This is a genomic window from Streptomyces sp. P1-3, from assembly GCF_050613155.1.
Lineage (GTDB): Bacteria > Actinomycetota > Actinomycetes > Streptomycetales > Streptomycetaceae > Streptomyces.
Genome location: NZ_CP192512.1, coordinates 4276451 through 4332672, shown reverse-complemented (window position 1 = coordinate 4332672; position 56222 = coordinate 4276451). Strand labels below are relative to the sequence as shown.

Genomic DNA, 56222 nt, shown 5'->3' with positions numbered 1-56222 from the left:
AGATCGACGAGCGGATCAAGGCCCTCGCCGATCTCGCGCACACCCCGCTGTTCTTCGGGCGCCTGGACTACCTGCACGCCCCGGGCGCAGACCAGGCGGAGGGCGCTGAGGGGGAAGAGCCCGCCGCCGGAGGCGGCTCAACAGACACTTTTTATATCGGGCGGCGGCATGTCCACGACGCCGGCGGCGACCCGATGGTGATCGACTGGCGCGCGCCGGTCTCCCAGCCCTTCTACCAGGCGTCCAAGAAGCAGCCGATGGACATCGCGCTGCGCCGCCGGTTCGGGTACACGGGCGGGGAACTGACGGCGTACGAGGACGAGCACCTGACCGACCCGGGCGAGGGCGAGCAGACCAGCAGGCTGCTCCAGTCGGAGATCGAGCGCCCGCGCGTCGGCCCGATGCGGGACATCGTGGCGACGATCCAGCCAGAGCAGGACGAGATCGTCCGGGCCGGGATCGGCGGCACGGTCTGCGTCCAGGGGGCACCCGGCACCGGGAAGACCGCGGTGGGCCTGCACCGGATCGCGTATCTGCTGTACGCGCACCGGGAACGGCTGGCCCGCACCGGCACGCTGGTCATCGGGCCGAACCGGTCCTTCCTCCAGTACATCGAACAAGTGCTGCCCGCGCTGGGCGAGTTGCAGGTCAAGCAGGCCACGGTCGACGACCTGGTGGCGCGCGAGGGCGTCACGGTGCGCGGCACGGACGACGCGCAGGCGGCCCGGATCAAGGGCGACGCGCGGATGGCGGAGGTGCTGCGGCGGGCGCTGCGGTCCCATGTGTCGATGCCGGTGGAGCCGGTGGTCGTGGTGCGCGGCTCGCGCCGCTGGCGGGTTCCGGCGTACGAGCTGGAGGAGATGGTCGGGGAACTGCTCGCCCGCGACATCCGGTACGGAGCGGCCCGCGAGGCACTGCCGCAGCGGATCGCGCACGCCGTGCTGTCACGCATGGAGCAGGCGGGCGAGGCACCTGACGACCGAGTACAGGACGCGGTGGCGCGCAACGCGGCGGTGAAGGCCGCGGTCAAGGCGATCTGGCCGCAGGTGGATCCGGCCAGGCTGGTGCTGCGGCTGCTGTCGGACGCGGACTTCCTGGCGGAGCACGCGGAGGGGGTGCTCTCCGGCGACGAGCAGAAGGCTCTCGTGTGGGCCAGGCCCGCCCGGAGCGTGAAGTCGGCGAAGTGGTCGGCCGCCGACGCGGTCCTGGTCGACGAGGCCACCGACCTGGTCCAGCGCACGCCGTCGCTGGGGCACGTGGTGCTGGACGAGGCGCAGGACCTGTCGCCGATGCAGTACCGGGCGGTGGGCCGCCGCTGCACGACGGGTTCGGCGACGATCCTCGGCGACCTGGCGCAGGGCACCACGCCGTGGGCCACGGACAGTTGGGAGCAGGCGCTGTCCCATCTGGGCAAGCCGGAGGGACTGGTCGAGGAGCTGACGCAGGGCTTCCGGGTGCCGCGCGAGGTGATCGCGTACGCGTCGCGGCTGCTGCCCGCCATCGCGCCGGGCCTGCGGGAGGCGACGTCGATCCGCGAGGCGGCGGGCGACTTCTCGGTCCGCGCGGTGGCCGTGGAGGAGCTGGACGCGGAGGTGGTGACGGCGTGCCGCCGGGCGCTGGAGCACGAGGGCTCGATCGGCCTGATCGCGGCGGACGCGCGGGTTCCGGCACTGGCGGAGGCGCTGGCGGGGGCGGGCCTGCCGCATCTGGCGCCGGGCGAGGAGACGACGGCCGACTCGCGTCTGACGCTGGTCCCGGCGACGCTGGCGAAGGGCCTTGAGTACGACTACGTGGTGCTGGACGAGCCCGCGGCCGTGGTCGACGGCGAACCGGACGAACGGACCGGGCTGCGGCGGCTGTACGTGGCGCTGACGCGGGCGGTGTCGGGGCTGACGGTGGTGCACGCGGCACCACTGCCGGAGCGGCTCCTCTAGGCGGCGCCGCCGAGGGGCTTCAGCAGGGCGTCGAGGAGGCCGGGGAACCGGGCGTCGAGGTCGGCGCGGCGCAGCCGTACGTAGCGGTTGCGGCCGACGACCCGCGTCGAGGTGATCCCGGCCTCGCGCATGACGCGCATGTGGTGCGAGACGGTCGACTTGTGGAGCCGTTCGAGGCCGAGTTCGCAGGTGTCGCAGCTGTGCTCCGCGCCGTCGGCGTAGACGGCGAGGAGTTGGAGCCGCACGGGGTCGCCGAGGGCGTGCAGCACCTTGACCAGTTCGATGTCCGCGACGCCGGGCTGCGGCAACTGCCCTTCGGTCATGTCCGCCACCTTCTCCCTTCCGCACTCCACCCGCAAATGTTTGACAAGTATCCAACGATCCAGGATTGTTTGACCAACATCAAACCTTTGCTCTTTCGCGACGCCGTCCGGGAGGAAACCCGTGCGTCTCCGCCTGCTCCTGCTCGCCCTCGGCACGTTCGCCGTCGGCACCGACACCATGGTCACGGCCGGAATCCTCGACCTGGTCGCCCGCGACCTGGACGTCTCCGTCCCGGCCGCCGGCCAGATGGTGACGGTCTTCGCGCTGTCGTACGCGCTTCTGGCGCCCGCACTCGCGGCCATGACCGCCCACTGGCCGCGCCGCCGCCTGCTGCTCACCGCGCTCACGGTCTTCACGGCGGGCAACGCGTTGAGCGCACTCGCGCCCACCTATGAACTCCTGCTGGCGACACGGGTCCTGGCGGCCGCGGGTGCGGCCCTCTACACCCCGACCGCCAACGCCGTCGCCACGTCGATCGTCCCGCCCGAACGCCGCGGCCGGGCACTCGCGACCGTCCTCGGCGGCATGACGGTGGCCACCGCGCTCGGCGTCCCGCTGGGCACCTGGCTCGGACGCGGCGACTGGCGGCTGACCATGTGGCTGGTGGTCGTGCTGGGCGCGGCGGCCTTCGCGGGCCTGGCCCTGCTCCTGCGTGACCTGCCCGCGCCCGCCGCCGCCCCCGGCCTGCGCGAGAGGCTGGCCCCGCTGGGCGACCGCCGTGTCCTGGGCGCCGCCGCCACGACGTTCGTGTACTTCCTGGCCTTCAACTCCGTCTACATCTACCTGGCCACGGCCATGCACCCGGCGACCGGCGGCGATTCCGGCCGGCTGAGCCTGATCCTGCTGGCGACGGGCGTCGCGTCGGTGGCGGGCACGTGGATCGGCGGCCGTGCGGTGGACCGCCTCGGCGTACGGACCGTCCTGCTGGCAGGAAGCGCCGTAGCGGCGGCGGCCTTCGCCTCCCTGCCGTGGACCGGGCAGTCGATGCCGGGCGCGCTGGTGTACGCGGTGCTCGCCCCCATCGCGGGCTGGTCGGTCTCCATCGCCCTCCCCCACCGCCTGGCCTCCCTGGCCCCGGCCAACGCCCCGCTCCTCATCTCCCTCAACAGCAGCGCCCTGTACCTGGGCATGGCGGCGGGCGGCGCCGCGGGCAGCGCGTCCATCGCCCTGCTCGGCGACCGCTGGTTCCCACTGGCCGCGGGGGTGCTGGCGCTGGCGGCGGCGGGGATGGCGGCCGTGACGACGCGGACGCGCCGCGCGGGGTCACCACGCGCCGGGTCGTCGGCCCCAGTCGAGGAGGCCCCCGTCGAGGAGACCCCTGTCGAGGAGGCGGCCGTCGAGGAGGCGGCGGGAGCCCACCACCGCCCCCAGCGCTCCGCGCAGGGCACGTAACGCCGCGCGCCTGCACGGCTGGTCGTACGTACCGGAGCGAGAGCCGTCAGCGGCGGTTGCGCGGATGGTTCCGCGCCGCGCGCTCGTTGCCGTGCTTGTACGCTCCGGTCCAGCGAGCCATCACCAGCTGGGCATCGCCTGCCCCCACCTCCGCGAGGAACCGCTCCGCGCGAGCGCCGCGCAGTGTCCCGGCGGCGCGACCGTGGTGGGTGATGACGACGGTGCCGTCGGCGCGGTGCGTGTAGCTGAATCCATGAGGTCGGGGCATGCCGGGATGCTAAGCCGGGCGAACCGGCCACCGGTACCGGATTTCCGCCCGATGGCGAGGCCATGGCAGTCGTCATGAGAGGCCATGGCACGGTCCTGGTGAAGGTCAACGCGTCCGTGCCGCGGACGGGTTCGTCAGCAGGCCGCGTGCCAGCGCCGCCTGTATCGCCGCGAGGCCGCGCACGACCGGGACCGCCGTCGCCAGCAGCACCACGCCTATGCCGGTGTTGAACGCGATGTCGGCCAGCCGGGAGTCGATGCCGAACATCAGGTCCAGCAGCCCCGATTCCTCGTCACGCGGTACCGACCACGACCACGCGCCGTAGAGCAGCTCACCAAGGCCGCCGACGGTCCACGTCACCGCTATGCAGAAGGTGGTGACCCGCAGCGGGAAGGCCACCAGCATGTGGGTCAGGTCGCGCCAGGACTGCGGATCGCGCAGTGCGCGCAGCCACCCCGCGAGCCCCGCGCCACCGCCGTCACGTGGTCGGTAGTAGTGCGCCGGGAGCGCGCGGCCCGTGGCCGCCTCGACGTGCCGGCGCTCCACCCCGGCGAAGGCCCGCGCGGCGGCCAGGGCCGCGACCAGGACCGGCAGCCCGAGCAGAACGACGAGGCTCGCCGCTCCGACCGAGAAGCCGGTCACCGCGATCACGAACGCGGCCACGCCCACCGGCAACCCCGCCAGCAGATAGCCCAGTTCGCGGCCGAAACGGCCGAGGCGGCTGACGTGGCCGACCCGGCCGACGCGGCCGAAGTCACCGGCCCCGTGTGCGGTCGGCTCGTAGGCGCGCGGCGGCGGGAGCGGCGATGTCATCTGGGTCATGGCCCCAACGATCCTCCACCCGGCGGGCCGCGCCCATCCGGTCAGCCCGCCGATCCGGGGTGAGGCTAACCCCACCCCTTCGGCACGACCGGCACGACCGGCACGACCGGCACGACCGGCACGACCGACACGACCGGCGCGTCCAGCGCCTCGCGCCACTCCCGTACCGCTGTCGCGTCGACCGGGCCCGACCAGCCCGCCGGGCGGCTCGCTCCGCCGATGTGGAAGGCGTCGACCCCGGCCGCGCGCAAGGCGGGCAGGTGGTCCAGGCGGAGGCCCCCGCCCGCCATGATGCGGGGCTCGTAGCCGGGCTCCGGCTCCGGCGCCTCCGCGCCGCGCGCCGCCTCCGCCAGGAGGGTCGGCATCCCGTCGTCCACACCGGCCGCCGAGCCCGCCGTGAGGTACGTGTCCAGCCCCGGCAGGTCCGCGAGCTGCTTGCGCAGCGCGTCGCGGGCCGCCGCCCGGTCGATGGCGCGGTGGAACGTCCACCGGCTGCCGCCCGCATGCCCTCCCGCTCCGATGGCCTCGGTCAGCGCCGTGAGCGCCGCCAGATCCGGCCGCCCGTCGGAGGTCAGGAACCCGAGGACGAACTCGTCCGCCCCCTCCGCGCGCAGCTCCCGTGCCGCCCCGCACAGCGCGTCGAGGGCCGCGGCGTCACCCGCCGCGAAGCCGCCGGTGGCGCGCAGCATGACCCGCAGGGGGAGGTCGACGGCGGCACGGATCGCCGCGAAGGTCTCGCGGCGCGGGGTGAGGCCGTCGGCGGCCATGTCGGTGACCAGTTCGAGGCGGTCCGCCCCACCGGCCTGCGCCGCGACGGCGTCCTCCGCGTCGAGCGCGATCACCTCGAGAATTGGTCTAGACATGTATCACAGCCTGCCATACTCCCGCGCGCACCGGAACACAGCCTCACCTCGGCGCACACCCGAACGGCCGACGCGTACAGCCGCGCGGCCGACGTCGTACAGCCGCGCCGACCAAGCCCGCAAAGCCGCACCGGTCGGCGCCCGACAGCGGAACAATGGCTTCATGGCCACGCCCCACCCCCGCCACCCCGCCCACGAGGCGCTCCTCGCCCGCTGGACCGACCTGCTGAACAGCGCCCGCGACGGCGGCCCGGGCCCGGACCCCCGCCCGTACGGCGAGAACCTGCTCACCCGCTGGGCCGAACCCCAGCGGCACTACCACACCACCACCCACCTCCTCGCCGTCCTCGACCACGTCGACACCCTCTCCGCGCACGCCGCCGACCCCGACACCGTCCGCCTCGCCGCCTGGTTCCACGACGCCGTCTACCTCCCCGAACGCTCCACCAACGAAGAGCGCAGCGCCCGCCTCGCCGAGCGCGCCCTCGCCGAGGCCGGGGTCCCCGAGCCGCGCGTCCACGAGGTGAGCCGGCTGGTCCTCCTCACCCTCGGCCACGACCCGGCCCCGGGCGACACCAACGGCGAGGCGCTGTGCGACGCGGATCTGGCGGTACTGGCCGGCTCGCCGCAGCAGTACGCGACGTACGCGGCCGCCGTCCGCCAGGAGTACGGCTTCGTACCGCACGACGCCTTCCGCGAGGGCCGCTCGGCGGTCCTGCGCCGGCTCCTCGCCCAGCCCCGGCTCTTCCGTACGCCGTACGGGCAGCAGCACTGGGAGCGCACCGCCCGGTACAACATGAGCACCGAGCTGGAGCTGCTGACGATCTGACAGTTCCCGTTCGGCCTGGCAATTCCCGTTCTCCATCGCCGGTCGAGAGCTGACTCACACGATCATGCGGAATGCCGGCATCACGCCCCGCGTTGGCACCTGACATGCCCATCGCCGTGTACGTCCTCGGTCTCTCCGTCTTCGCTCTCGGGACCTCGGAGTTCATGCTCTCCGGGCTGCTCCAGCCGCTCGCCCGCGACATGGGTGTCTCCATCCCGCAGGCCGGGCTGCTGGTCTCCGCGTTCGCCATCGGCATGGTCGTGGGCGCCCCGCTGCTCGCCGCCGCCACGCTCCGGCTGCCCCGCCGCACGACGCTCATCGCGCTGCTCGGCGTCTTCGGGCTCGGGCAGGCGGCCGGGGCACTGGCCCCGACGTACGCGGTGCTGTTCGCGTCGCGGGTCGTCAGCGCGCTCGCGTGCGCCGGGTTCTGGGCCGTCGGCGCGGCGGTCGCCGTGTCGCTGGTGCCGCCGACCGCGCGGGCGCGGGCCATGGCGGTGATGGTCGGCGGGCTGAGCATCGCGAACATCGCCGGGGTGCCCGCGGGCGCGCTGCTCGGGCAGCACGCGGGATGGCGGGCCGCGTTCTGGGCGGTGGCCGGGCTGTCCGTGCTCGGACTGGTCGGCGTGGCGACGCTCGTACCCCGTACGGAGGTGCCCACCGGCGAGGACCGGCCGCGGCTCCGGGCCGAGCTGCGGATCTACCGCGACCCGCAGGTGTGGCTCGCGCTGGCCACCACCGCGCTCAACGCCGCGGCGGTCTTCTCGCTCTTCTCCTACCTCGCGCCGCTGCTCACCGACGTCGCCGGACTGGCCGAGAGCTGGGTGCCGACCGTGCTCGCGCTCTTCGGCGTCGGCGCGCTGATCGGTACGGCGCTGGGCGGGCGGATCGCCGACGCCCGCCCGTTCGGCACGATGTACGGGGGCATCGCGGCCACCTCCGCCGTGCTGGCCCTCCTCGCCCTGGCCGCGCACCACGCCGTGCCGGCGGTGGGCCTGTCGCTGCTGCTCGGGGTCGCCGCGTTCACCACGGCGCCCGCGCTCAACGCCCGGATGTTCAACGTGGCCGGCGCCGCGCCCACCCTCGCCGGTGCGACCACCACCTCCGCCTTCAACATCGGCAACACGCTCGGGCCGTGGCTCGGCGGCCTGGCCATCGGGGCGGGCTGGGGGTACCCGGCGGTGGCCTGGTTGTCCGCCGTGCTCGCCGCCGCCGCGATCGGCACGACCGTCCTCGCCTCCCGGCTGCACCAGCGCACGCATGCGGCGGCCGCACCCTTGCCGACGACCACATCGCCCGCACCGGCGGCCGCATCACCCGCACCGGCCGCCGCCACCCAGCCGCCGGCAGCCGCCCCCGCACGGTGACGGACGGGGACCACGCCTCACCCGCGCTGCCTCACCCGTGCCCCGGCTCCCCCGGAGACTCCCCGTTCGGCCGCTGGTAGCGCGGCCGCCGCAGGCCCGCCGAGACCAGCCTCCGGACCAGCTCCCTGCTTTCGACCTCCACCGCCCCGGCGCGCACCGCTTCCCCGTACAGGTCGCTCGGTACGTCGTAGTGGTCCCGCTCGAAGGCCCGGCGCGGGGCCCCGATGCGGTCGGCGAAGGCGTGCAGCTCCTCGTACGAGACGTCACTGACCAGGTGCGACCACATCCGGCCGTGGCCGGGCCAGACGGGAGGGTCGATGTAGCAGACCATCAGCTGTTCACCATCCCGGGTGCGGCACCCAGCGAACCGACCCGGGCCACCGCGACCGCCGTCTTCCCGCACACCCAGTGCGGGTCGGCACCCAGCTCCGGTTCGACATCCAAAGCGTGCGGGTCGCCGCCTTCGACGCACACCGGGCACAGCGGCCAGCGCCCGTACCGCTCCAGCAGCGCGTCCTGTACGTCCTGGGCCACCAGGCCCGCCACATACGCGGCCCCCTCGGGCCACTGCTCGACCCACCACCTGCGGTGCGCCACCGCGTCCTCGACCAGCGAGACGATGTCCGCCTGGGCGACCTGGCCGGCCGCGAGATCGGCCAGCACCAGGGCCCGCGCCGCGTGCAGTGCCTGTTCGAGCTCCATACAGATCATTGTCACGCGGCTTGGCGGGTTGACGCCCCCCGAAGTCTGAAAATACTTTTCATAGATGGCCAGTCCACTGAAGGAAACTTTCCATCAGGCGGGTGCCGCCCCGCCCACTCCCACCGCGCTCGCCGCCAAAGTCCGCACCCTCGCCCCCTCCATGACCCGCTCCATGCAGCTCGTCGCCGAGGCCGTGGCCGGTGATCCGGCCGGGTGCGCCGCACTCACCGTCACCGGGCTGGCCGCACGCACCGGCACCAGCGAGGCCACCGTGGTCCGCACCGCGCGGCTGCTGGGCTACCCCGGCTACCGCGATCTGCGCCTGGCGCTGGCCGCCCTCGCCGCCCAGCAGGCCGCCGGACGGGCCCCCGCCGTCACCGCCGACATCGCGGTCGACGACCCGATCGCCGACGTGGTCGCCAAGCTCGCGCAGGAAGAGCGGCAGTGCCTCGCCGACACCGCCGCCGGACTCGACACCGGCCAGCTCGAAGCCGCCGTCACCGCGCTCGCCGCCGCCCACCGGATCGACGTGTACGGCATCGGCGCGTCCCACCTCGTCGGCCAGGACCTCGTACAGAAGCTGCTGCGCATCGGACTGATCGCGCACGCGCCCGGCGACCCGCACCTGGCGGTCACCAATGCCGTCCAGCTGCGCACCGGGGACGTGGCCATCGCCATCACCCACTCCGGCCGCACCACCGACGTCATCGAACCGCTGCGCGTCGCCTTCGAGCACGGGGCCACCACCGTGGCGATCACCGGGCGTCCGGACGGCGAGGTGTCGGCCTACGCGGACCACGTCCTGACCACCTCCACCGCCCGCGAGAGCGAGCTGCGCCCGGCCGCCATGTCCAGCCGGACCAGCCAGCTGCTGGTGGTGGACTGCCTGTTCATCGGGGTCGCGCAACGGACGTACGAGTCCGCCGCCCCCGCCCTGTCCGCCTCCTACGAGGCACTGGCGCACCGGCACGTCCCCCGCAACCGCCGCTGACCCACGACAGACAGCACCGGAACGACAGACAGCACCGGACCCGCACCCGCCGCCGACCCCCCTCGACAGCACCGGAAAAGAGCCGCCGCCGTCATGCCTGCCACCCCCACCCCCACCCCCGACCACCACGATCTGCGCGCCCAGCTCGACGCCCTGACCACCGAGGCGTTCCGGCCCGAACTGGCCGGCATCGACCGCCTGGAGACGGTCGAGATCGCCCGCATCATGAACGCCGAGGACGCGGGCGTACCCGCCGCCGTCGCCACCCAGTTGCCCCGTATCGCCGCCGCCATCGACGGCACCGCCGCCCGGATGGCGGACGGCGGGCGGCTGGTCTACGCGGGCGCGGGCACCGCGGGCCGGCTCGGCGTCCTCGACGCGAGCGAGTGCCCACCCACCTTCAACACCGCCCCCGGCCAGGTACGGGGGCTCATCGCGGGCGGCCCCGAGGCCATGGTCACCTCCGTCGAGGGCGCGGAGGACAGCAGGAAGCTGGCCGCGGCCGACCTCGACGCCCTGGCCGTCACCGCGCGCGACACCGTCGTCGGGATCTCCGCCTCCGGCCGCACCCCGTACGCCATCGGCGCGGTCGAACACGCCCGGCGCCTGGGCGCGCTGACCATCGGGCTGTCCTGCAACGCGGACTCGGAGCTGGCCGCGGCCGCCGACCACGGCATCGAGATCGTCGTCGGCCCCGAGCTGCTCACCGGCTCCACCCGGCTCAAGGCGGGCACCGCCCAGAAGCTCGTCCTCAACATGCTCTCGACCATCACGATGATCCGGCTGGGCAAGACCTACGGAAACCTGATGGTCGACGTACGGGCCTCCAACGACAAGCTGCGCGCCCGCTCCCGCCGGATCGTCCACCTCGCCACCGGAGCGGACGACAGGAGCATCGAGAACGCCCTCACCGCCACCGACGGCGAGGTCAAACCGGCCATCCTCGCCATCCTCGCCGGCGTGGACGCCCCGACGGCGAACCGCCTGCTGACCGACTCCCGGGGCCATCTGCGGGCCGCGCTCGAAGCCGCCGGGGCCTCCGGCGCGCGCTGACCCGCCGGTTCCGGCACGCGCGCGGAAACGCCGCCGGGGCGGCATCCTCGCAGAGGATGCCGCCCCGGGGCGTGTTCAGGACGTGGACCGACAGCTGTCGATCAGAAGTCCATGTCACCGCCCGGCATGCCGCCCGGAGCGGCCGCGGCGGCCTTCTCCGGCTTGTCGGCGATGACGGCCTCGGTGGTGAGGAACAGCGCGGCGATCGACGCGGCGTTCTGCAGGGCGGAACGCGTGACCTTCGCCGGGTCGATGATGCCCTCGGCGATCATGTCCACGTACTCACCGGTCGCGGCGTTCAGACCGTGACCGACGGTGAGGTTGCGGACCTTCTCCACCACGACGCCGCCCTCGAGACCACCGTTGACGGCGATCTGCTTGAGCGGGGCCTCCAGGGCCAGCTTCACGGCGTTGGCACCGGTGGCCTCGTCGCCGTCCAGCTCGAGCTTCTCGAAGACCTGGGACGCCTGGAGCAGGGCCACGCCACCACCGGCGACGATGCCCTCCTCGACGGCGGCCTTGGCGTTGCGCACCGCGTCCTCGATGCGGTGCTTGCGCTCCTTGAGCTCCACCTCGGTGGCGGCGCCGGCCTTGATGACGGCCACGCCGCCGGCCAGCTTCGCGAGGCGCTCCTGGAGCTTCTCGCGGTCGTAGTCCGAGTCGGAGTTCTCGATCTCGGCGCGGATCTGGTTCACGCGGCCCTGCACCTGGTCGGCGTCACCGGCGCCGTCCACGATGGTGGTCTCGTCCTTGGTGACGGTGACCTTGCGGGCGCGGCCGAGCAGGTCGATGCCGGCGCTCTCCAGCTTGAGGCCGACCTCCTCGGAGATCACGGTGCCACCGGTGAGGATGGCGATGTCGCCGAGCATGGCCTTGCGGCGGTCGCCGAAGCCCGGAGCCTTGACGGCGACGGACTTGAAGGTGCCGCGGATCTTGTTGACGACCAGGGTCGCCAGGGCCTCGCCCTCGATGTCCTCGGCGATGATCAGCAGCGGCTTGCCGGACTGCATGACCTTCTCCAGCAGCGGCAGGAGGTCCTTCACGCTGGAGATCTTGGAGTTGACGATCAGGATGTACGGGTCGTCCAGGGACGCCTCCATACGCTCCATGTCCGTCGCGAAGTACGGGGAGATGTAGCCCTTGTCGAAGCGCATGCCCTCGGTGAGCTCAAGCTCGAGACCGAAGGTCTGCGACTCCTCGACGGTGATGACGCCTTCCTTGCCGACCTTGTCCATGGCCTCGGCGATGAGCTCGCCGATCTGGGTGTCGGCGGCGGAGATGGAGGCGGTGGAGGCGATCTGCTCCTTGGTCTCCACGTCCTTGGCCTGCTCCAGCAGGGCGGCGGAGACGGCCTCGACGGCCTTCTCGATACCCCGCTTGAGGGCCATCGGGTTGGCGCCCGCGGCTACGTTGCGCAGGCCCTCCTTGACCAGCGCCTGGGCGAGGACGGTCGCGGTCGTCGTGCCGTCACCGGCGACGTCGTCCGTCTTCTTCGCGACCTCCTTGACCAGCTCGGCGCCGATCTTCTCGTACGGGTCCTCGAGCTCGATCTCCTTGGCGATGGAGACACCATCGTTGGTGATCGTGGGGGCACCCCACTTCTTCTCGAGGACGACGTTGCGGCCCTTGGGGCCGAGGGTCACCTTGACGGCGTCCGCGAGCTGGTTCATGCCGCGCTCGAGGCCTCGCCGCGCCTCCTCGTCGAACGCGATGATCTTGGCCATAGAAGTGGTCCTCCCAGGACTGGGGTGGATTGCTCCGGACCGCGCTGGCGCCCGCGACGGACGGCCTGCCTGCCCCTGCGGTTCCTTGCCCCGCCGGGCCTGCGGGCCTCACCGACCCGGTCCTTAATTGTCACTCTCACTGCCAGAGTGCTAACGCAATGATTAGCACTCGACCCCATCGAGTGCAAGCCGCCCGAAGGGCGTCGTTGAGGGGTGGTGGTCGGTGGGGGCACCCCCGGACGAAGTCTGGGGGAGGGTGGGCGCAAGCCAATCAGGGCGAGCGCCCCACCCCGGAGGGACCGGCGCCGGACACGCGGAAGGGCCCGCGCTCCCCTGGAAGCGCGGGCCCTTTCGTACGCTGACGTCAGCGGTCTGCGTCTCGGCGTTCAGGCCGACAGCCGGACCATGTCCGCCTGCGGCCCCTTCTGGCCCTGCGAGATCTCGAACTCAACTCGCTGGCCCTCCTCAAGGGTGCGGTAGCCGTCCATCTGGATCGCGCTGTAGTGGACGAACACATCCGCACCACCGTCGACCGCGATGAAGCCGTACCCCTTCTCCGCGTTGAACCACTTGACGGTGCCCTGAGCCATTCCTAACTCCCCTATTACTGGCCCTTGCACAGGACCGCACTCCGCGGACCCGGGTCAGACCTCACCCCTCACGGTCAGTGAGAGGTGTGCGCCGGAACGCGTCGACCGCCGCTGAATGTATCTGCCCCAATGCCCAGCGCAACAGGTCAATCGGACGAGAATTCAGGACGCGGGCGAACGTCGATATGTGGAGAATTCCGGGAGATCCAGGGCAAGTCGGGCCGGACATGACGCATCAACTCCGGCAATTCGCGCACACCATTTGCGCACAACTTGACGAGTTCTCATATGCGATCGGCACTGTGCCTGGTGGGGATTCGCGCACAGCGTATCGCGGTTCATGACGCGGAATCGCCCCGTCCGTTTTTATCAGGACGGGGCGATTCCGTATGTGCGGTGTTAAGAGACGGGGCGAACGGTCGTCAGCCTCCGGCGACGGCCGGGATGATGGAGACCCCGGCGCCGTCCGGCGTGGCCGCCTCCAGGCCGCCCTCGAAGCGCACGTCGTCGTCGTTCACGTAGACGTTGACGAAGCGGCGCAGCTTGCCCTGGTCGTCCAGGACGCGGGCGGCGATGCCCGGGTGGTTCTTCTCCAGCGACGCGATGACCTCGGCCAGGGTCGCGCCCTCGGCGGTCACCTCGGCCTGCCCTCCGGTGTACGTACGGAGGATGGTGGGGATGCGGACGTTGACGCTCATGGGGTCACCTTCGGTGTGTACTGGTTGGCGGCGGACTTCAGGCCAGGCGGACGTCAGGCCAGGCCGGCGTCGCGGAACGCGTCCAGGCTCGGGCGGATCGTCGCCGTCGGGCCGGTGGTCGGAGCCACGGCGTCCAGGGTCTTGAGGCCGTCGCCGGTGTTCAGTACGACGGTGGTCAGCGCCGGGTCGAGCCGACCGGTCTCGATGAGCTTCTTCGTCACGCCGACGGTCACCCCGCCCGCGGTCTCCGCGAAGATGCCCTCCGTGCGGGCCAGCAGCTTGATGGCGTCGACGATCTGCTCGTCGGTCACGTCCTCCACCGCCCCGCCGGTACGGCGCGCGATGTCCAGCACGTACGGGCCGTCCGCCGGGTTGCCGATGGCCAGCGACTTGGCGATCGTGGCGGGCTTGACCGGCCGTACGACGTCGTGGCCGTCCTTGAAGGCGCGCGAGACCGGGGAGCAGCCCTCGGCCTGGGCACCGAAGATCTTGTACGGCTTGTCGGCGACCAGCCCGAGCTGGATCAGCTCCTTGAGCCCCTTGTCGATCTTGGTGAGCTGGGAGCCGGAGGCGATCGGGATGACGATCTGGTCGGGCAGCTCCCAGCCGAGCTGCTCGCAGATCTCGTAGGCCAGCGTCTTGGAGCCCTCGCCGTAGTACGGGCGCAGGTTGACGTTGACGAAGCCCCAGCCCTCGCCGAGCAGGTCGCCGATCAGCTCCGAGCAGAAGCGGTTCACGTCGTCGTAGGTGCCCTCGATGCCGACCAGCTCACCGCCGTAGACGGCGGCCATGACGACCTTGCCCGCCTCCAGGTCGTGCGGGATGAACACGCAGGAGCGGAATCCGGCACGGGCGGCCGCGGCGCCGACGGCGCCGGCCAGGTTGCCGGTGGAGGAGCAGGACAGGGTGGTGAAGCCGAAGGCGCGGGCGGCCTCGACGGCGATGGCCACGACCCGGTCCTTGAAGGAGTGGGTCGGGTTGCCGGAGTCGTCCTTGACGTGCAGGGCGCCGGTGATGCCGAGCTCGCGGGCGAGGTTGTCGGCCTTGACCAGCTTGGTGAAGCCGGGGTTCAGGTTGGGCTTGTCCGCGACGTCGGCGGGGACGGGCAGCAGCGGGGCGTACCGCCAGATGTTGTTCGGCCCGGCCTCGATGCGCTCGCGCAGGGCTGCCGCTTGACTGGGCCCGCCGCTCGGCAGGTCGTAGGCGACTTCGAGCGGCCCGAAACACACCTCGCAGGCGAAGATCGGACCGAGCGCGAAGCGCTCTCCGCACTCGCGGCAGGACAGGGCGACGGCGGGGCCGAGCGCTGCGGTCTTCGAGTCGGCTCCGCCGACGGAAGGGGCGGCCGGGGTGGTGGGGGCGGTCGAGGCTTCGACGGATTGCACAGCCATGGAGGCGAGGCCCTTTCTCCTCATCTTCCTCGGGGCGAGTTTCGCCGCGAGACGGATTTGGCACCTTCCCTAGCCGGGAGCCTCGCCGCGGATGCGCGAGACCGGCTGGAGGGTTGCCGGGGCTTCAACGGGCCGTATCCCTCTGCCCCTCTGGATGAGCGGTATGGCGCTGGGCTGACCCAGGCGTTTGTCGGCGGACCGACCCCGGCGTGCGAGGGCCATCCGCGTTGTTCAAGACTGTAACCGAAGGCTCGGACGGTTGAGATAGTCGTCCGAAACACGAGATGGATCAACCAGGCAGCAGGGCCCGGGACAGGACAGGGAGTCGTTCACGTGCTGGAAGAGGTGGAGCGCTGGCTCGCCCGGCGGTCCTGGTCCGCAGCCGACCGTCCGCTCGATCGGCTCCTGGCCGCCAAGCGCGCCGGCGGCGGCACGGTCAGCGTCGTGCTGCCCGCCCTCAACGAGGAGGCGACGGTCGGCGCGATCGTCCGCGTCATCCGGAGCGAGCTGATGTCCGAGGCGGTGCCGCTCGTCGACGAGCTGATCGTGGTCGACTCCGGCTCCACCGACCGTACGTCGCAGGTCGCCGCGGCCGCCGGGGCGCGGGTGATCCACCGGGACGCGATACTCCCCCGGATACCGGCGCTGCCCGGCAAGGGCGAGGTGCTGTGGCGGGCGCTGTTCGCCACCGAGGGCGACATCGTCTGCTTCGTCGACGCGGACCTGAAGGACTTCTCGGCGGACTTCGTCTCGGGGATCGTCGGTCCGCTGCTCACGGAGCCGGACGTGGACTTCGTCAAGGCGATGTACGAGCGCCCGCTGGCGCTGTCCGGCGGGCCCGACTCCGGCAGTACGGCGCCCGGCCAGGGCGGCAGGGTCACCGAACTGGTGGCCCGGCCACTGCTCAACCTGCACTGGCCGCAGCTGGCGGGCTTCGTCCAGCCGCTCGGCGGAGAGTACGCGGCCCGCCGCTCCCTGCTGGAGCGGCTCCCCTTCCCGGTCGGGTACGGGGTCGAGCTGGGCCTCCTGGTCGACGCGCTGCACACGGTGGGACTGGACGCGCTGGCCCAGGTGGACGTGGGCGTCCGCAAGCACCGGCACCAGGACAGCCAGGCCCTGGGCCGGATGGCGGCGGCGATCTACCGCACGGCTCAACTGCGCCTGAACCGCGGCCCTTTGGCGCGCGGGCACCTGATGCGGTCGCGGCTGACGCAGTTCGACCGGGGGGAGGACGGATTCGTGCCGCGTACGTCGCCGGTGGACACGGAGGAGCGGCCGCCGATGCGCGACATCCCGGAGTACGCGACGCGCCGCGCGGCGTAACCGGCGGGGTGGCCGCCTGCGCGCTCCGGGCGCCTCAGCGGTAGGCCAGTAGGCCCACCGTACGAGTGGGGGCACCTCCCAGCGGCCGCGCTGGGGGAGCCCCAGAGCGGCACCGACCCGGGCACCGGGCAGGCGGCGCCCAGCGCCCGGGCGCCGCAGAAGCCAGCCGCCCAGGGGACCCGCGCGGCGCGGCAGGCACCCACGGCCCCTCGCCGGGAGGCGACACGGCACGAGACCCGGCTCACGTTTGCGCGCGGCGGCGTGGGGCTAGGCTCGCGACATGGCCCCCGACCGCTCAGGCGCCCAGGTCCTCGTCGCGTCCAACCGCGGCCCGGTCTCCTACGCTCCTCGCGAGGACGGTTCGCTCGCCGCCAGGCGCGGTGGCGGCGGGCTGGTCTCCGGGCTCAGTGCCATCGGCCCCGACGCCGATGCCGTATGGGTGTGCGCGGCCCTCGGCGACGGCGACCGGCAGGCCGTGCGGCAGGCGCGGGGCGGGCATCTGGACCCGGCCGGCACCGGCGGCCAGCGGGTGCGGATGCTGGACATCGCGCCCGACGTCTTCACGGCCGCGTACAACGACATCGCGAACTCGGTGCTGTGGTTCGTCCACCACCTCCTCTACCAGACCCCGTTCGCCCCCGTCTTCGACGAGCGGTTCCGGGCCCAGTGGGCGGCATACGAGACGTACAACACCGCCTTCGCGGACGCGCTCGCCCAGGAGGCGGCCGACGGCGCGGCCGTGCTCGTTCAGGACTACCACCTGGCGCTCGTCCCGGCCCTGCTGCGCGAGCGGCGGCCGGACCTGCGGATCGGGCACTTCTCGCACACCCCGTGGGCGCCGCCGGACTACTTCCGGCTGCTGCCCGACGACATCGCGGCGCGGCTGCTGCGCGGCATCCTCGGCGGTGACCGGGCCGCGTTCCTCACCGAGCGCTGGGCCGCGGCGTTCGCCGACTGCGCCGCGGCCGTCCTCGGCGCGGAGGTGGTGCGCGGCGGCGCGGAGCCGGTGGTGCGCGACGAGGGGCACACCACCCGGCTCGGCGTGCACGGACTGGGCGCCGACGCGGAGTTCCTGCGGCGGCGGTCCCGGGCCGCCGACGTGGACGAGCGGCTGGCCGGGCTGCGGGAGCAGATCGGTCCGGGGCGGAAGAGCATCGTGCGGGTGGACCGCACCGAGCTGTCCAAGAACATCGTCCGCGGGCTGCTGGCCTACCGGCGCCTGCTGGACACCCGTCCCGAGTGGCGCGGCCGTGTCGTCCATGTGGCCTTCGCCTACCCCTCGCGGCAGGACCTGGCGATCTACCGCGACTACACCGCGGAGGTGCGGCGGGTCGCCGAGGAGATCAACGCCGCGTACGGGACCGCCGACTGGCGGCCGGTCGTCCTGCATGTGAAGGACGACTTCGCGCGCTCGCTGGCCGCCTATCGGCTGGCGGACGTGGCGCTGGTCAACCCGATCCGGGACGGGATGAACCTGGTCGCCAAGGAGGTGCCGGTCGTCTCGGAGGCGGGCTGCGCGCTGGTGCTGTCCCGGGAGGCGGGCGCGTCCGCGGAGCTGGGCGGGGACGCGCTGGTGGTGAATCCGTACGACGTGGAGGCGACGGCGCAGGCGCTGCACGAGGCGCTGGCGATGCCGGAGGGGGAGCGCGCCGAGCGGACGAAGCGGCTCGCGGCGGCGGCCACGGCTCTGCCACCGCAGCAGTGGTTCCTGGCGCAGCTGCGGGCGCTGGACGAGCTGTGAGTACGTCGTACGGGGCACGGGGTACGGCACCGGGTACCGCCGGGGACGTGCCGGTGCTGAGGGTGCTCACCTGGAACGTGTGGTGGCTGTTCGGCGCGTGGGAGCGGCGGCGCGAGGCGATCGCGGCGGTGCTGCGCGACGTGCGCCCCGATGTCATCGGTCTCCAGGAGGTGTGGGCACGCGGCGACGAGAACCTGGCGGAGTGGCTCGTCCGGCGCGTGTCCCGGGACCTGGGCGGCGACTGGGCCTGGACATGGGCCGCGTCGAAGGCGCCCGACCGGTGGCGGAACCGGATCGCGGACGCGACTGCCGAGACGACTGTGACGGCTGTGACAGCTGTGATGACTGGGACCGCTGGGACAACGAGGACTGCTGATACCGCTGATTCCGCTGAGGTCGGCAACGCGGTGCTCAGCCGGTGGCCGATCGTGGACCGCGCGGTGCTGACCCTGCCGACGGCGGGCACCGAGGACGAGGGCCGCCTCGCGCTGTACGCCGGCATTGACGCACCCGGCGCGCGAGTGCCGTTCTTCACGGCGCATCTGAACCCCGCCTTGCACGAGTCGGCGGCGCGATGCGCGCAGGTCGCCGCGCTGGCGCGGTTCGTCGCCGACCACCGGGGCGGCACGGACTTCCCGCCGGTGGTGACCGGTGACTTCAACGCGCGGCCGGACTCGGACGAGATCCGGCTGTTCGGCGGCCACCGCACCGCGCCCGCCGTGCCCGGCCAGGTGCTGGTGGACGCCTGGGAGTACGCGGACCCCGCGGCACCGGCGGCCACCTGGGACCGGGCGAACCCGCATGTGGCCGAGACCTTCGAGCCCAGTGCCCGGATCGACTACGTCCACGTCGGCCTGCCCGGCCCGGACGGCCTCGGCCGGGTCCACGCCGTGCGCCGCGTCGGGGACGCCCCGGTGGCCGGGGTCTGGCCGTCGGACCACGCGGCGGTGGTCGCCGAGCTGGCGATGGCCTAGGGCACGCGCGCCTCACCGGGTCAGGCGCGCGCCTCGGGTCAGGGGAGCAGGTCCGCCGCGGGCCGGGACGCCGGCGCGGCGACGCGCGGCGCGCCTACGATGCCCACGCCGCGCCCCTACGGTGCCCGGCAAGCACGCGCCCGGCGAGCGGCCCAGGCAGGACGGGCGTCACGCCCGGCGAGCGCGCCCGGGCAGGACGGGCCTCATGGTGAGCGCGCCCGGGCAGGACGGGCCTCAGGTGAGGGCGTCCGCGAGGGATGTCACCAGGCCCACCACGCCCGCCGGGCCGTCGACGACCAGGTCCGCGCGGTCCGCCAGGGCGGTCACCTCGCTGCTGCCGCTGCACACCAGCACCCCGGGCAGCCCCTCCGCCCGGAACTTCTCCACCGCAGCGAAGGCCGCCAGGTCGCCGAGGTCGTCCCCGGCGTACAGCACGGCCTCGGCACCGGACCTCCGGACGTAGTCGCTCAGGGCGGCGCCCTTGTCCGTGCCGGGCGGGCGCAGCTCCAGCACCATGCGGCCCGGTTCGACGATCAGGCCGTGGCGTTCCGCGAGCCGGTGCAGCGGCTCGCGCAGGGCCTCGAACGCGGCCTGCGGGTCGGCGGCGCGGCGGGTGTGGACGGCGACGGCGCGGCCGCCCTTGTCCTCGATGTGCGCCGCCTCGGCCGAGGTGCCGTGCCCCGCCCCGACACCGTTCAGGAGCTCCGGCAGCTCCGCCCGCGCGGCCGCCACCCCGGGGTGCGGGGCGGGCGCGGTGACGGAGCCGCTGACCGCGTCCCAGCGTTCGACGCCGTAGTGGCCGAGGACGACGAGGTGCTCCAGCCCCGGCACACCGGCGAAGCCCCCGTACCGCACCGCGACGTCGGCCGGGCGGCCCGTGAGCACGGCGAGGGAGAGGAGACGCGGGGCGAGCCGGGCGAGGGCGGGCACGGCGCCGGGGTGGGCGCGGGCCTGCTCGGGGTCGGGGACGATGTCGGCCAGCGTGCCGTCGAAGTCCACGGCGACGACGGCCCTCTCCGGCCGCGCCAGCAGCGCGGCGAGGCCGTCACGGCCGGCGGGTGTGGCAGGTACGGGAAGAGGGTGACTGCTGCCCATGCGGCGACCCTACCCGCGCGAGGAGGGGGCGGATGCGGGTTTGCTCCATACGGAGCGGGGCGGGCTGGTTCGCATGGGCCCGGCCGCACGAGCGCGGTGCGTATGGATCGCCCCTCGTACGGACGGCATCGCCGTCCTCAGCGGCGCGCGCGGCGTTCCTCCCGGACCCTGCGCAGGCGGTTGACCGTGACCGCGTCGTGGGCCAGTGCGCGCGGGTCGTCGAGGAGGGCGTTCAGGAGCTGGTAGTAGCGGGTCGGGGACATCCCCAGCCGCTCACGTATCGCGCGCTCCTTCGCCCCCGGGCCGGGCCAGCCGCGGCGCTCCATGGCGAGGACGGCCCGGTCCCGGTCGGACAGGCCGTCGTCGCCGCCCGGCTGGGGCGGTTGGTTCGGGGGTGCGGTCACGTTCTCCACCTTGCCACCGGGGCGGTTCCTTCCCCCACCCCGCCCAGGACCGGCTACCGCGCCGCGCTCTCCGCGGCGTCCGCCTGCCGCTGGAGCTCGCCGAGCACGCTCATCGGGTCGCCGCCCTCCGCCACCGTCGCGCCGATGTTCTCCTTCAGCGCCTTGCTGACGCTCGCCCACGAGGTCTTGTCGGCGGGGTAGAACTCCGCCCTCTCCATCTGGTCGAGGAACTGCCACAGCCGCTTGAACTCGCGGTCGTCGCGCATCGCCTGGGACGCCGCGGTCGTCACCGGCAGCAGGTCGTAGCGGCTGGCGAAGTCCAGGACGTTCTCCTGGTTGTAGACGTAGTTCAGGAAGCGGCCGATCTCGTCCTGGTGGCCGTTCTGCTTGAACGCCATCATCCAGTCCTCGACGCCCATGGTCGACTTGGGCTTCCCGTCGATGGTGGGCAACGGTGCCGTGCCGTAGTCGAGGCCGCGGCCTTCCGCCTGCTTCATCAGCGTGGGGTGGCCGTTGAGCATGCCGACCTCACCGCGGGTGAAGGCGTCGAAGAGCTCCTGGCGGTTGACCCGGCCGGGGGTACGGGAGCCGGTGAGGCCCTTGGCGACCAGTTCGTCCCGCAGCCACTCGAAGGTCTTGATGTTCTCGGGCGAGTCGAGGACGTAGCTGCCGTTGCTGTCGGTGTAGCCGCCCCCGCCGCTGAGTATCCACAGCATGGTCTCGGCCGGGGCCTCCTCGGGGCCGAGCGGCAGCGCGTACGGGATCTCCACCCCGCTGCTCTTGAGCTTCTCCGCGGCAGCCTGCAGCTCGTCCCAGGTGGTGGGGGGCTCGCTGATGCCCGCCTTGGCGAAGAGCCTCTTGTTGTAGAAGAGCAGCCGGGAGCTGGCGACGAACGGCAGGCCGTACTGGACGCGCCGCACCTTGCCCGCCTGCGCGATGGAGGGCACGAAGCTCGCCTGGGTGGGGATGGAGAGCAGCTGGTCGGCGCGGTAGAGCTTGCCGGCGGCGGCGTAGTCGGCGTACGCGCCTATCTGCGCGAGGTCGGGGGCCTCGCCCGCCTTGACCATCTCGGCGACCTTCCGGTCGACCTCGGTCCAGCTGTAGATCTTGACGTCGATCCTGACGTCGCGGTTCTCGGCCTCGAAGGCGACCGTCACCCGGTCCCAGTACCGCTGGGAGGTGTTGGTGGTGTTGTCGCCGTAGTCGGCCGCGACCAGCTTGAGCGTCGTCTTGCCCGAGCCGGAATCGTTTCCGCAGGCGGCCAGCGCGGGCGTCATCGCCGCCGTGGCGCAACCCGCCGCCGTCAGATTCAGGAAACTCCGCCGCTGCACAGCCGCTACCCGCCCTACGTGTTCGTACGCATCGTGCCTGTAACCGGAGTCTCGTGTTCCGGAGCCCCGATATGAGGTGCGAGTCTCCCTCGCAAACCCTCACAAGGTCTACACCATGACGGGTATCACTTCCGCATCGGGCTTCCCCTGCGGAGGAGGCGCCTGCTATCCACGTCCCGGGCGGGGTCCCACCCCGGCGCCGGGCCCACACCAGCTCCCTTGCCAACTCCCTTGCCCCGCAACGCCGTACCGGCGCATCGGCACACCTCGCCAGGAGGCAGTCGTATGACCTCGCTCACCGCACAGGAACTGGCCACCCAGCCCGACTGCTGGCGGCGGGCGGCGCGCGCCGCCGCCACGGCGCGCGGGCTGCCACTGCCCGGCGAACGGGTGGCGATCACCGGTTGCGGCACGTCGTGGTTCATGGCCCAGGCCTACGCGGCGCTGCGCGAGGCGGCGGGCCAGGGCGAGACGGACGCGTATCCCGCGTCGGAGTTCCCGGCGGGGCGTTCGTACGACCGCGTGGTGGCGATCTCCCGTTCGGGCACCACGACGGAGGTGCTGGACCTGCTGGCCGCGCTGCGCGCCGGACCGGCCCGCCCCGCCACGACCGCGCTCACCGGCGACCCCGAGACGCCGGTGATGGACGCGGCGGACGACGTCGCCGTACTGGACTGGGCGGACGAGACGTCGGTGGTCCAGACGCGCTTCGCGACGACGGCGCTGGCGCTGCTGCGCGCGGGGCTGGAGGCGCACGGATCGCTGCCGGAGGGCGTGAAGAGCGTGGCGGAGGCGGCGGTGGACGCGGCGGCGGCCGCCGCCGAACCGCTGCCGGAGGCGGCGCCGGGCGCGGAGCAGTGGACGTTCCTGGGGCGCGGCTGGACGTACGGGCTGGCGCAGGAGGCGGGCCTGAAAATGCGCGAGGCGGCGGGCGCGTGGACGGAGTCGTACCCGGCGATGGAGTACCGGCACGGGCCGATCTCGATCACGGGGCCCGGGCGGGTGGTGTGGGCGTTCGGGCCGCCGCCGGAGGGGCTGGCGGGTGAGGTGGCGCGGACCGGCGGCGTGCTGCTGGCGGACTCCGGGACGCCGGACGGGCTGGACCCCATGGCGGACCTCGTGCGGGCGCAGCGGCTGGCGGTGGCGGTGGCGGAGGCCAGCGGCCTCGACCCGGACCACCCGCGCAACCTCACGCGGAGCGTGATCCTCACGGGGTAGGCGGCGGCTCCCCTGCCCGGGGGTGTCCGGGGCGCGCCCGGGGCGGGGCCACCCGGGACCGCCGGGGCGCGGGGCACCCCCGCGGTGCGGCCGGGTGCCCGGCCCGCGCTGCGCCTGCGCTTGGTGGCGGGGTCGGGGCCGCTCTGGGGTACCTCCTCGGTCGGCGAACCTACTGCCCATCCGCAAGGTCACCGGCAAGATGTTCGCCGCGCTGCGGGGGCACCCCGACGCGCCCCCTCCCGCCGGACCGGCGGCTCACCGCCGGTGGCGCCGCGCCTCGCCAACCCTCCGGGACCGTCGCAGCACCGACGGCGGCGGCACGCAACTGGAGACGCGCGGAGCCACCAGCGGGCACCCGCCGCGCTCCCCTGCGCCGTCCGGCGACTGACCGCCAGTGGCACCTCGGCCACGGCAGCGGGCGACTGGCCGACGCGGCACGGGTAGCGGACCAGGGCCCCACCGGGCCGCAGTCGCAAGTCCGTCGGAAGGGGACGTGGCGGGTGCCCCCGCAGCGCGGCGAACATCTCGCCCCGTACCCCGCGCGCCGACCGAGTGGGGGCACCTCCCAGCGGCCGCGCTGGGGGAACCCGGCGACGGCCCCAACCCAGCCACGAGGCGCCCGCGCAGAGGGCAACCCCGGTTCCGGGTGCCCGTGCCGGGGCAACCACGCGGCCGGGAAGAGGCGCGGCGGAACCCCGGCCGCCGGGGCGGTCCGGCCGCTGTGTGGCGGTACACCCGCGAGTGGACTAGACCTCTTGCGGGCGGTCAGGCGACACTGTCCACGTGAGACACGTCATCGCCCTCGATGTGGGCGGCACCGGCATGAAGGCCGCTCTGGTCGGGGCGGACGGCACGCTTCTGTACGAGGCGCGGCGGCCCACCGGCCGTGAGCGCGGGCCGGACGCCGTCGTCGCCGGGATTCTGGACTTCGCCGACGAGCTGCGCGCGACCGGTGAGCGGCGGTTCGGCCAGTCGGCCGTCGCCGCCGGGGTCGGCGTCCCCGGCGTCATCGACGAGGCGCACGGCGTGGCCGTCTTCGCGGCGAACCTCGGCTGGCGCGACGTACCGCTGCGCGCCCTGCTCGCCGAGCGGCTGGCCGGGGTCCCGGTGGCCCTCGGGCACGACGTACGCGTCGGCGGCCTGGCCGAAGGCCGGCTCGGCGCGGGCGACGGCGCCGACCGCTTCCTCTACGTGGCGCTCGGTACCGGCATCGCGGGCGCCATCGGCATCGACGGGCGCATCGAACCCGGCGCGCACGGCTCCTCCGGCGAGATCGGCCATCTGATCGTCCGGCCCGGCGGTCCCGCCTGCGGCTGCGGGCAGGCCGGGTGCCTGGAGCGGCTGGCCTCCGCCGCCGCCGTGGGCCGTGCCTGGGCCGTGGCCGGCGGCGGTCCCGGCGCGGACGCCGCCGACTGCGCCAAGGCCGTCGACGCGGGCGACCCCCGCGCCCGCGCCGTCTGGCGGGAGGCCGTGGCCGCGCTCGCCGACGGGCTGGTCATGGGCGTCACCCTGCTGGACCCGCGGACGCTGATCATCGGCGGCGGGCTCGCCGAAGCGGGCGAGACGCTGTTCGCGCCGCTGCGCGCGGCGGTCGCGGAGCGGATCACCTTCCAGAAACTCCCCGACATCGTCCCGGCGGCCCTCGGGGACACCGCCGGATGCCTGGGCGCAGGGCTGCTCGCCTGGGATCTTCTCTCCACGGACTCCACGGAGGTATCCGCCTGATGGTGCGACGAACGGTTCTCTCGGGCGCCCGGGTGGTGCTGCCGACCGGTGCGGTCGAGGACGGGCAGATCACGGTCGAGGGGCAGCGCATCACCGCCGCCGGGCCGATGCCCGGGCGCGATGCCGCGCGTGCCCACGGGAGCGGTACGGCCGCGGGAGAGAGCGGTGCGGCCGCGGGCGAGAGCGGTACGGCCGGCCTCGACCTCTCCGGCCACTGGATCGTCCCCGGCTTCGTCGACATGCACGTCCACGGCGGCGGCGGCGCGTCCTTCTCCGCCGGGACCGCCGAGGAGGCGCTCACCGTCGCCCGCACCCACCGGGCCCACGGCACCACCACCATGGTCGCCTCCACCGTCACCGGCGACCTCGACGACCTCGCCCGCCAGGCCGGGGCGCTGTCCGAGCTGGTCGAGCAGGGCGAGCTGGCCGGAATCCACTTCGAAGGGCCGTTCATCTCGCCGCACCGCTGCGGCGCGCACCAGCCATCGCTGTTGCGGGACCCGGACCCCGCCGACGTACGGAAGCTGATCGACGCGGCACGCGGCACGGCACGCATGATGACGCTCGCGCCCGAGCTCCCCGGCGGTCTGGACTCCGTACGCCTGCTCACCGACCACGGCGTCGTCGCCGCCGTCGGCCACACCGACTCCACGTACGACGCCACACTGGAGGCGATCGCGGCGGGCGCCACCGTGGCCACCCACCTGTTCAACGCGATGCCCTCGCTGCTGCACCGCGCGCCCGGCCCCATCGCGGCCCTGCTGGAGGACGAGCGGGTCACCGTCGAGCTGATCAACGACGGCACGCATCTGCACCCCGCCGTCCTGGGCCTGGCGTTCCGGCGCGCGGGCGCGGACCGGGTCGCGTTCATCACCGACGCGATGGGCGCGGCCGGGATGAACGACGGGCGCTACCCGCTCGGCCCCATGACGGTCGACGTCAAGGACGGGGTCGCGCGGATCAGCGACGGGCCCACGGCGGGTTCGATCGCCGGGTCCACCCTCACCCTGGACCACGCCTTCCAAAGGGCCGTGACCATCGACGGCCTGACGGTGGAGCAGGCGGTACGCGCACTGTCCGCGACGCCCTCGCGGGTCCTGGGGGTGGACGGGCGCGTCGGCTCCCTGGAGCCGGGCAAGGACGCGGACCTCGTCGTCCTGGACGAGGCCTTCACGTTGGTGGGCGTCATGCGGCGCGGCACCTGGCTGGTCGAGCCGCCCGTGCGCTGACGCCCCTTCGGACCGCCGGTGCGCCGTCCGCTCGTCCCTTCGGCGGCGTACTGGTGGGTACCGCTGGTAAGGACTCCCCTTCCCGCGAGATAACAGTGGGAGTACAGGGGGTCGCCCGCCGGTGTCCGCGATGGCATGATCGCTGGCGCACGACGGAAGAGACGGGAGAGCCGGTCCGGTCACGAGCCAGGGGAGAGGGGACACCCAGGTGATCCTCACGGTCACACTCAACGCCGCCCTCGACATCACCTACCGCGTACCCCGGCTCCGGCCACGCACCACCCACCGCGTCACCGAGGTCGTCGAACGGCCCGGCGGCAAGGGCCTCAACGTCGCGCGCGTGCTGGCCGCGCTCGGCCACGACACCGTCGTCACGGGATTCGCCGGGGGCCCGACGGGCGCCGTGCTGCGCGAGGGTCTCGCGGCGTACGGACACGTCGCCGACGCGGCGCACGGGCGCGTCACCGACGCGCTGGTGAGCGTGGCCGGAACCACCCGGCGCACCGTCGGGGTCGTGGACGACGCGTCCGGTGACACCACGCAGCTCAACGAGCCGGGCCCGCTGGTCACCACACCCGAGTGGACGGCCTTCACCGGCGGGTACGCGCGGATGGTGCGCGACGCGGCCGCGGTGGCGCTCTGCGGCAGTCTGCCGCCGGGAGTGCCGGTCGGGACGTACGCCCAACTGGTCCGGGAGGCGCGCGCGGCGGGTGTGCCGGTGCTGCTGGACACCAGCGGGGAGGCGCTGCGCCGGGGGATAGCCGCCCGCCCCGACATCGTGAAGCCCAACGCCGACGAACTGGCGGGGCTCACCGGCTTCACCGAGCCGCTGCGCGCGGCCCGCGACGCCCGGCGGCGGGGCGCGCACTCGGTCGCCGCGTCGCTCGGCGCGGACGGCATGCTCGCGGTGGCGGCGGACGGTGCCTGGCGGGCGGCGCCGCCCCGCAGGCTCGCCGGCAATCCGACGGGCGCGGGCGACTCGGCGGTCGCGGGCCTGCTGTCCGGGCTTGTCGAGGGCCTGCCCTGGCCGGACCGGGTGGCGCGCGCCGTAGCACTGTCCGCGGCGACCGTACGGGCCCCCGCGGCGGGCGAGTTCGACCGCGCGACGTACGAGGAGCTGCTGCCGCGGATCGAGGTCAGCGCGATACGGTCGGCGGCGTAACCGCGCGCAAGCACCAACGGGCCGACGTCAACGGGCCGGGCCCGGCCCGGGATTGGGGTACGTATGCCGCTCGTCACCACCGGTGGTCTGGTCGGCGCGGCGCGCGCGGCCGGGCACGGGGTCGCCGCGTTCAACGTCATCACCCTGGAGCACGCCGAGGCCATCGCGGCCGGGGCGGAGGCCGCCGGGACGCCCGCGGTCCTCCAAGTCTCCGAGAACGCCGTGAAGTTCCACGGCGGACGGCTCGGCCCGCTCGCCGCCGCCATGGCCGCCGTCGCCCGCTCCTCGCGCGCGCCGCTCGCGCTCCACCTCGACCATGTCGAGAACGGTGAACTCCTGCGGGCCGCGCACCCGGCGGGCTTCAGCTCGGTGATGTTCGACGCGTCGAAGCTGCCATACGCCGAGAACGTCAAGGCGACGGCGGAGGCAGTGCGGTGGGGGCACGAGCGCGGGATCTGGGTGGAAGCGGAACTGGGCAGAGTAGGCGGGAAGGACGGTGAGCCCCCGCTGGACGCGCACGCGCCCGGTGTGCGGACCGATCCGGCGGAGGCGGCCGCGTACGTCGCCGACACCGGCGTGGACGCGCTCGCCGTGGCCGTGGGCAGCACCCACGCCATGACCGAGCGCACGGCGGCCCTCGACCGGGCGCTGATCGGCCGGCTCCGGGAGGCCGTACCCGTACCGCTGGTGCTGCACGGCTCGTCCGGCGTCCCGGACATGGAGATCCGGCGGGCCATCGCCGCCGGCATGGTGAAGATCAACGTGGGGACGGCCCTGAACACGGCCTTCACCGGCGCGGTGCGGGGTTATCTGGCGGACCATCCGGCGGCGGTGGACCCGCGGAAGTACCTGGCCCCGGCCCGGGACGCGATGGCCCGGACCGTGGCGCACTTCCTTGGACTGGTCGCGGCCCCGGCTACTTCTTGAGCCAGACCTGGTCGAGGTTGACCGCGCACTTGTCGCCCGCCTCGCAGGAGATCTTCACGGTGTTGGTGCCCGCGTTGAGCCGGACTATGGAGTAGGTGTACGTCCAGCCCTTCTCCCAGTCCCCCTTGGGGCCGTGGGCGAAGTTCCCCATGTTCAGCGGCCGGGCTTCCTTCGAGCCGTTGACCGTGAGGGAGAGGCTCTGGTCCTCGCCGGGGACGCCGTAGCCCACGTACAGCTTGTACGAGCCGGGCTTCTCGACGTTGACGCTCCAGGTGGCCGACGCGCCGGGGGTGTTGATGCCCGCGACGTACGTGCCGTCCTTCGCCTTGGCGCCCTTGATGTCGCTCGCGCGGGTCGCACTGCCGGCCAGCGCGAGCCCGGAGGCGTCCTGGGTCGGCAGCGTCTTGGGCTTCCCCGGCTCCTTCGACGGCTCTTCGCTGGGCTTGACGCTGGAGCCGGCCGTCGGGCGGTCCGTGCCGCCGTCGGCCTGGTCGTCCTTCTTCTCGCTGCTGTTGGTGAGCAGCGCGATCCCTATGCCCGCCACCACGACGGCGACGACGGCCACGGCCGCGATCAGCAGGCCCTTGGTGTTCGGGCCGCCGCCGCTGCCGCCACGTCCGCCGCCCTGCGGGCCGGGGGCGGGGCGGCGGGGGGCGCCGCCGGGGAGGGTCTCGGGAGCCGCGTAGTGGGCGTTCTGCTGGCCGTAGCCCGGCTGGCCGTAGCCCTGGGGGGTGCCCTGCTGCCCGTAGCCCTGCTGGGCGTTCTGGGCGTGCTGGGGCGGGACCTGCTGGCCGTACGTGCGCTCACCCACCGCCCGTACGTGGTTGTACGAGGTGCGCGGTACGCCCGGCTGGTGCGGGGTGCTGGGGCCGGGGTAGCCGTAACCGCCGGTGCGGGGGCTGGCCGCGCCCGCGGGACCCGGCTGGCCCCCCTGGCCCGAGGGGTCGCCCTCCTGTCGGTACAGGTAGGCGAAGGGGTCGTCGTTCTCCGGCCTGTCCGAGCCGTTGTTGCCGGCCGTCATCCCTCTCGTCACTCTCCAATGCATATGGCCATCGGCGCTCAGGCGCCGCCGCCTCGCGGACACGCCCACGCGCGTCTCCGCACACGCGGCAGGACAGCTCATATCAGGGCCGGGGCGGCCTCGTCAGGGTCCCCGCTGTCCGGATGGACAATATTCATGATCGATTCATCATCGGCGGCACCGCCGACCCGGCGCAGCCTACCCCGATCGGGGGAACGCACGCGGTCCCCGTTACATCATCCAGCCCTGCGGTTGGCCTTCGACCGGGACCGCTTCTCCACGTACATGCGCTGGTCCGCGGATTGCAGCACCTCGTCGGCCGACATGCCGCACGCCGCCCAACTGATGCCGAAACTGGCGCCCACGCGCACCGCCCGGCCCTCGACCCGGATCGGCGGAATGATCGCGTTGCGCAGCCGTACCGCCAGGTCCTGGGCGTCGGCCCGGCCGAGGCCGTCGGCGAGGACCACGAACTCGTCCCCGCCGAGCCGGGCGACGGTGTCGCCGTCGCGCACCCCGCCGGAGAGCCGCCGGGCCACCGCGATCAGGACGGCGTCGCCCGTGTGGTGGCCGAACCGGTCGTTGATCGACTTGAAGCCGTCGAGGTCGCAGAAGAGGACCGCGAGCCCCTTGTGGCCGTCGTCGATCTCCTCGTTGGGGGCGGTGGTGTGCACATGGTGGTCGAAGGGCCCGACATCGGCGGCCATGGCGCCGGTGGCCCGGTACCCGTCGACCCCGAAGCCGTCCACCCCATAGCCGTCCACCCCGAAACCCTCGGGACCGTAGCCGCCCGGACCATAGCCGTCCGGACCGTGGCCATCCGGTCCTGGCCCGGCCGGGTCCGGCGGCCGCCCCTCCGCCGCGCCGCCGCCCGCGCCGAGCGGGTGCCCGGCCGGTGCCGGGCGGGGCGGGTGGGCGCAGAGCCGGGAGCTGAGCCGGGCCCGCAGTTCGGCGCTGTTGGGCAGCCCGGTCAGGGCGTCGTGGCTGGCGCGGTGCGCGAGCTGGATCTCGTGCCGCTTGCGCTCCTCGATGTCCTCGACGTGGGTGAGCAGGAACCGCGGCCCGTCGGCGGCGTCGGCGACGACGGAGTTCCGCAGCGAGACCCACACGAACGTGCCGTCGCGGCGCGCGAGCCGCAGCTCGGCGCGGCCGCCCTCGGCGGAGGTCCGCAGCAGGGTGCCGAGGTCCTCGGGATGCACGAGGTCGGAGAAGGAGCTGCGGCGCATCACCGCGGCGGGGCGGCCGAGCAGCCGGCACAGGGCGTCGTTGGTGCGCAGCAGCCGACCGTGCTGGTCGCCGCCCATCTCCGCGATCGCCATACCGCTGGGCGCGTACTCGAAGGCCTGCCGGAAGCTTTCCTCGCTGGCGCGCAGGGCCTGCTGCTCCCGCTCCAGCCGGACCAGGGCGCGCTGCATGTTTGCGCGCAGCCGGGCATTGCCGATCGCAATCGCGGCGTGGAAGGCGTACATCTGGAGGGCTTCGCGCCCCCACGCGCCGGGGCGGCGCCCGTTGCGCGGTTTGTCCACCGAAATCACGCCGATGAGCTCCCCGCCGGAGGCGCCCGCGGCGTACATCGGGGCGAACAGGCGGTCCATGGGATGCCACTCGTCGGGGAATCGGGGCGCCGGTCCCGGCGTGTGCCACTGCGGGACGTCGTCGTCGTCCAGGACCCAGCCCTCGGTGTACGGGACGAAGCGCAGATCGCCCCAGCGGTCCCCCAGCGCCAGCCGGCGCTCCCAGGAGCTGCGGGACCCGACCCGGCCCGCCATCAGGGCCTCGGCGCCCGGGCTGCCCGCCACGGCGGCGACCACGAGATCACCGTCGGGCCGCACCAGGTTGACGGCCGAGAGCTCGTAGCCGAGGCCGGCGATGATGCCGTCGGCGACCGTCTGGAGCGTGTCGGCGAGGCTGCGGGCGGTGTTCAGATCGGCGACCACTTGGTGCAGCTGCCGCAGGGTCGCAAGACGAATGTACGGCTCCGACTCGGTCTCCATCGCTCGTTCTCCCCCGAGACCTCGACAGCAACTCCTGGCTTCTTGTCGTCCGATTGCCACGGCCACTGAATCACAGCGAGCTGCCCGGCAGGTACACAGGGTCAACAATTGCCCCCCGCTGTGACTCATGTCACAGTCTGTATCTCCTTGCTGCACAGAGGGTGTGGGAGCGCTCCGACTTTTCCGCTTAGCAAATCGATGACGGGGCGGGACGGTCGCCGAGGGTGGCGGTCGGGGAGGCCTCGGCCTCGGGACCTACGCCCCGCCTGGTCCCGGCGCCCGATGCGGCCGCGCTCGGAGCCCGGTTAGCGTGCCGGTGTGCTTCAAACGACGCCTTCCACGTCCCACGAGACCGCTGTACCCCATGCTGGTGGGGTGAGCGACGACGAGTTCCGTGCCGCGCTGTCGCGGCTGGCCGCGGGCGTGGTGCTGGTCACCGCGCACGACCCGGAGGACGGGCCGCGCGGCGAGGACGTCGGCATGACGGCGACCGCGTTCCTGTCCGTGTCGCTGGACCCGCCGCTGGTGATGGTCAGCCTGCGCAACGAGTCGCGCATGGACGATCTGCTGGAGCGCCAACCGCTCTGGGCGGTGTCGATCCTCTCCGAGGAACAGCGGCAGATCGCCGGGCGCTTCGCCATGAAGGGGCGGATCAGCGACCGGCTGCTGTTCGAGGACACCCGGTACGCCCGGGGCGAGGCGGCGGGCGCGCCGCTGATCGACGGGGCGCTGGCGTCCCTGGAGTGCCGTACGGAGCAGCGCGTGGCGGCGGGGGACCACACGCTGGTCATCGGGCGGGTGCTGACGGCGAGGACGTCGGGCGCGGAGACCGGCGGGCCGCTGACGTACTTCCGCGGCCGCTACCGCCGGCTGGGCTGACGGCAGCGGCCGCGGGAGGCGCGCGCTTTTGAATCCCGTGGGACCGCTTTGAAATCCCGTGGGACCTCGCCTGAATCCCGGGACCTCGCCGGAATCCCGTGGGGCCTCGTCGGAACTAGCGCTCGCTGAAGCTGAGGATGTCGAACCTCCTGCGGGGGTCCTGCTCGTCTTCCTTACGCTCCCTGCCATCGCTGCGGACGCACTTACCGTTGTCGTCGTTCCAGTCCCGCAGGTAATGAAGCAGCCTGAGGTCGAGCAGGTCGAAGCCGTTGATTTTGAGCGGGCTCCCAGGACGGGTCGCGGGGCGGCCCTGGCCCTGCCCTTGCTCCTTACCCCGCCCGGGGTTTTGGCCCGGCCCTTGGTTTTGCCCCTCTTTCCCGCAGTCGACGCGTTTTTCGTCCTGACTCTCGGCCCTGTACGCATCCGGGTCGCCCACCGCGGTCGCCACACCGGCCACCGGGGCGAACAGAGCCGCCACCATGAGGCCCACGACAGCCAGGACACGATGCATCGATGCGAACATCACACCACCTCGCTCACGAAGAGAAGATTCCGATATGTCGTACATAACGGAATTTCAGTTGTGATACATACGAGGCGCTCTGCACGCCCGCGAAACCACCGGAATGCAGCAATTGGTCCCGATCAGGGCAGAATCAGCCCCAGTCGCGCCCGCTGCGCCCGCGCTTGGTGTCGCCGCGCTGCTTCTTCTCCCGCAACCGCCGTTCGTTGATACCGCGCGGGATCCGCGTCGGGCGGCGCGGTCTGGGCGGCGGCGCGGTCGCCTCCGCCAGGAGCGCGGCGAGCCGGACGGCCGCCGCCTCGCGGTTGCGCCACTGCGAGCGGTGCTCGGAGGAGCGCACGGACACGACCCCGTCGACGAGGCGGCCCGCCAGCCGCTCCAGGGCCCGCTCCCGCCACACCGGCGGCAGGGCCTCCGTACGCGCCAGATCGAAGCGCAGCTCGACCTGGCTGTCGCTGGTGTTGACGTGCTGCCCGCCAGGGCCGGACGAACGCGAGAAACGCCACATCAGCTCGGCCTCCGGCAGGGAGACCGAACCGCGGATGACGTAGGGCCCAGGCATGCCCCCATGGTCCCCCGTCGCACACCCGGACGTCACCCGCATTTCCCACACCACTCTGTGGAACCCGCGGCGCGCGGTTCGCGTTATGGAGGGTGACGGTAGCTTCGTGGGGTCACGAAGCCCGACGACTCGAAAACGAAAGGGACTCCCCATGGCTGTAAGCCTGTCCAAGGGCGGCAACGTCTCGCTCACCAAGGAGGCACCGGGCCTGACCGCCGTCACGGTCGGCCTCGGCTGGGACGTCCGCACCACCACCGGCACGGACTTCGACCTCGACGCGAGCGCCATCGCCGTCAACCCGAGCGGCAAGGTCTACTCGGACGCGCACTTCGTCTTCTTCAACAACAAGTCCACGCCGGACCAGTCGATCGTCCACACCGGCGACAACCTCACCGGCCAGGGCGAGGGTGACGACGAGCAGATCAACGTCAACCTCGCGGGCCTGCCGGCCGACGTCGACAAGATCGTCTTCCCGGTCTCCATCTACGACGCCGAGTCGCGCAGCCAGAACTTCGGCCAGGTGCGGAACGCGTACATCCGCATCCTCAACCAGGCCGGCGGCGCCGAGATCGCCCGCTACGACCTGAGCGAGGACGCCGCCACCGAGACCGCCATGGTCTTCGGCGAGCTGTACCGCAACGGCGCGGAGTGGAAGTTCCGCGCGGTCGGCCAGGGCTACGCCGCGGGCCTTTCGGGCATCGCCCAGGACTTCGGCGTCAACGTCTGAGTCCAGGCCCTGCCTGTCTGACATTGAGGACGGCCCCCGACTTCTGTCGGGGGCCGTCCTCATCTTTGCGGGGCCACGGCCGGGCCGGGACGGGCTCAGCGTGGAGCCTGCGGGCCTACAAGCTCACGGGCATTACACGTACCACCACTTGCCGCCGGACGAGTCCACGCCGGAGGGGCATTCAGCCTTCGCGTACTCGTACTTCCTCGGGCCGATACTGACGGTCCCATCGGCGCACCAGACCCTCGCCTGCATGTACCTTCCCGAGCCCGCGCACTTGGCGTGGTAGCGGCCGGCACCCCCAGGGCCCGCGTTGTCGTGCCACGTCTGGCACTGCCTCGCCTTCGACGTCGACGCGCCCGTGAGATCGGCAGCCGACGCCGAGCCCGGTGCGAGCGTGATGAGTGCCCCGGTGAGCGCACCGACCGCGATTCCGCAAGCCAACCGTATTGATCGCAAGGATTCTCCTGTTTCCAGATCCGCCGCCTTGGCTCCGATGTGAAGCCATCAGCGTCTGCACGTCTTCGATTCCAGCGGTGCATGGGTTGTTCGGCACCCCAATCTCGTGTCGCCGAACAAAAAAGTCGCCATCACTGGCTGCCGTGGCCGTCGAGCGGGCCGGCTCGCGGCCCCGAAACAGGGCGAGGCCCCCGACTTCGGTCGGGGGCCTCGTCGCATTGCCGGGCAGGCCGGCCAGGCGAGCGGCGGATCCGCCGTGGGGAACTCGTCGACCACGAGGGCGCCAGCTTGACCTCAAGGCAGTAACACCCCTGTCACGGCCCCCTCCCACGCGCCGGATCGGCGGCTGCGGCGGCTACCGTACGGTGGTCAACTCGGCCTGATGTGCGACCGCACCACCGCTCAACGGAGTCTCCCCCTGTCCACCCCACCTCCGCCCCAAGGCGGTTACCACCCCCACGGCCAGCCCAGCCAGCCGCAGTACGGCTATCCGCAGCAGGGCGGCTACCCCGGAGCCCCCGCCCCGCAGCCCCCGCCGCGGCGCAGCCGCATCAACCAGCAGACCAAGATCAAGGCGATCGTCTTCACCGTGGCCGCCATCGGCGCCGGCGTCTGGATCTTCACCCACCAGGGCAAGAGCACCGACACTCCCTCCACCCCGGCGGCGCGTGCCGGCGCCAGCGCGAGCCAGGACGCCAACTCGATCGACGTCGGCGAGTGCGTGGAGGACCAGGGATCCGACAACGAGCATCCCGACCTTGAGGTCGTCCCCTGCGGCGACAGCAGGGCGGAGTACAAGGTCGAGGAGAGCGTCGGCGACGAGTGCGCCCCTGGCCAGGCCAGGTACACGGTCACGCGCCGCGGTCACGTTCAGAGCATGCTCTGTTTGTCGCCGACCAGCCGCTGAACACGGCCGAGGCGTACGGTTCGGGCCCCCGCTCTCGCGGGGGCCCGCCGTCGTTTCGGGGGGGGCGCTGGGCTTACGCGCCGGGGAACTCTCCGCGCTTGACGGCGGAGACGAACGAGGACCAGCCGTCGGCGGAGAAGAGCAGCGCGGGGCCGTGGGGGTCCTTGCTGTCGCGGATGGGGGTCACGCCGGGGAAGCCGTCGGCGACCTCGACGCAGTTGTCCGCGCCTCCGTCGCTGTAGCTGGACTTGCGCCACGAAGCAGTGCTCAGGTCGATGCTGGTGGATCGCATGGTGAGCTGTCCTCCATCATTTGCTCGATGAACGCCACGGAATCCCGTGGCGACAGGGCCAAGTCCCGGATGGAATCGTAGGACAGCCGGATCCGTTCGACGTTCGCCGGCTCCTCGTACAGCTCGCCGCTCTTGCTGCTCTCCAGCCAGGCCACCGTGCGGCCGTCGGGGCGCAGAAGCAGGATCAGCGACTGGCCCTGGACATCGTGCAGCCCAACGGAGAAGGGCAGTACCCGCACGGTCACGTTCGGCTAGGACGCCGCCGCGACGAGGTGGGCGAGCTGCCCGCGCCACTCTTGCGCGTCCAACAAGGGACGCCTGAGCACCGCCTCATCGAGGATCGCCCGAAGATGCACGGCCGGTTGGCGCCGTAGGAGTTCCTGCCTGCCTATCCGCGCCTGAAGCTGCTCCTCCAACTCCGCAGAGCTCTCTGGCCCGTGCGGCGCGGACCACAGCAGCGCCCGCGCATACGCCTCGGTCTGAAGTATGCCCGGGATGACGCCGCCCGCGTAGTGATCGACGGCCACGGCTACCGCCTCAAGCTCCATGTACCGCACGTACTTCTCGCGGAACGCGGCCTTGTCCTTGGCGAGCTCCCACAGCCGCATCAGGAACGGCGTCGTCCCATAGACCGTGTCCAGCGCCTCGATGACCTCCGGGCCACCAAGGTTCCTCCCTGTCTCCAGGCTGTGCATGTGCGTGCGGTCCCACCCGGTCTTGTCGGCCAACTCGCTCAGGGAGCGACCGGACTCGTCGCGTAGTCGGGCCAGTTCCTCGGCAAGCATGACGCGGGGTGACCGCACCCCATGCTTTGAGATCGGCTTCCTCGGCGGCATCGCGCACCTCTCCCCTCGGCGGTTACCTCCTGCTCACCGTAGGTGAAGTCACCCCAAACCAGGGCGCGTTCGTCACATAGCGGACCGAGGTGGACCCTCAACGAACATTCAAAAGTCAAATTCTTGTTACCGACCTGTCAGAACCCGTCGATCGATGCCACTCTCTGCTCAGCCCGCTTATGCGCCCCTTACGGCACAGGAGTGGCCCCGCGTCTCATACGCGGACATCGGCACCACCGCGTACCACCACGCACCACCAAACGGCACCACATCGGCATCACTTGTGCAGCTTCGGGCGGCCCCACCCAAGGCCGTCCGTCCCCCACGCGGCCGCGACCCAGCGGCCCACCGCAAGGAGTATCGAGTGAGACGTACCGTTTCCTCTCGTAAGAACGCCCTCCGCGGCGCGGCGCTCGTCGCGTCGGCCGCGATGGTCGTCATCGGCGTCCAGACCGGCTCGGCCAGCGCCAAGGCCGACCGGGAGGCGGGCGCCACGGCCGTGCTGCTCTCGGCCGACCAGCGCGCGAGCGCGATCAAGGACGCGCAGGCCGGAGCGGCCGCGCAGGCCGAGTCCCTGGGGCTCGGCGGCAAGGAGAAGCTCGTCGTCCGGGACGTCATCAAGGACGCGGACGGCACGGTCCACACGCGCTACGAGCGCACCTACGCCGGACTCCCGGTCCTCGGCGGCGACCTCGTCGTCCACGAGAAGAAGAACGGCAAGCAGACGGTCACCAAGTCCGTCCGGGCCCGGATATCCGTGCCTACCGTCGCCGCGGAGAAGTCCGCGTCCAGCGCGAAGAAGACCGCGCTCAAGGCCGCCGACGCCGAGAAGAACGGCAAGGCCGACGCCGCCGCGCCGCGCAAGGTCGTCTGGGCCTCGTCCGGCAAGCCCGTGCTGGCCTGGGAGACCGTCGTCACCGGGCTGCAGCACGACGGTACGCCGAGCGAGCTGCACGTCGTCACCGACGCCGCCACCGGCAAGCAGCTCTTCGCCGACGAGCGCATCGAGACCGGCACGGGCACCGGCGACTACAGCGGCACCGTCCCGCTGGGCACCACGCAGAGCGGCGGTTCGTACAACCTCACCGACGGCACGCACGGCGGCCACAAGACGTACGACCTGAACCACGGCACCTCCGGCACCGGGTCGCTGTTCACCGACGCCGACGACGTCTGGGGCGGCGGACGGCAGAGCGCCGCGGTGGACGCCCACTACGGCCACGCCACCACCTGGGACTTCTACAAGAACGTGCTGGGCCGCAACGGCATCAAGAACGACGGCAAGGCCGCCTACACCCGGGTCCACTACGGCAACAACTACGTCAACGCCTTCTGGTCCGACAGCTGCTTCTGCATGACCTACGGCGACGGCTCGGGCAACGCCAACCCGCTGACCTCGCTGGACGTGGCCGCGCACGAGCTGACCCACGGCGTCACCTCCAACACCGCGGGCCTGCGCTACAGCGGCGAGTCCGGCGGGCTCAACGAGGCGACCTCCGACATCTTCGCCACCGCCACCGAGTTCTACGCGGCCAACTCCGCCGACTCCGGTGACTACCTCATCGGCGAGAAGATCGACATCCGCGGCGACGGCACCCCGCTGCGCTACCAGGACAAGCCGAGCCGCGACGGCTCGTCGAAGGACTACTGGTACAGAGGTATCGGCCGGGTGGACGTGCACTACTCCTCCGGTCCCGCCAACCACTTCTACTACCTGCTCAGCGAGGGCAGCGGCGCCAAGACCATCAACGGCGTCAGCTACAACAGCCCGACCTACGACGGCTCCACGGTCACCGGCATCGGCCGGGACAAGGCCACCAAGATCTGGTACAAGGCGCTGACCACGTACTTCACCTCGACCACCGACTACGCGGGCGCGCGCACCGGCACGCTCCAGGCGGCGGCCGACCTGTACGGGTCCGGCAGCGCCGAGTACAAGGCGGTCGCGGCCTCCTGGACGGCGATCAACGTCAAGTGACGGGCCATTGCCACCTGAACGCGACCGACGTCACGTGATCCGCTGACGCCCTGAGTGTCAGTGCGACGGGCCGCACCGGCCACCCCCCGGTGCGGCCCGTTTTCGCCCCCTCCATCCGCTTCGGCGCCTAGGCTGCTGCCATGACTCAACAGGTGCGTGGCGTCATCGCGTCCGGCAAGGGCGAGCAGGTCAGCGTCGAGACGATCGTCATCCCGGACCCCGGTCCCGGCGAGGCTGTGGTGCGGGTGCAGGCGTGCGGGGTGTGCCACACCGATCTTCACTACCGCGAGGGCGGTATCAACGACGACTTCCCGTTCCTGCTCGGCCACGAGGCCGCGGGCGTCGTGGAGTCGGTCGGCGCCGGGGTCACCGACGTCGCGCCCGGCGACTTCGTCATCCTCAACTGGCGTGCGGTGTGCGGCCAGTGCCGGGCCTGCCGTCGCGGCCGCCCCTGGTACTGCTTCGCCACCCACAACGCCACTCAGCCGATGACCCTCACCGACGGCACGCCCCTGACCCCCGCCCTGGGCATCGGCGCGTTCGCTGAGAAGACCCTGGTCGCGGCGGGGCAGTGCACGAAGGTGGACCCGGCCGCGTCCCCGGCCGCCGCCGGGCTGCTCGGCTGCGGCGTGATGGCCGGGCTCGGCGCCGCGCTCAACACCGGCGCCGCCGGACGCGGCGACTCCGTGGCCGTCATCGGCTGCGGCGGCGTGGGCTGCGCCGCCGTCGCCGGGGCCCGGCTGGCCGGCGCCGCGAAGATCATCGCGGTGGACCTCGACGACCGGAAGCTGGAGTGGGCCCGCTCGCTCGGCGCCACCCACACCGTCAACGGCCGCGACACGGATGTGGTGGAGGCGGTACGGAAGCTGACCGACGGGCACGGCGCCGACCTGGTGATCGAGGCGGTGGGCCGCCCCGAGACCTACCGACAGGCCTTCTACGCCCGGGACCTGGCGGGAACCGTCGTCCTGGTCGGCGTGCCCACCCCCGAAATGAAACTGGAACTGCCGCTGCTGGACGTCTTCGGGCGCGGCGGCGCACTCAAGTCGTCCTGGTACGGCGACTGCCTGCCGTCCCGCGACTTCCCGCTGCTGATCGATCTGTACCAGCAGGGGCGACTGGACCTGGACGCGTTCGTCACGGAGACCATCACGCTGGACGGGATCGAGGAGGCGTTCGCGAAGATGGGGCGCGGTGAGGTGCTGCGGTCGGTCGTCGTGCTGTGAGGCGGTGCCCGGGCCGGTCCGGCGGCCGGCCCGGGGGATCCTCTCCCAGCCGAGGGGACTCTCCTCCCGGCCAGGGGCCCTCACAGCTGCCGAGTGGCTCCGTGGCGGGCGGGGTCCCGTTCCCGTGACACCATCAACGCGTGATCGACCTCGGCTACTCCCTCTCCCGGCGCTTCCCGGACCCTCCGCAGACCGACTACCGCACCGCGGACGTGCACGCCCTGCGGCACGACCTGTTCTGCGGGGACGTGTATCTCGCGGACACCGAGAAGGACCGCGAGCTGTCCACAGCCTGGGGATGGGTGCCGGTCCTCGACTTCGCGTGGGCGCTGTGCGACATCGTGGAACTGCTCGACCGCGACCCGCAGGGCAGCCGCTCCGCACGGCCGCAGTACGCGGAGCTGGACTTCACCGAGTCGTCCGACCGGATGCTCTTCGAGCGCCGCTTCGGCTGGGTGGATGCCACCGCCGACTGGGTGCCGGCGGAGGAGCCGCCGCTGACCTTCAACCACGCCGCGCTGCGCCGCGAGGCCCGCGACTTCCTGCACGACCTGGTCGCGGACCTCACGGACATGCACGAGGGGCTGGGCGACAACGCGGTGATCTGGGACCTGCTGGCGCGGTTCCCGCGCGTGTAGCCCCGACCACCGGGGCCCCGCCTCGGCACCGGCGCCCGCCGCTCAGGCGCCCACCACCCGCACCCCCAGCCACGCCGCGAGCACCGGCGCCAGGTCGAACAGCTGGGTCGGGCTGATCACGGCCCCCGCCAGCCGGTCCACGCCGCGCGCGATGTCCAGCTCCGCCGCCGCCCGCAGGTCCACCTCCGTCATCCGCGCCCCCGAGAAGTCCGCCCGGCGCAGCGCGCAGCCCACGAACGCCACCCTCTCCAGCCGCGCCCCGCCGAAGTCGGGCTCGACCAGTACGCAGTCCTCGAAGACGACGTCCTTCAGGGTCGCGTCGCGCAGGTTCAGGTAGTCGATCTTGCCGCCGCGCACCACCACCCTCTCCAGCGCCGCGCCGTGCAGTTGCGTCCCGCCCAGTCGCGCGTGCAGCACCTCCACGTCCCGCAGCGTCGCCCCGGACAGGTCGGTGCCCACCCCCCGTATCTCCTCCAGGACGCTGTCCAGGACGCGGGCGCGGCTGAGCACCGCCTCGTCCAGCGCGCAGCGGCGCAGCGCGCAGTCCAGGAACCGGCTGCCCCGCCCGTCCTGCCCGCCCAGGTCCGCGTCCGCGAACTCCACCCCGTCGTGGTCGCCCTCCCGGGTCAGCCCCTGGCCGTCATGAGCCCGTAGCTCGGGCAGGGACAGCGTGGGCCGCCGGGGCGCCCGTACCCCATCGCCCTCGCCACCGGCCGTGCCGTCCCGTCCGTTCCGCCGTGTCATCGCCACCGCCCTTCGCCCCTCCATCGTGACGTGCGCCACTGACAACGGCCCGATGTCACATCCGCGGACCGCCCGTCCGTCGTACCCGCGACAGCGAAAGCAACCATCACCCCACACCTTCGGAGGGGAACGGCAGATGCACCACATCACCGTCATCGGCGGCGGGTTCGCCGGTCTCACCGCGGCCATCAGCAGCGCCGAGGCGGGCGCGCGCGTCACGCTGTACGAGGCCCATCAGTCGCTCGGCGGCCGGGCCCGTACCGCTGACGGCCCGTACCGCACCAACGAGGGGCCGCACGCGCTCTACAACGGCGGTCCGCACTGGCCCTGGCTCAAGAAGCGCGGGCTCATCGGGAAGCTGGCGACGCTGCCGCCGCAGGCGGGCGCCCGGTTCCGCTTCCACCACGGCGGACGGCTGCGGCGCGTGCCGCCGCTCGGGATGTTCAGGCTGCGGTACGGCGTGGCGCCCGTGGACCGGGACTTCGCCGGCTGGGCGGCCGAGCGGGTCGGCGAAGCGGCGGCGCGCGCGGCGGCGAACTACACCGGCGTCGCGCTCTTCCACCACGACCCCGGGCAGCTGTCGGCCGCCTTCGTACAGGAGCGGTTCCGGCGCGCGACGGCGATGCCGCCCGAGGCGCACTACGTGCGCGGCGGCTGGGGCGGGATCATCGACCGGATGGCCGCCCACGCCCGCTCGCTGGGCGTGACGATCGAGACCGCGGCGCGCGTCGGCTCCCTCGGCGCGCTGCCCGCCGGGCACGGCCCGGTGATCGTCGCGACGTCGCTGGCCGCCGCCCGCACCCTGCTCGACGATCCCTCGCTGACCTGGGAGAGCGGCCGCACCGCCTTGCTCGACCTGGGTGTGACGACCCGGCGCGGCGACGCGTTCGTCGTCTCGGATCTGGACGCCCCCGGCTGGATCGAGCGCTTCACCACCCAGGACCGCGGCCTCGCCCCGGCCGGGGAGCAGCTGATCCAGGGCCACGTCCCGGTCGCGCCCGGGGAGAGCCGAGCGGTGGGCATCGCCCGCGCCGAGCGGCTGCTGGACCTGGGCTTCCCGGGCTGGCGGGAGCGGACGACCTTCCGGCGCGAGGCACTGTCGACGGGCCGTACGGGCGCCTTGGACCGGCCGGGGACCACCTGGCGGGACCGGCCCGCCGTGGTGCGCGGCGACGGCGTCTACCTGGCGGGCGACCAGGTCGCGGCGCCCGGCCTGCTCTGCGAGGTGTCGTTCAACAGCGCCATGGAGGCGGCCGCGCTGGCGCTGGGCGCCCGTACCGGCAACCGGACCCGGACCGCCGGGGTGCCGCGCGTCACACGCGCCGCGTCATAACCCCCCTTGACTTCAACTTAAGTTGAAGTTGGAGGGTGGGTCGCATGACGACGACAGCGCGGCAGACCACCCCCGAGATCGGGGTCTTCCTCCCCACTCTCGGCCCCGAGCCCGGCGGGCGGGCCCGCGAGATCAAGGCGGCCGCCCGCCGGGCCGAGGAACTGGGCTTCGAGTCCGTATGGACCGGCGACCACCTGATCGGCCGGACCCAGGTGATCGACGGCGGCCTCGCCCTGGCCATGGCCGCCGCCGTCACCGAGCGGGTCCGCGTCGGCTTCGGCGTACTGCACCTGCCGCTCCACCCGCTCCCCCAGGCCGCCCAGAGGATCGCCACGCTCCAGCACCTCTCCGAGGGGCGGCTGCTGCTCGGCGTCGGCTCCGGAGGGGCGGGACCCCGGTCCCGGTGGCGCGGCGGGGTGCGCGACACGACGGCGTGGCGCGCGGCCGGGCTGTCGTACGAGGACCGTGACGCGCTCTTCGACCGGGCGCTGGAACTGCTCCCGGACCTGCTGGACGGCGCGCCGGTACGGCTCGCCGACCGGCCCGGGGAACCGGAGTTGGCCCTCACACCGCCACGGATCGCCGCACCGCCGCTGCTCATCGGCGGCACCTCCGGCCGCGCGCTGCGCCGTGCCGCGGAGCACGGCGCCCACTGGTTCCCCGCGCTCATGCCGCCGCTGCTGCTCGCGGCGGGCAGGGAACTGCTCGCGGAGCTGACGCGGCACCCGTCGCCGCCCGGGGTCTCGGTCGCGCTGCCGTTCGGTCTCGGACCGGCCGCGCCACACCGCGAGCAGGTCGCCAAGCTGCTGACCGAGACATACGAAGTACCCGCCGACCAGGCCGACTCCGTCATGATCTCCGGCGAACCGGCCGCGGCCGCCGAGCAGTTGGCCGCGTTCGCCGCCGCCGGAGCCGACCGCATCGTCCTCAGCACCGGGGCCGGCAACTGGCGGCAGCAGTACGAGCTGCTCGCCGAGGCCCGCGCGCTGCTCTGACGGCGCACCGGCCGCCCGTATCCCCACGCCCCGCACCCCCACCACCCCGTACCTCGACATCTGGGAGAGACACGCCATGCACGCCATCCGGCTCCACGCCTTCGGTCCCGCCGAGAACCTCCTCCACGAGGAGGTCGCCGACCCCGAGCCCGCCCCCGGCCAGGTCCGGATCGCGGTGGCCGCCGCCGGGGTCCACCTCCTCGACACCACCCTCCGGCTGGGGGACGCGGGCGGCGGCCCGCACGCGCTGCCGCAGCTGCCCACCATCCCCGGCCGCGAGGTCGCGGGCACCGTCGACGCGCTCGGCGAGGGCGTCGAGCCGCGCTGGCTGGGGCGCCGCGTCGTCGCCCACCTGGGCATGGTGCCCGGCGGCTACGCGGAGAAGGCGGTCGTGGCGGTGGAGAAGCTGCACGAACTCCCCGACGAGGTGGGCGAGGACCAGGCCATCGCCATGATCGGCACCGGCCGCACCACCATGGGGCTGCTGCGCCTGGCCGACCTGGCCGCGGACGACGTCGTGGTGGTGACCGCCGCCGCGGGGGGCATCGGTTCGCTGGTGGTGCAGCACGCCAAGAACCTCGGTGCCACGGTCGTGGGCCTCGCGGGCGGCCCCGCCAAGGTCGCGCGGGTGCGCGAACTGGGCGCGGACGTCGCCGTCGACTACACGGCCGAGGACTGGACGGACCAGGCGCTGGCCGCCCTCGGCGGCGCCAAGGCGACCGTCGTCATGGACTCGGTGGGCGGCGAACTGGCCCGCGGCGCCGTTTCCCTGCTCGGCTCCGGCGGCCGCCACCTCGTGATCAGCTGGTCCTCCGGCAGCCCGCTGGAGCTGACCGAGGAGGAGACCGCCGCGCACGGCATCGTCTCCCGGTCGCTGTTCGGCGGCCCGGAGTGGCGGAACCTGATCGACACCCCGGAGAAGCTGCGGGCCCTGGAGGACGAGGCCATGGAGGCGGTCGCCTCCGGACGGCTGGTGCCGGTGGTACAGCGCTTCCCGCTGTCCGAGGCGGCCGCGGCGCACCGGGCGCTGGAGACGCGCGGCACGATGGGCAAGGTCGTGCTGATGACGTGAGGCCACAGGCCGGGCTTGGCCCAGGGCCCCCGCGTCCCCGCCCGGCGCCCTCGGATGCCCCGGCCCCCGCGTCCCCCGCCCCGGCGCCCTCGGGTGCCCGGGGCCGGGCGGAGACGGGCGGCAGGTGGCCGTCACACCACGATCCGCAGCTCCCGGTCCGTGTTGTTCAGCCGCCTGCCGCCCGTCTCCGTGCAGGTCACGATGTCCTCGATACGCACGCCGAAGCGGCCCGGCAGATAGATCCCCGGCTCGATCGAGAAGCACATCCCCGGTACCAGGGGGAGGTGTTCGCCCTCCACCATGTACGGCGGCTCGTGCGTCGTGACGCCGATGCCGTGCCCGGTCCGGTGGATGAAGTACTCGCCGTACCCCGCCTCGCCGATCACCTTGCGCGCCACCCGGTCGATGTCCTGGCAGGCCGCCCCGGGCCGTACCGCCTCGAACGCCGCCTCCTGCGCCTCACGCACCACCTCGTGGACCTTCAGCTCCTCCTTGGTGGGCTCGCCGACGTGCACCGTGCGGGTGGTGTCGGAGCCGTAGCCGTCCTTGAGGCCGCCGAAGTCGAGCACCACCATGTCGCCGTCCTCGATGATCCGGTCCCCCGCCTCATGGTGCGGGTTGGCGCCGTTGGGCCCGGAGCCGACGATGGTGAAGTCCACCTGGCTGTGGCCGTGTTCGCGCAAGCGCGCGCTGAGGTCGGCGGCGATGTCGCTCTCCCTGCGGCCCGCGAAGCGCACCCCCACGATCTCCTCGAACACGGCGTCGGCCGCCGCTCCGGCCGCCGCCAGCAGTTCCACCTCCTGGGCGTCCTTGACCGCGCGCAGCATCGGCAGCGCCTCGCTCAGCGCGGAGTAGGCGGTGTCGGGCAGGGTGCGCTGGAGGCCCAGCAGATGCATGGCCCACGCCCCGTCGGAGATGCCGAAGCGGCGGCCGGGCGGCAGCAGCTCGGCGAGCGCCTCGTACGGATCGCTGCCGTCCGTCCAGCCGCTGACCTCGGTGGCCTCGGCGCCGGGGGCCGCCTCGGCGTCCGGCCGCTCCAGTACGGGCACCAGCAGCCGGGGGGTGCGGCCGGGGGCCAGCAGCAGGGCGGTCAGCCGCTCGGTGGGGGCGGGCCGGTAGCCGCACAGATGGGTCAGGTCGGGGCCGGGCGCGATGACGAGCCCTGCGAGCCCGGCGTCGGCGGCCGCTCGGGCGGCGCGGTTCATGCGGTCGGCGTAGTCGACGAGGGTCATGGCGCCAGGATCGCGCAACGGTGCCCGGCCCGCGATAGGAATTCGCCCCTCCGGCCGCCGGAGGCCCGGCCCGCCCCGGCCCTTGGCGGCCGCGCCGCACTGCATGGCCTCACACGCATGGCCTCATGGTTCGGGGCGAGGCAGGGACTCACGCCATGCGGGCGGCCAGATCCCGGAGGAGAGCCGGGCGCTGCCCCGTCAGATAGAAGTGCCCGCCGTGGAATTCCCTGGCGGCGAACCCGCCGGTGGCCACATCGCGCCACGCCCGCATGTCCGTCATGTTCACGGCGGGGTCGCTGTCGCCCGCGTAGGCGACGATCGGGCAGCCCAGCGCGACGGGCGGGCGCGGTTCGTACGTCCCGACGATCCGGAAGTCGGCCCGGATCGCGGGGAGCACCAGTTCCCGCATGTCGGGGTCGTCCAAGAGGCTCGAGTCCGTGCCGCCCAGACGCCGCACCTCGGCGATGAGCGCGTCGTCGCCGCCCAGGTACGCCTGACTGGGCACCACCTTGTGCGGGGGCCTCCGGGCGGAGACGAACAGCCGTGCCAGCGCGGTGCCGTGCTCCTTCTCCAGCCGCAGCCCCACCTCATACGCCAGCGAGGCGCCCATGCTGTGCCCGAAGACCATCAGCGGCACGTCCAGGAACGGCAGGATCTCCTGGGTGACCGCCTCGGCCAGCGGCTCCATGTGCTCGACACACGGCTCGGCGATCCGTTCCAGGCGCCCCGGGTAGCGCGCCACCAGCACCTCGACGTCCGCCCCGAGGGCGTGCCCCCAGGGGTGGAAGAAGCTGGCGGAGCCACCCGCGTGCGGGAGGCAGAGCAGACGGGCGCGGGGCCGGGTGACCGGGTATCTGCGGAACCAGGTGCTCTCGGTGCCGACGGCCATCGTCCGCTCGCCTCCTCGCCGGGGACCGCTGCTGGGTGGAACGAGGACGGGAGGCTAACGCCGAAGAACTGAGCAGGCCTCGAACCGCGGGAATCCGCAGGGTCTTCCGTTCCCGCTCTGGTCTAACCGGCGCCGGCGCTCCGTGCAAGAGCCGCTTCAGGAAGCTGCCACCGCGGCGTATTGCACACCAGGCGGCACCCGGCGCCGTGCCCCGCGGCCGGCAAGCCGTGCCCCGGGGCCGTACGCCGTCAGCCCACCGCCGTGTTGCTCAACCGCAGCGCCGCGTCGATCACCGCGCTGCCGTAGAGCCGGCCCGGGACGGCGGACATCCGCGCCACGGGGCCGGAGATCGACAGCGCCGCCACCACCCGCCCGCCGGCGCCGCGCACCGGAGCGGCCACCGCCGCGATGCCGTGCTCCCGCCCGCCGGTGCTCTGCGCCCAGCCCTGGCGCCGTACCCCGGCGAGGGTGGTCACGGTGAACCGCGCGCCGCGCAGCCGTTCGTGCAGCGCCTCCGGCCGCTCCCAGGCGAGCAGCACCTGGGAGACGGGGCCGGCGTTCAACGGCAGGGCGACGCCGACCGGCACCCGGTCCCGCGCGGGCGAGCTGCCGGGCACCGCCACCTCGGCCACGCAGATCCGCATGTCGCCGCGCCGTCGGTAGAGCCGGGCGCTGGCGCCCGTCGCGTCGCACAGCTCGCGCAGCACCGGTTCGGCCGTCGCCACCATGTGGTCCCGGCATGCCTCGGCGGCCATGAGGCCCAGCCGGGGGCCGAGGATGAACCGGCCCTGGGTGTCCCGGGCGATCAGCGCCAGCCGCTCCAGCGCGAGCACGAGGCGGTGCACCGTCGGACGCTTCAGCCCGGTGTCGGCGACCAGTCTCGACAGCGAGGCCGGGCCTGACTCCAGCACTCCGAGCAGGAGCGAGGCCTTGTCGAGCACACCGACCCCGCTCTGCACCCGCTCGGGGGTGGAGGTCACCCTCTCGGGAGTAGAGGTCGTCATATGAGTGCCTCCTCGTCGTGCCGGCCACTCCCGGCGGACCGGGAGCCCAGGACCGCCGGTGGGAATTCCCTCCAAGCTGCCGCCGAATCAGAATTCTGCGCTCTGTCTAGCCGCCGCTCCCGAACAGCCGCAACGGCGCTATCAGGAAGCTGCCAGAAGACGCGGTGGCGCGCCCGCCGCGCTAAGAGCCGCGAAGTCCGAGAATCCATCCGTTCCCCCGCCATCAGCCTTTTTCCCCCTCGGCCGTCAGCGCCTGGGCTGGGGGACCCGGTGCGCGGGCATGACCGGCAGGAGCCCCAGCTCCGCCGCCCGCACCCCCGCCTGGAACCGGGAGTTCGCCCCCAGCAGCGTCATGATCTCGGCCACGTAGCGCCGGTAGGTGCGGACCGAGACCGACAGCTGCCGCGCCGCCACCTCGTCGGTGACCCCCAGCCGGAGCCAGTCCAGGATCATCCGGACCATCTCCCTGCGGGCCCGGTCGCCCAGTTCGATCCGTTCGCTCACCACCACCGCGTTCTGCCAGATGCCGTCGAACAGCGTCTGGAGCGTCTCGATGACCCCCGGGTCCCGGATCGCCGAGGCGCGGCGGCCGACCGTCGAGTCCGCGCACACCAGCGCGGCCCTGCCGTCGACGATCAGCGCCGCCAGCAGCGGCATCCGGGCGACCCGCACCTCCGTCGGCCGCTCGTCCTCGAGTTGGCGCTGCACCAGGTCCCAGTGACGGGCGTTGTGGGCACACAGCAGCCGGATGCGTACGGTGTCGCCGCCGCCGGCCGTGAGCCAGTCGTCCAGTACGGAATGCAGCAAGCGGGCGTGTGCCGCCTCCGCGGCGAGGACCACGTCCACCTGGTCCGCCGCCTCGGCGAGCAGTTCCCGGGCGGTCACGAGGATTTCCTCCTCGCCCGATTCCACCGCGGCCACCCATGCGTTCCGCCGGTCACGGTGTTTGACGACCGTGGATTCTATGAGTGCGCGGACCGCGAGCAGTTCCTGCTCTATATCGTCCTCGACCGGCCCGCTTTCGACATTGCTTAAGGCTCCGTTTTCGACACCGCCAGAACGTCCCCCGGTGTCGGATCCCGATGGCGCGGGATCGCTCAACTTCCTCACCCCGTAACCCCATACCCCGTGAAATCATCAAGCCGAACCGGCTACGTCATTTGCCGTCGGACAGCAGCCCCAGCTCGACCGCCCGTACTCCCGCCTGGAAGCGGGTGTTCGCACCCACATCGCGCATGATCGCCGCCACGTGCCGGCGGTAGGTGCGCAAGGAGACCTGGACCTGCTTGGCCCCCACGTCGTCGGTGTGCCCGGCGCGCAGCCGCCCCAGGATGAGCCGCACCGGCTCGGTCCGCATCCGCTCGGCGAGCCTCAGATGCTCGGCGAGCGGGATCGCGCTGCCCCAGGCACCGGCGAACATCAGGTCCAGCGCCCGCACCGAGCCCGGATCGCCGAAACGCGACGCGTACCGGCCGTCGCGCTCCGGCCCCGTACGGCCGAACGCCAGCCTGCGGTCCATGATGACCAGGCCCCGCAGGTCCACTTCCGTCACCCGCACCTCGTAGCCGGGCGCGCCGTGCCGGGCGGCGGCCAGCAGGCCGAGCGGGGCCAGCACCTGCGGAGTGCAGAGCACCCGGACCTCGATCCCCGCGTGCCCGACGGCACTGAGCTTCCCCAGCAACGGGATGATCGGTCTGGCCCGCTCGAAGCTGCCCGGCATGATCACGCTGAGACTGCGCTCGGCACGGTCCAGCAGTGTCTCGATCTCCCGGGCGACCGCGGGCTCGTCACTCACCAGCACCATCGGTGATCGCTCAGCGGGTGTACTGCGGCGCATGGAAACAGCGGACTCGATGAGCTCACCCGCCTGCATGAGCGCGTGCTCGACACCGTCTGCTCGCGCGTCCGCCTTCGACAGTTCTGCCATGACTCCCCCTGTGGCACGCGTCCCCATGATCGCGCGCCCCGTCGTGCCACCTGTAAGTAATCGGCTCTTAACTCCCCGGTAAGGATTTCCGAGCCGGTCGCTGCAATGCGGCGAGAAAGTCCCGCCACAAGTGGCTAGACGCGGGAGGTTAGTTCGCGCGTTGCAACCCAGTCAACGCACCTGAGTTGGTAAAGATCGAGTAAAAACGCCGCTCTCCGGCAGTCCGCGCACAATAGAGCGCCGCGGCGACACCGGGATTGTCAGCAAGTTGCACCCCGCGCCGGGCACCATCCGCAGAGGACCGCCCTTCGAATGCACAGCGCACAGGAGAAGCGCCTGTCCGTAGCCGGACCGATAGCCCATGGCCACTTGTTGACAGGCGGGCCGCCCCTCAGGCGACCCGCGGAGGGTACACGAAAGCCGAGGTCCTCCACGACGCGCAGGTGGAACCGGGGCGTCCAGTACACCGTGTGACCCCGTGGGGGCCCTTGACCGGCAGTTTCAGAGACGGTGAGAGACAGTTGTTGGACGAGATGGTGTTCCGGAGTGACGATGTGCCCGCGGCGGACCGGTTCGACTACTGGGCCGAGCTGTTGGCCCGTACGCATGCGCCTATGGGGCTGCGCAGCGACCACGCCGCCGACTTCCGGGCCTCCCAGGGGGTGCTGGACCTCGGTGCCGTCACCGTGTGGTCCGGCACCTTCCAGCCGCTGGTCTTCCTCCGCACGCCGAAGCTGATCCGGCAGTCCGACCCCGAGGTATACCACCTGTCACTCGTTGTACGCGGGGGCGGCGTCGGCGTGTGGAGGCACCGGGAAACCGAATACAAGCCGCACGACCTGTTCATCAACTCCTCCTCGCTGCCGAACGACGTCCACAGCACCGGGGACCCGGTCCAGACGGTGGCGCTGGAGGTTCCCAAGGCCCTGCTGCCGCTGCCGCGCGACATGGCCGGCCGGATCGTCGGGGCGCCGATGTCGGCCCGGGACGGGATGGGTGCGCTGCTGGCGGGGTTCCTCACCCAGCTGACCGAGGACACGGCCGCGTACCAGCCGTCCGACGGACCCCGGCTGGGCACCGTCCTGACCGATCTGGTCGCCGCGCTCTTCGCCCACATCCTCGAAGCCGGCGACCGCCTCCCCCCGGAGACCCACCGACGGGCCCTCACCCTGCGCATCCAGGCGTTCATCCGGGAGCACCTGCGCGACCCGCACCTCACCCCGGGCAGCATCGCCGCCGCACACCACATCTCCACCAGCTACCTGCACCGCCTCTTCCAGGACGAGGACACCACGGTCGCCGCGTGGATCCGCCGCCTGCGCCTGGAGGCGGCCCGCCGCGACCTCGCCGACCCGGCGCTCCGCACCGTCCCCATCCACGCGATCGCCGCCCGCTGGGGCTTCGCCCGCGCGACCGACTTCAGCCGCACCCACCGCGCCGCCTACGGCACCACGCCCAAGGACCACCGGCACCAGGCCCTCCACAGCCACGGCTGAACCCGGCGCCGGCACAGTCGCATTCGGCTTTCACGACGGAGGAACCGCCCTCCTTCCGAGGAACCTTTCCGAGGAACCGCCCTCTTTCCGCGGACAGTTACTGAGCGGACGTCCTCGGCACCCGAGTCGGACGTTCCTCTGACATCCACGTGAAAGGCCGTAACGTGAAGAAGTTGCACAGCAGCCGCGGCGTCCGCGGCGCGATCGCGGTGAGCGCCGCGATCCTGGTGGCCGCGGGCACGACGTCGGCGTTCGCCGCCCCCTCGACCCCGTCGGGAACCTCGCCGTCCGGAACCTCGGCGCGCACCGCCGGGTGGAGCGAGTCGAAGGTGTCGCAGGGCAACGCCCCGGCCTTCGCCTCGACCCGGCCCGACGCGCACACCACCTGGGTGGCCGGCGCCCGGATGATCCCCAGGGGGGACACCTTCGACTTCATACCCACCCTGTGGGAGCGTGACGATCGGAAGGGCTCCGGGTGGAAGCAGGTGCGGACCGCGCCCGTACCCCAGTCCTACGACGTCCGGTTCAACGACGTCGACGCCTCTTCGCCGCGCAACGCCGTAGTGGGCGGTGACTACGCCGAGCAGGCCGGCGGCGTGGTGACGCAGCGCTGGAACGGCACGGCCTGGAAGTCCGCGATCGCTCCGGTGCCCCGCGGGACCATGGAGGCCGGATTCCTCTCCGTCGACACCCGCGCCCCCAACGACGCCTGGGGAGCGGGCTGGACGCAGGTCCGCGATGCGGACGGCTCCCGCAACGTGGGGATGCTCCAGCACTGGGACGGCAACCGCTGGAAGGCGCAGAAGCTCCCGGACTTCAGTGAAGGAAAGGGCGGCTGGAGCTTGGACAGCGTCGCGGCACTCGCCGCCGACGATGTGTGGGCGGTCGGCAGTACGTTCAACGAGAGCGCCGCGAAGCCGCTGCTGCTGCACTACGACGGCACCCGTTGGAGCAAGGTCGCCGCTCCCGACCTCGGTGCCGAGCGCGCGGGCCTGACCGCGGTCGCCGCCGGGCCGGACGGACAGGTGTGGGCTGTGGGCGAGGCCAAGCAGTCCGACGGCACCTGGCAGGGGCTGGCCCTGAAGTACGACGGCGGGAAGTGGACCGACGTCCCGCTGCCGAAGGGGACCCCGGGGCTCCGATCGGTCACGTTCAGCCAGGGTGCCCCCGTCGTCCTGGCGGGTGCGACGGATGACGCCGGCAGCGCGGTGCTCCGCCGCGCCGGCGAGAAGTGGGTGTCCATGAAGCTGCCGGCCGACCGTGCCAAGCCGCACAACGGGTCCGACATCTCGGCCTCGGGCCGGACCATCGACGTCACCGCCAATCACGAGCCCACCGGCTCCCAGTGGACAGGCACCGCGTCCGTGCTGACCGCGCGCCGCTAGCGGCGCCCGTCCGGGGGATGGACGAACGCCCGCCCATCCCCCGGACGGAGGGTCCGGAGCCGCCCAGAACCGTCATGCCGAGTGGTGCTGTCTTCGCTGATCAGCGCCGCGCGGCAACGCCTCACACGGCCGCAAGGGACTGACAGACCCTAGGCGGAAGCGGCAGCTGTTTCAGGCGAGGACAACCGGCTCGCCGCTCAGCACCACACCTGCGTGGCGCAGCTCGCTGAGCGCGGTGCTGGTGGTGTCGGCGGCGACGCCGGCGGTGTAGTCGAGCAGGACCCGTACCGCGAAGCCCGCTCGTACGCCGTCCAGCGCGGTGGCCTTCACGCAGTGGTCGGTGGCGATGCCGACGACGTCGAGATCGCTGACGTCGCGCGCACGCAGCCAGTCGGCCAGTGGCGTGCCATCCTGGGTCGCGCCCTCGAAACCGCTCTTCGAGGCGGAGTATGCCCCCTTGTAGAAGACCTCGTCGACGGCCCCGGAGGCGACGGCGGGCGCGAAGTTCGGATGGAACCCGCTTCCCTCGCTGCCGACGACGCAGTGCGCGGGGAAGGAGTTCTGGAAGTCCGGGTGCTCGGAGAAGTGGGCCCCCGGGTCGATGTGGTGGTCGCGGGTGGCCACGATGTACGCGTAACTCCCGTCAGCGCGCCGCACCAGGTCCGCGATGGCGACGGCCCTGTCCGCGCCGCCCTTCACCGGAATACTGCCACCCTCGCAGAAGTCCTTCTGCACATCGACGACGATCAATGCACGGCGCACGGAGAATCCTTTCCCTTGAGTGAAGCCCTCGCCGGCATGGTCGCCCCCTCCGGCAGCGGGTAGACGCAGCACTCGCCAGTCGCTCACCCGACTGGGCGCCGGGACAGAACGTGTTACTTGCGACATCGACGTCGACGTGCGCCGCCAGCGCGCGGAGGCGGAGGCGGCCGAGCGTCTGTCCCGTTCAGCGTCGGTCCTGCCACGTGCCCTCTGCCAAGGCCGCCAAGACTCGGCGCTTGATCTCGGCACGCTGAGGGCTGCTGACGAGCGACATGGACAGAACACCGTCGTGCACTTTCATGTGGACGCAGCTGAGCGCGGATGAAGGCGTACTCGGGCGCGTGTCCTCCGGCAAGGAGCTGGCTGGCCGTTGCTTTGGCTTCGGCTAGGGCGATCACGTATGCGCTTCCGCGTACCCGCTCGCGCAACGTTTGGGTGATCTGGCGGAGGTGCCGCTTGTACTCCAGGCGCCGCTGTTGAAGGGCCGCGCGGAAGCGTCGGGCATTGAGCACCCCGATCGCTTCCTCTTGGGGAAGGGCGTAAAAGTCGTCCGGAAGCGTTCCCAAGGCATGAGGAGTTTCTGCGCGAGCCCGCTCTGCGGCCATGTAACTGAGTTCCCTCAGGGCGTTCTCCCAGCGACCCGGTAGCAGGGGATGGCGCAGCGCGAGACTGCGTTCGTCTTGATCCTTGGCGTCGTCGGCCGCAGCGAGTCTCACGGCGCCGTCGTCGGCGGCGAGCAGGGCGTCGACTTCCGTTCCGCGCTGTTGTCGACGTCGTTCCGGCGTAGTTTCTTCGCCAGCACACTGGCCTCGTTGATGCGGATGCGAACGCGGCGCAGACGGTGCTCAGTGGCCTTCAGGCGAGGGTCGCTGTGTAGCGCATCCGCTCGGCGGCAACCTGCAGGCCCGGTTGGGCGCATCCTGCACTGGAAGCGCTCCGGCGCGCTGGACTCCGACACGGTCCCGGTCCTCGAACCTTCCAGCGAGACCTCGGGGCCTCGCGTCCCGTCCGCTCACGCACCGCGCACGCAAACGGCCCCGGACGGGGAGTCCGAGGCCGCGTAAAGCGCCTCCCCGGGAAGAAATCCCAGGTCAGCGCAGTGCACACAGAGCCGACTGTCGGGTTCGAACCGACGACCTTCGCTTTACAAGAGCGGTGCTCTACCAGCTGAGCTAAGTCGGCGAGTCACCAGAAGTGTACCCACCGCCGCGCCGTGCCCCGGGCCGGATTCCCCACACACGCTCGGCGAACTTCACAGGTGTCCGGCTACTGACACCGGGCCCCGCGCCGGGTAGCGTCACCGAAAGGTCCACCCCGTGGACCCGACAAACACACCTTTACTCGGATCGTCCGGCACGTTCCTGCCGGTGAAGGGACACATCACCATGGCTACGGTCACGTACGACAAGGCCACCCGGATCTACCCGGGCAGCGACAAGCCCGCCGTCGACCAGCTCGACATCGCGATCGAGGACGGCGAGTTCCTCGTCCTCGTCGGCCCCTCCGGCTGCGGCAAGTCCACCTCCCTGCGCATGCTCGCCGGCCTGGAGGACGTCAACGGCGGCGCGATCCGCATCGGCGACCGCGACGTCACCCACCTGCCGCCGAAGGACCGGGACATCGCCATGGTGTTCCAGAACTACGCGCTGTACCCGCACATGACCGTCGCCCAGAACATGGGCTTCGCGCTCAAGATCGCCGGCGTGAACAAGGCCGAGATCCGGCAGAAGGTCGAGGACGCGGCCCGCATCCTGGACCTGACCGAGTACCTGGAGCGCAAGCCCAAGGCGCTCTCCGGCGGTCAGCGCCAGCGGGTCGCGATGGGCCGCGCCATCGTGCGCGAGCCGCAGGTCTTCCTCATGGACGAGCCGCTGTCGAACCTCGACGCCAAGCTCCGCGTCCAGACCCGCACCCAGATCGCCGGCCTCCAGCGGCGGCTGGGGATCACCACCGTGTACGTCACCCACGACCAGGTCGAGGCCATGACCATGGGCGACCGGGTCGCGGTGCTCAAGGACGGGCTCCTCCAGCAGGTCGACTCGCCGCGCAACATGTACGACCGCCCGGCCAACCTCTTCGTCGCGGGCTTCATCGGCTCCCCGGCCATGAACCTGGTCGAGGTGCCGATCACCGACGGCGGCGTGAAGTTCGGCAACAGCGTCGTCCCGGTCTCCCGCGAGGCGCTGTCCGCGGCCGCCGACAAGGGCGACACCACCGTGACCGTCGGCGTCCGGCCCGAGCACTTCGACGTGGTCGAGCGCGGCGGCGGCGAAGCGGCCAAGACACTGTCCAAGGAGACCGCGGACGCCCCGGCCGGCGTCGCCGTCACCGTCAACGTCGTCGAGGAGCTGGGCGCCGACGGCTACGTCTACGGCACCGCGGAGGTCGGCGGCGTGGTCAAGGACATCGTGGTCCGGGTGGGCGGCCGCCAGGTCCCGGACAAGGGCGCCGTCCTGCACGTGGTCCCGCGCCCGGGCGAGACCCACGTCTTCTCCACCTCCACCGGCGAGCGTCTCAGCGACTGACCCAGGCACGCGGCCGGCTCCCAGCGACCGAACCCGCGCGCGTCCGGCCCAGAGCGACCGGGCCGCACACATCCGGCTCCGGCGGCGCCGCCCCTCCGCACCCGCGGAAGGGCGGCGCCGCCGGAGCCGCGCTGTCGACAAATACCCCGACACAAGGGCCATTTCGAGCCCGTACGTCAACACGGAATGCCATATTCCGCACTTCCTGTCCCTCAACAGGGTGACTAAATGTCTCCAAATCATCACTCCTCGCTACGATCGCGGGCGTAGTCGCAGTTCCCTCCCCGAACTTCCGCGAGGAACCCCCGTGAACACCGCAGCCCGCCGCATCGGCAGAACTCTCGCCTTCGTCCTCCCCGTCGTGCTCGTCCTGTCCGGGACCCTCGCGGTCACCCGCGTCCCGTGGGCGGACCCGCGCGCGGAGTCGCAGTTCCTCACCGCCTCCGCAGACAAGGCCTCCACCCGCGCCCAGCGCCTCGCCCCGCACGAGCAGCTGCGCGACCGGCTCCTCGCCGAGCTCCAGGAGAAGAACCCGGGCGTCGCCCTCGGCCACCTCCAGGAGGAGACCAACCGCCGCCCCTCGCTGGCCAAGCACTGCGCCAAGATCGCCCGCGCGCTCGGCCGCGCCGCGGCGGCCAAGTACCGCCGCTCCACCGACCGCGCCCAGTCCTACGCCCGGCCGGTGTGCGACACCTCGTACGCGTCCGGTGTCCTCCAGGCCCGCGACTGACCCCCCGCCGCC

General features: G+C 72.5%; 52 protein-coding genes, 1 tRNA gene, 1 pseudogene and 1 riboswitch (1 of these 55 cut by a window edge). Of the genes and pseudogenes, 27 read left to right on the top strand and 27 right to left on the bottom strand.

From position 1 onward, the window contains the following. Positions 1 to 1934: the 3' portion of a HelD family protein gene (locus ACQUSR_RS18700; RefSeq protein WP_431043710.1), read on the top strand. Its footprint begins 172 nt before the window's first position; the window shows 1934 of its 2106 coding nt (coding positions 173-2106); its start codon lies beyond the left edge, outside the window; the stop codon is at positions 1932 to 1934. Here ACQUSR_RS18700 and ACQUSR_RS18695 read toward each other — a convergent pair. Next, a complete protein-coding gene (locus ACQUSR_RS18695) occupies positions 1931 to 2257 on the bottom strand; it encodes an ArsR/SmtB family transcription factor (protein WP_431043709.1) in 327 nt (108 codons plus the stop codon). The genes ACQUSR_RS18700 and ACQUSR_RS18695 overlap by 4 nt on opposite strands. Positions 2258 to 2378: 121 nt before the next feature. Here ACQUSR_RS18695 and ACQUSR_RS18690 point away from each other — a divergent pair, with 121 nt between their 5' ends. Further along, positions 2379 to 3650 (top strand): MFS transporter, encoded by a 1272-nt coding sequence (locus ACQUSR_RS18690; protein WP_431043708.1) that lies wholly within the window; start codon positions 2379 to 2381, stop codon positions 3648 to 3650. Positions 3651 to 3696: 46 nt separating this feature from the next. On the opposite strand, the gene ACQUSR_RS18685 is transcribed toward ACQUSR_RS18690, so the two are convergent. The 3 genes from ACQUSR_RS18685 to ACQUSR_RS18675 form a co-directional block, all read right to left on the bottom strand. Further along, positions 3697 to 3918, bottom strand: coding sequence for a hypothetical protein (locus ACQUSR_RS18685; protein ID WP_431043707.1), 222 nt, complete (start codon positions 3916 to 3918; stop codon positions 3697 to 3699). A gap of 105 nt (positions 3919 to 4023) precedes the next feature. Next, positions 4024 to 4740, bottom strand: a complete 717-nt coding sequence (locus ACQUSR_RS18680; protein ID WP_431043706.1) for a sensor domain-containing protein — start codon at positions 4738 to 4740, stop codon at positions 4024 to 4026. Positions 4741 to 4805: 65 nt separating this feature from the next. Beyond that, positions 4806 to 5603, bottom strand: coding sequence for a copper homeostasis protein CutC (locus tag ACQUSR_RS18675; protein ID WP_431043705.1), 798 nt, complete (start codon positions 5601 to 5603; stop codon positions 4806 to 4808). Between the two features lie 163 nt (positions 5604 to 5766). On the opposite strand from ACQUSR_RS18675, the gene ACQUSR_RS18670 reads away from it, so the two are divergent. Further along, positions 5767 to 6432, top strand: coding sequence for an HD domain-containing protein (locus ACQUSR_RS18670; RefSeq protein ID WP_431043704.1), 666 nt, complete (start codon positions 5767 to 5769; stop codon positions 6430 to 6432). A 104-nt stretch (positions 6433 to 6536) separates the two neighbouring features. Continuing rightward, complete coding sequence (locus ACQUSR_RS18665) at positions 6537 to 7796, top strand: Cmx/CmrA family chloramphenicol efflux MFS transporter (protein WP_431043703.1); 1260 nt, start codon at positions 6537 to 6539, stop codon at positions 7794 to 7796. A 31-nt stretch (positions 7797 to 7827) separates the two neighbouring features. On the opposite strand, the gene ACQUSR_RS18660 is transcribed toward ACQUSR_RS18665, so the two are convergent. Both ACQUSR_RS18660 and ACQUSR_RS18655 read right to left on the bottom strand, forming a co-directional pair. Next, complete coding sequence (locus tag ACQUSR_RS18660; RefSeq protein WP_431043702.1) at positions 7828 to 8127, bottom strand: DUF4031 domain-containing protein; 300 nt, start codon at positions 8125 to 8127, stop codon at positions 7828 to 7830. Further along, positions 8127 to 8498 carry a hypothetical protein gene (locus ACQUSR_RS18655; protein WP_431043701.1) on the bottom strand — a complete coding sequence of 124 codons (372 nt, stop codon included), beginning with the start codon at positions 8496 to 8498 and terminating at the stop codon, positions 8127 to 8129. Before ACQUSR_RS18655 ends, ACQUSR_RS18660 begins: the two co-directional genes overlap by 1 nt. A gap of 64 nt (positions 8499 to 8562) precedes the next feature. On the opposite strand from ACQUSR_RS18655, the gene ACQUSR_RS18650 reads away from it, so the two are divergent. Both ACQUSR_RS18650 and murQ read left to right on the top strand, forming a co-directional pair. Continuing rightward, positions 8563 to 9489, top strand: coding sequence for a MurR/RpiR family transcriptional regulator (locus tag ACQUSR_RS18650; protein ID WP_431043700.1), 927 nt, complete (start codon positions 8563 to 8565; stop codon positions 9487 to 9489). A gap of 93 nt (positions 9490 to 9582) precedes the next feature. Next, positions 9583 to 10542 (top strand): N-acetylmuramic acid 6-phosphate etherase, encoded by a 960-nt coding sequence (gene murQ / locus ACQUSR_RS18645; protein ID WP_431043699.1) that lies wholly within the window; start codon positions 9583 to 9585, stop codon positions 10540 to 10542. A gap of 101 nt (positions 10543 to 10643) precedes the next feature. Here the strand turns inward: murQ and groL are convergent, their stop codons facing one another. The 4 genes from groL to thrC all read right to left on the bottom strand — a co-directional run bounded on the left by groL (position 10644) and on the right by thrC (position 14945). Further along, the gene (groL, locus tag ACQUSR_RS18640) at positions 10644 to 12266 is read right to left on the bottom strand and encodes a chaperonin GroEL (RefSeq protein ID WP_431043698.1); all 1623 of its coding nucleotides are present in this window, start codon (positions 12264 to 12266) and stop codon (positions 10644 to 10646) included. A 386-nt stretch (positions 12267 to 12652) separates the two neighbouring features. Beyond that, the gene (locus tag ACQUSR_RS18635) at positions 12653 to 12856 is read right to left on the bottom strand and encodes a cold-shock protein (protein WP_004929928.1); all 204 of its coding nucleotides are present in this window, start codon (positions 12854 to 12856) and stop codon (positions 12653 to 12655) included. 422 nt (positions 12857 to 13278) lie between these two features. Next, positions 13279 to 13554, bottom strand: a complete 276-nt coding sequence (locus ACQUSR_RS18630) for a MoaD/ThiS family protein (RefSeq protein WP_431043697.1) — start codon at positions 13552 to 13554, stop codon at positions 13279 to 13281. A gap of 53 nt (positions 13555 to 13607) precedes the next feature. After that, complete coding sequence (thrC, locus tag ACQUSR_RS18625) at positions 13608 to 14945, bottom strand: threonine synthase (protein ID WP_431043696.1); 1338 nt, start codon at positions 14943 to 14945, stop codon at positions 13608 to 13610. A 17-nt stretch (positions 14946 to 14962) separates the two neighbouring features. Further along, positions 14963 to 15106, bottom strand: a riboswitch (SAM riboswitch). 172 nt (positions 15107 to 15278) lie between these two features. Between thrC and ACQUSR_RS18620 the strand changes: the two genes are divergently transcribed. The 3 genes from ACQUSR_RS18620 to ACQUSR_RS18610 all read left to right on the top strand — a co-directional run bounded on the left by ACQUSR_RS18620 (position 15279) and on the right by ACQUSR_RS18610 (position 18983). Next, positions 15279 to 16268 (top strand): glucosyl-3-phosphoglycerate synthase, encoded by a 990-nt coding sequence (locus ACQUSR_RS18620; RefSeq protein WP_431043695.1) that lies wholly within the window; start codon positions 15279 to 15281, stop codon positions 16266 to 16268. A gap of 280 nt (positions 16269 to 16548) precedes the next feature. Beyond that, positions 16549 to 18009, top strand: a complete 1461-nt coding sequence (locus ACQUSR_RS18615; RefSeq protein WP_431043694.1) for an alpha,alpha-trehalose-phosphate synthase (UDP-forming) — start codon at positions 16549 to 16551, stop codon at positions 18007 to 18009. Between the two features lie 56 nt (positions 18010 to 18065). Next, the gene (locus ACQUSR_RS18610; protein WP_431047677.1) at positions 18066 to 18983 is read left to right on the top strand and encodes an endonuclease/exonuclease/phosphatase family protein; all 918 of its coding nucleotides are present in this window, start codon (positions 18066 to 18068) and stop codon (positions 18981 to 18983) included. 234 nt (positions 18984 to 19217) lie between these two features. Here the strand turns inward: ACQUSR_RS18610 and otsB are convergent, their stop codons facing one another. The 3 genes from otsB to ACQUSR_RS18595 form a co-directional block, all read right to left on the bottom strand. Next, positions 19218 to 20078: a trehalose-phosphatase gene (otsB, locus tag ACQUSR_RS18605; protein ID WP_431043693.1), complete on the bottom strand. Its 861-nt coding sequence runs from the start codon at positions 20076 to 20078 to the stop codon at positions 19218 to 19220. 137 nt (positions 20079 to 20215) lie between these two features. Further along, positions 20216 to 20482 carry a DUF3263 domain-containing protein gene (locus ACQUSR_RS18600; protein WP_304462442.1) on the bottom strand — a complete coding sequence of 89 codons (267 nt, stop codon included), beginning with the start codon at positions 20480 to 20482 and terminating at the stop codon, positions 20216 to 20218. Positions 20483 to 20535: 53 nt separating this feature from the next. Next, on the bottom strand, positions 20536 to 21813 hold the full coding sequence (locus tag ACQUSR_RS18595; RefSeq protein ID WP_431043692.1) for an extracellular solute-binding protein: 1278 nt from the start codon (positions 21811 to 21813) through the stop codon (positions 20536 to 20538). Positions 21814 to 22098: 285 nt separating this feature from the next. Between ACQUSR_RS18595 and ACQUSR_RS18590 the strand changes: the two genes are divergently transcribed. The 5 genes from ACQUSR_RS18590 to ACQUSR_RS18570 all read left to right on the top strand — a co-directional run bounded on the left by ACQUSR_RS18590 (position 22099) and on the right by ACQUSR_RS18570 (position 28074). Then, positions 22099 to 23031: an SIS domain-containing protein gene (locus ACQUSR_RS18590; protein WP_431043690.1), complete on the top strand. Its 933-nt coding sequence runs from the start codon at positions 22099 to 22101 to the stop codon at positions 23029 to 23031. Between the two features lie 783 nt (positions 23032 to 23814). Further along, on the top strand, positions 23815 to 24756 hold the full coding sequence (locus ACQUSR_RS18585; RefSeq protein ID WP_431043689.1) for an ROK family protein: 942 nt from the start codon (positions 23815 to 23817) through the stop codon (positions 24754 to 24756). Beyond that, positions 24756 to 25985 (top strand): N-acetylglucosamine-6-phosphate deacetylase, encoded by a 1230-nt coding sequence (gene nagA / locus ACQUSR_RS18580; protein WP_431043687.1) that lies wholly within the window; start codon positions 24756 to 24758, stop codon positions 25983 to 25985. The genes ACQUSR_RS18585 and nagA overlap by 1 nt, the downstream gene beginning before the upstream one ends. 208 nt (positions 25986 to 26193) lie before the next feature. After that, positions 26194 to 27147, top strand: a complete 954-nt coding sequence (locus tag ACQUSR_RS18575) for a 1-phosphofructokinase family hexose kinase (protein WP_431043686.1) — start codon at positions 26194 to 26196, stop codon at positions 27145 to 27147. Positions 27148 to 27210: 63 nt separating this feature from the next. Next, positions 27211 to 28074, top strand: a complete 864-nt coding sequence (locus ACQUSR_RS18570; RefSeq protein ID WP_431043685.1) for a class II fructose-bisphosphate aldolase — start codon at positions 27211 to 27213, stop codon at positions 28072 to 28074. Here ACQUSR_RS18570 and ACQUSR_RS18565 read toward each other — a convergent pair. Then, positions 28064 to 29095 carry a carbohydrate-binding protein gene (locus tag ACQUSR_RS18565; protein WP_431047675.1) on the bottom strand — a complete coding sequence of 344 codons (1032 nt, stop codon included), beginning with the start codon at positions 29093 to 29095 and terminating at the stop codon, positions 28064 to 28066. The genes ACQUSR_RS18570 and ACQUSR_RS18565 overlap by 11 nt on opposite strands. Before the next feature lie 236 nt (positions 29096 to 29331). Continuing rightward, positions 29332 to 31089, bottom strand: a complete 1758-nt coding sequence (gene cdgB, locus ACQUSR_RS18560; protein WP_431043684.1) for a diguanylate cyclase CdgB — start codon at positions 31087 to 31089, stop codon at positions 29332 to 29334. A gap of 318 nt (positions 31090 to 31407) precedes the next feature. Here cdgB and ACQUSR_RS18555 point away from each other — a divergent pair, with 318 nt between their 5' ends. Continuing rightward, positions 31408 to 31968, top strand: a complete 561-nt coding sequence (locus ACQUSR_RS18555) for a flavin reductase family protein (protein WP_431043683.1) — start codon at positions 31408 to 31410, stop codon at positions 31966 to 31968. Between the two features lie 115 nt (positions 31969 to 32083). Here ACQUSR_RS18555 and ACQUSR_RS18550 read toward each other — a convergent pair whose 3' ends face one another. Both ACQUSR_RS18550 and arfB read right to left on the bottom strand, forming a co-directional pair. Next, a complete protein-coding gene (locus ACQUSR_RS18550; protein WP_431043682.1) occupies positions 32084 to 32491 on the bottom strand; it encodes a hypothetical protein in 408 nt (135 codons plus the stop codon). A 133-nt stretch (positions 32492 to 32624) separates the two neighbouring features. Then, positions 32625 to 33053 (bottom strand): alternative ribosome rescue aminoacyl-tRNA hydrolase ArfB, encoded by a 429-nt coding sequence (gene arfB, locus ACQUSR_RS18545; protein ID WP_431043681.1) that lies wholly within the window; start codon positions 33051 to 33053, stop codon positions 32625 to 32627. A 151-nt stretch (positions 33054 to 33204) separates the two neighbouring features. Between arfB and ACQUSR_RS18540 the strand changes: the two genes are divergently transcribed. Further along, positions 33205 to 33780: a TerD family protein gene (locus ACQUSR_RS18540; RefSeq protein WP_431043680.1), complete on the top strand. Its 576-nt coding sequence runs from the start codon at positions 33205 to 33207 to the stop codon at positions 33778 to 33780. Positions 33781 to 34621: 841 nt separating this feature from the next. Next, a complete protein-coding gene (locus ACQUSR_RS18535) occupies positions 34622 to 35146 on the top strand; it encodes an LppU/SCO3897 family protein (RefSeq protein ID WP_431043679.1) in 525 nt (174 codons plus the stop codon). Between the two features lie 73 nt (positions 35147 to 35219). Here the strand turns inward: ACQUSR_RS18535 and ACQUSR_RS18530 are convergent, their stop codons facing one another. Together ACQUSR_RS18530 and ACQUSR_RS18525 are read right to left on the bottom strand one after the other, a co-directional pair. Continuing rightward, positions 35220 to 35438 carry a DUF397 domain-containing protein gene (locus tag ACQUSR_RS18530; protein WP_431043678.1) on the bottom strand — a complete coding sequence of 73 codons (219 nt, stop codon included), beginning with the start codon at positions 35436 to 35438 and terminating at the stop codon, positions 35220 to 35222. Continuing rightward, positions 35414 to 36223, bottom strand: a pseudogene (locus ACQUSR_RS18525) (helix-turn-helix domain-containing protein). The gene ACQUSR_RS18530 and the pseudogene ACQUSR_RS18525 overlap by 25 nt, the downstream one beginning before the upstream one ends. A 481-nt stretch (positions 36224 to 36704) precedes the next feature. On the opposite strand from ACQUSR_RS18525, the gene ACQUSR_RS18520 reads away from it, so the two are divergent. From ACQUSR_RS18520 to ACQUSR_RS18510, 3 genes are all read left to right on the top strand, one after another. Continuing rightward, positions 36705 to 38252, top strand: coding sequence for a M4 family metallopeptidase (locus ACQUSR_RS18520; RefSeq protein ID WP_431047673.1), 1548 nt, complete (start codon positions 36705 to 36707; stop codon positions 38250 to 38252). Between the two features lie 140 nt (positions 38253 to 38392). Next, positions 38393 to 39478: an S-(hydroxymethyl)mycothiol dehydrogenase gene (locus tag ACQUSR_RS18515; RefSeq protein ID WP_431043677.1), complete on the top strand. Its 1086-nt coding sequence runs from the start codon at positions 38393 to 38395 to the stop codon at positions 39476 to 39478. Positions 39479 to 39618: 140 nt separating this feature from the next. Continuing rightward, the gene (locus ACQUSR_RS18510) at positions 39619 to 40116 is read left to right on the top strand and encodes a hypothetical protein (protein ID WP_431043676.1); all 498 of its coding nucleotides are present in this window, start codon (positions 39619 to 39621) and stop codon (positions 40114 to 40116) included. A 42-nt stretch (positions 40117 to 40158) separates the two neighbouring features. Here ACQUSR_RS18510 and ACQUSR_RS18505 read toward each other — a convergent pair whose 3' ends face one another. After that, a complete protein-coding gene (locus ACQUSR_RS18505) occupies positions 40159 to 40860 on the bottom strand; it encodes a pentapeptide repeat-containing protein (RefSeq protein WP_431043675.1) in 702 nt (233 codons plus the stop codon). 136 nt (positions 40861 to 40996) lie between these two features. On the opposite strand from ACQUSR_RS18505, the gene ACQUSR_RS18500 reads away from it, so the two are divergent. The 3 genes from ACQUSR_RS18500 (at position 40997) to ACQUSR_RS18490 (ending at position 44260) form a co-directional block, all read left to right on the top strand. Next, a complete protein-coding gene (locus ACQUSR_RS18500; protein ID WP_431043674.1) occupies positions 40997 to 42193 on the top strand; it encodes an NAD(P)-binding protein in 1197 nt (398 codons plus the stop codon). A 44-nt stretch (positions 42194 to 42237) separates the two neighbouring features. Further along, positions 42238 to 43188, top strand: a complete 951-nt coding sequence (locus ACQUSR_RS18495) for an LLM class flavin-dependent oxidoreductase (RefSeq protein WP_431043673.1) — start codon at positions 42238 to 42240, stop codon at positions 43186 to 43188. Between the two features lie 76 nt (positions 43189 to 43264). Further along, positions 43265 to 44260, top strand: coding sequence for a zinc-binding dehydrogenase (locus ACQUSR_RS18490; RefSeq protein ID WP_431043672.1), 996 nt, complete (start codon positions 43265 to 43267; stop codon positions 44258 to 44260). Between the two features lie 131 nt (positions 44261 to 44391). Here the strand turns inward: ACQUSR_RS18490 and ACQUSR_RS18485 are convergent, their stop codons facing one another. The 5 genes from ACQUSR_RS18485 to ACQUSR_RS18465 all read right to left on the bottom strand — a co-directional run bounded on the left by ACQUSR_RS18485 (position 44392) and on the right by ACQUSR_RS18465 (position 49312). Then, positions 44392 to 45492: a M24 family metallopeptidase gene (locus tag ACQUSR_RS18485; RefSeq protein ID WP_431043671.1), complete on the bottom strand. Its 1101-nt coding sequence runs from the start codon at positions 45490 to 45492 to the stop codon at positions 44392 to 44394. Positions 45493 to 45640: 148 nt separating this feature from the next. After that, entirely contained in the window at positions 45641 to 46381 is a 741-nt protein-coding gene (locus ACQUSR_RS18480) for a thioesterase II family protein (RefSeq protein ID WP_431043670.1), read from the bottom strand. Positions 46382 to 46629: 248 nt separating this feature from the next. Next, a complete protein-coding gene (locus ACQUSR_RS18475; RefSeq protein ID WP_431043669.1) occupies positions 46630 to 47385 on the bottom strand; it encodes an IclR family transcriptional regulator in 756 nt (251 codons plus the stop codon). A 246-nt stretch (positions 47386 to 47631) separates the two neighbouring features. Further along, entirely contained in the window at positions 47632 to 48270 is a 639-nt protein-coding gene (locus ACQUSR_RS18470) for a LuxR family transcriptional regulator (RefSeq protein ID WP_431043668.1), read from the bottom strand. Positions 48271 to 48541: 271 nt separating this feature from the next. Continuing rightward, complete coding sequence (locus tag ACQUSR_RS18465; RefSeq protein WP_431043667.1) at positions 48542 to 49312, bottom strand: helix-turn-helix transcriptional regulator; 771 nt, start codon at positions 49310 to 49312, stop codon at positions 48542 to 48544. Between the two features lie 521 nt (positions 49313 to 49833). On the opposite strand from ACQUSR_RS18465, the gene ACQUSR_RS18460 reads away from it, so the two are divergent. Beyond that, positions 49834 to 50808, top strand: a complete 975-nt coding sequence (locus tag ACQUSR_RS18460; protein WP_431043666.1) for a helix-turn-helix domain-containing protein — start codon at positions 49834 to 49836, stop codon at positions 50806 to 50808. 164 nt (positions 50809 to 50972) lie between these two features. Then, positions 50973 to 52193: a hypothetical protein gene (locus ACQUSR_RS18455; protein WP_431043665.1), complete on the top strand. Its 1221-nt coding sequence runs from the start codon at positions 50973 to 50975 to the stop codon at positions 52191 to 52193. A gap of 171 nt (positions 52194 to 52364) precedes the next feature. Here the strand turns inward: ACQUSR_RS18455 and ACQUSR_RS18450 are convergent, their stop codons facing one another. Next, positions 52365 to 52955 (bottom strand): isochorismatase family protein, encoded by a 591-nt coding sequence (locus tag ACQUSR_RS18450; RefSeq protein ID WP_431043664.1) that lies wholly within the window; start codon positions 52953 to 52955, stop codon positions 52365 to 52367. A gap of 1109 nt (positions 52956 to 54064) precedes the next feature. Next, positions 54065 to 54137 (bottom strand) — tRNA-Thr (locus tag ACQUSR_RS18445). A gap of 203 nt (positions 54138 to 54340) precedes the next feature. Between ACQUSR_RS18445 and ACQUSR_RS18440 the strand changes: the two genes are divergently transcribed. Next, positions 54341 to 55480, top strand: coding sequence for an ABC transporter ATP-binding protein (locus tag ACQUSR_RS18440; protein WP_431043663.1), 1140 nt, complete (start codon positions 54341 to 54343; stop codon positions 55478 to 55480). A gap of 307 nt (positions 55481 to 55787) precedes the next feature. Next, positions 55788 to 56210: a hypothetical protein gene (locus ACQUSR_RS18435; RefSeq protein ID WP_431043662.1), complete on the top strand. Its 423-nt coding sequence runs from the start codon at positions 55788 to 55790 to the stop codon at positions 56208 to 56210. Positions 56211 to 56222: the final 12 nt, after the last annotated feature.

Coding starts and splice junctions, on each gene's coding strand:
- ACQUSR_RS18480 (WP_431043670.1), bottom strand. CDS start 46,381: ATGGCCGTCGGCACCGAGAGCACCTGGTTCCGCAGATACCCGGTCACC.
- ACQUSR_RS18590 (WP_431043690.1), top strand. CDS start 22,099: ATGACCTCGCTCACCGCACAGGAACTGGCCACCCAGCCCGACTGCTGG.
- ACQUSR_RS18465 (WP_431043667.1), bottom strand. CDS start 49,312: ATGGCAGAACTGTCGAAGGCGGACGCGCGAGCAGACGGTGTCGAGCAC.
- ACQUSR_RS18440 (WP_431043663.1), top strand. CDS start 54,341: ATGGCTACGGTCACGTACGACAAGGCCACCCGGATCTACCCGGGCAGC.
- ACQUSR_RS18660 (WP_431043702.1), bottom strand. CDS start 8,127: ATGGTCTGCTACATCGACCCTCCCGTCTGGCCCGGCCACGGCCGGATG.
- thrC (WP_431043696.1), bottom strand. CDS start 14,945: ATGGCTGTGCAATCCGTCGAAGCCTCGACCGCCCCCACCACCCCGGCC.
- groL (WP_431043698.1), bottom strand. CDS start 12,266: ATGGCCAAGATCATCGCGTTCGACGAGGAGGCGCGGCGAGGCCTCGAG.
- ACQUSR_RS18685 (WP_431043707.1), bottom strand. CDS start 3,918: ATGCCCCGACCTCATGGATTCAGCTACACGCACCGCGCCGACGGCACC.
- ACQUSR_RS18680 (WP_431043706.1), bottom strand. CDS start 4,740: ATGACCCAGATGACATCGCCGCTCCCGCCGCCGCGCGCCTACGAGCCG.
- ACQUSR_RS18615 (WP_431043694.1), top strand. CDS start 16,549: ATGGCCCCCGACCGCTCAGGCGCCCAGGTCCTCGTCGCGTCCAACCGC.
- ACQUSR_RS18475 (WP_431043669.1), bottom strand. CDS start 47,385: ATGACGACCTCTACTCCCGAGAGGGTGACCTCCACCCCCGAGCGGGTG.
- cdgB (WP_431043684.1), bottom strand. CDS start 31,089: ATGGAGACCGAGTCGGAGCCGTACATTCGTCTTGCGACCCTGCGGCAG.
- ACQUSR_RS18550 (WP_431043682.1), bottom strand. CDS start 32,491: ATGTTCGCATCGATGCATCGTGTCCTGGCTGTCGTGGGCCTCATGGTG.
- ACQUSR_RS18695 (WP_431043709.1), bottom strand. CDS start 2,257: ATGACCGAAGGGCAGTTGCCGCAGCCCGGCGTCGCGGACATCGAACTG.
- ACQUSR_RS18670 (WP_431043704.1), top strand. CDS start 5,767: ATGGCCACGCCCCACCCCCGCCACCCCGCCCACGAGGCGCTCCTCGCC.
- ACQUSR_RS18530 (WP_431043678.1), bottom strand. CDS start 35,438: ATGCGATCCACCAGCATCGACCTGAGCACTGCTTCGTGGCGCAAGTCC.
- ACQUSR_RS18570 (WP_431043685.1), top strand. CDS start 27,211: ATGCCGCTCGTCACCACCGGTGGTCTGGTCGGCGCGGCGCGCGCGGCC.
- ACQUSR_RS18630 (WP_431043697.1), bottom strand. CDS start 13,554: ATGAGCGTCAACGTCCGCATCCCCACCATCCTCCGTACGTACACCGGA.
- ACQUSR_RS18675 (WP_431043705.1), bottom strand. CDS start 5,603: ATGTCTAGACCAATTCTCGAGGTGATCGCGCTCGACGCGGAGGACGCC.
- ACQUSR_RS18500 (WP_431043674.1), top strand. CDS start 40,997: ATGCACCACATCACCGTCATCGGCGGCGGGTTCGCCGGTCTCACCGCG.
- ACQUSR_RS18650 (WP_431043700.1), top strand. CDS start 8,563: ATGGCCAGTCCACTGAAGGAAACTTTCCATCAGGCGGGTGCCGCCCCG.
- ACQUSR_RS18485 (WP_431043671.1), bottom strand. CDS start 45,492: ATGACCCTCGTCGACTACGCCGACCGCATGAACCGCGCCGCCCGAGCG.
- nagA (WP_431043687.1), top strand. CDS start 24,756: ATGGTGCGACGAACGGTTCTCTCGGGCGCCCGGGTGGTGCTGCCGACC.
- ACQUSR_RS18635 (WP_004929928.1), bottom strand. CDS start 12,856: ATGGCTCAGGGCACCGTCAAGTGGTTCAACGCGGAGAAGGGGTACGGC.
- ACQUSR_RS18540 (WP_431043680.1), top strand. CDS start 33,205: ATGGCTGTAAGCCTGTCCAAGGGCGGCAACGTCTCGCTCACCAAGGAG.
- otsB (WP_431043693.1), bottom strand. CDS start 20,078: ATGGGCAGCAGTCACCCTCTTCCCGTACCTGCCACACCCGCCGGCCGT.
- ACQUSR_RS18565 (WP_431047675.1), bottom strand. CDS start 29,095: ATGACGGCCGGCAACAACGGCTCGGACAGGCCGGAGAACGACGACCCC.
- ACQUSR_RS18505 (WP_431043675.1), bottom strand. CDS start 40,860: ATGACACGGCGGAACGGACGGGACGGCACGGCCGGTGGCGAGGGCGAT.
- ACQUSR_RS18535 (WP_431043679.1), top strand. CDS start 34,622: ATGTGCGACCGCACCACCGCTCAACGGAGTCTCCCCCTGTCCACCCCA.
- ACQUSR_RS18490 (WP_431043672.1), top strand. CDS start 43,265: ATGCACGCCATCCGGCTCCACGCCTTCGGTCCCGCCGAGAACCTCCTC.
- murQ (WP_431043699.1), top strand. CDS start 9,583: ATGCCTGCCACCCCCACCCCCACCCCCGACCACCACGATCTGCGCGCC.
- ACQUSR_RS18665 (WP_431043703.1), top strand. CDS start 6,537: ATGCCCATCGCCGTGTACGTCCTCGGTCTCTCCGTCTTCGCTCTCGGG.
- ACQUSR_RS18515 (WP_431043677.1), top strand. CDS start 38,393: ATGACTCAACAGGTGCGTGGCGTCATCGCGTCCGGCAAGGGCGAGCAG.
- arfB (WP_431043681.1), bottom strand. CDS start 33,053: ATGCCTGGGCCCTACGTCATCCGCGGTTCGGTCTCCCTGCCGGAGGCC.
- ACQUSR_RS18495 (WP_431043673.1), top strand. CDS start 42,238: ATGACGACGACAGCGCGGCAGACCACCCCCGAGATCGGGGTCTTCCTC.
- ACQUSR_RS18520 (WP_431047673.1), top strand. CDS start 36,705: ATGGTCGTCATCGGCGTCCAGACCGGCTCGGCCAGCGCCAAGGCCGAC.
- ACQUSR_RS18655 (WP_431043701.1), bottom strand. CDS start 8,498: ATGGAGCTCGAACAGGCACTGCACGCGGCGCGGGCCCTGGTGCTGGCC.